Genomic DNA, 54,633 nt, shown 5'->3' on the forward strand with positions numbered 1-54,633 from the left:
TCAAAGCGCTATAACGCCGCATTAAGTGGTGAACAACGCGACCACCCAAGCCTAAACCTTGCCACATTTAGCACTAAAGCTGACCTGAAATGAAATTGCCAAGCGTTGAGAATCCGTCTTAAATGCTTTGTTAAGCTTATTTTATTGCGTCAAGGTGCCTCTTTAGAACGTTCTCGACCTTTACTTTCCCTGATATTGAGTTTTCATAGAAAATACAGCGGAAACCTGAAACATCAAATGGTAGTTTTTCTCTAGTTCTATCACACAACAGAATCGTAGGTTTATCTAACGCATGTGCATAGCCAACTTCATAATATACATTCGGGTTATCAGGTGTTATATCCGCTAGAATCAACGAGCTTTCACGTATTGCTGTAGTTATATCTTGTATAAGCTGAGTGTTGGTATACATATTATCTGCTCGAACAACTTCATAACCATACGCCTCGCAAATAGGCTTAATCACCTCCGTATACAATGAATTAAATTCATCTGTAAACTGCATGACTATAAATGCCTTTGGCTGCTCAGATTTGACTTTAAAATCACGAACACTAGCATCGCCGATACCACGATAAAGAAGTTCCATCTGAGAATTATTGATACTAGCTGACGCTGAACAAACCTTCACATCGTTAATATATAAAGATATATTCGAACCACTACATTTAATGTTTACTTGTAACCATTCGTCGGTGGTAATTTCGACACCAACTCCATTTTTGCTTAAGTGCTCATATTTTCCATTTACTAGTTTAGCTATACCATATGCAGCTATCGAAGAATTGATTCCTACGTTTAGCGGTTCATTGCTATCGACTCCAAGCAATAACTGGATCTTATCTTTAGGACTAGAAATCTTAGTTTTGAACTCAATTTCACCCTCTTGAAAACTTAGGTTAGTTCTTAACTTCTGTCCTTTTTGCTTATCGAAATCTACCACTTCATCATTTTCATCTAGTTGAGGTGCGAAGTTGATTTCATCTTTCTTTACTGAAGGGTTTCCCCAAATTGGTAACCAACTAACTTTCATTTATACTCCAAATTTTTCAATAAGCTTAACAACTTATTAGACCGATACAATCCGCCTATCTCTGCAGCTTGTATCCACCTAACATGTTTCCGCTCTGTTCTTAAACTATTTTAAATTCATGCGATTATGCCACGAAATTGATTTCATAGGGTTGTGAAGTCTGGAAAATGTCGAGCTAAAACGCGATTGTACAAAAAAGTATCAGCTTGGTTATATGTACAGTAAGAAATGAGAGTGTATCACAGCCGTGAGATATACACCGACTAAGGCATAAAAAAGCTGCCTGCCTTGGTGAAGACAGACAGAAATGTAGTGCTCGGTTAAGGGTCTCTGCTTTTCTCGATAGAGCAGCTACCCATTTGGAAATCCAAGTTCCTTTTAGTCTAAAGTTCTTAATATTTACCTGAAAGCAGTGAACCAAAATCAGGTACGTGGGTGTCAATGCCTAGCTCTTTCATCATTTTGTATGCCGTAGCAACGGATGATGAAATAACAGGGATACCAATGCGATCTTCAATAGGCTGTATCGAAGGCAAGGAAGGCATCTGTACACATGCAGATGCCACCAGCACGTCCACCCCTGAAGTTTGCAGCTTCTTGGTTATCTCAATAGGGGCTCTCGGATTTTGTGTACCTACCTCTAAGTTATTTGATATCTCCAATGAAAGGCTATCAACCACTTCAATCCCCTCATTTTCAATGTAATCAATCACAAGCGCGGTGAGCGGCTTCATGTATGGTGCCAACAGCGATATTCTTTTAGCTCCTAACGCATGAAGCCCTTCAACCAATGCGCCAGCACTCGTCACTACAGGGCAGTTAGCCCCATTTTGTGTCGCCACATCACCCAAGCGTTTTTCCGATTCGCGGTGGTACCCCCGCCCCATGCTCATTATCGCAACCAAGCAGGCATACCCCATCACATCCACGTGCGCATCGGATAATTCCAAGGCGCACCGCAAGCTGTCGCTGTCCATTTTTTCCAGTTCAGATTTTGTCACGCTCTTCATTCGCATTCGCGAAGAATGAAACGTAAATCGTTCAGGGTGAACACTTTCTCGCGCTCGAAAAATCGCTGGTACTTCCGTTTCCATTGTAATGTTGGAAGACGGAACAATTTGACCAATACGAAAACGTCGTGGTGCCGTCATAAATCGCGCTCCTTTGCTGCATAGGCTTTATCTATGTTTGTCTCTGCGAAATTATCCGAGGTGATGTTTTCCGAGACTTGTGCATCACCATCATGAAAATGAGCGGACTGAATCGGATTGCGATTCACATGAAGTTGGAACACATCGAATCGATTGTAGTGCCCCGTTATGTCATGCATTTGCCTCGGTTGAATACACTTGTTTAGGTCAATCTCCGCATAAACAATACCTTCTTCATCAATGAGAGGTTCACCCATTACGCGTCCGTCGGGACCAATAAACCCAGTGAACGCACTGCTTTTTCGCTTCAAGAGCGCTTCAGATTCTGGGTGCGACTCTTTAAATGTGTCGATGATTTCCTGCGAAATGGTCGAGCAAGACACCGCCGTAAACACCTTACCTTCAAACGAGTGCGCAGAAGATCGGAGCTTTATGGCTTCTGCCATGTTGTAATCTGGCGGCGCAACAGGCAATGAAATGTAGTTTGCGACATGCATCAGTTCCCCCTGAGCAAGCAAAGAGAAGCGAGCCAGAGTATTGGTATTCTCGCCACAAGCTAACGCCCCAAGCGGACCAACCGACGTTTTATGTACTTTCAGTTGCGAACCGTCACCCGGCGTCCAAGTGAGCTTTTCTGCCCACGTTGGCATGAGCTTTCTGTGCTTCCCTATTATTTCGCCCTCGTCGCTGATGATCACAATCGTGTTGTAAAGTGTCCCAACGCCCACCGAACTTCGCTCGTTCACACCAATCACTACATTCGCCTTAAAGCGAGCGGCTTGCTGAGCAATTTTCTCGATTTCCGGACCAGGGATCTCAATTGCACACTTACACAGCTTTTCAAACCACGAGCTACCTTCTGGCGGCGTCATGATCCAGTTCCAATAGGGGTAACCGGGAATGAAAACCTCAGGAAACGCAATCAAGGTAGCGCCTTCTAACGCCGCCTCTTCAATAAGATCGCATGCCTTATCTACGGTCGCATCTGTATCGAGGAAAACAGGTGCAGCTTGAATGGCAGCGGCTTTAAACACATTCAGTTCTAATGCTGGCATAACGCCCCCTTACTTTGCCGCGACAACCGAATGCCTAAGGCTTCCGATGTGCTCAAGCTCGGCCTCAATCACATCACCGGGCCAGACCCACTCTTGAGGTTCGCGCCCAGCCCCCACACCCTCTGGCGTTCCCGTTGCAATAATGTCGCCGGGTTCGAGCGTGATCCCTTTGCTGATGTCGTTGATGAGTTCGTTCACTTTAAAAAGCATATGACGAGTATTAGAATCTTGTTTCGTCTCACCATTCACCTTTAAACTCAAATTCAAATCCTGCGGATCAGAGATTTCATCTGCCGTCACAATGCACGGACCAAAGGGCGCGAACGTGTCTTGCCCTTTTGAATAAATCCATTGACCCGCACGGCGGCAATCTCTGGCACTCATATCGATAAGCAAGCTGTAACCAAACACATAATCCAGCGCGGACTCTTTCGACACCCCTTTGGCTTTGGTGCCCATAACAACCGCCAGTTCGACTTCCCAATCCAATTGTTGGGTGATCTCAGCATTGTGCTCAATCACATCATTCGGTCCTATCACCGTCGTGGGCGGTTTTGAGAAAATCACTGGTTGTGTTGGCAAAGCTTTGTCGGTATCCAAAGTGCGGCTCGATTCGGCAACATGCTCAACGTAGTTCAAACCGATTCCAAAAATGTTCTTCTTAGGTCGAGGGATCGGAGCCAGTAATAACGCATTGGCAAGCGGAGTGCAGCTGTCCGCAGGCCAATTTTTATCGTGGCTTTCGAGCAATTCAGTAGCAACACGAACAGCATTCGGTCCTAACTCGATAAAAGACTGCATGCAACTGGGCAAATCAATATTGTTGTGGCTTGCGAGTTTGGATAGATCAATCACTTGATTATCGACCAATGCCCCCAAACGCGATTCCGATTGAATGTGTGGGCGAAAAGTAACGAGACGCATAATAAATTCCTTTTTTTCGTGTGAATATTTGACTGAATAGCCTTTTTGTTTGGGCTGATTAAATTAGCTGTTCGATACGGGTTGATGCCCATCGTTTTCTGCGAGTGCTTCCTCTCGATACAAACCCAAAGCTTCAATGGTGGGCAAATCGCTGAAGCAAAACAGGCATGTATCTTCCGTATCAGAGGCGTTCACATGTTCATGAAATGCCCACGAAGGCACACAGAAGATGTCTCTTTCCTTCCAATCAAAACGTTTGCCGTTAATGATGGAATGCCCCTTCCCTTTTGCAACATGGTAGATAAAGCTGCCTGTGTGGCGGTGCGCTTTTCCCTTAAACCCGGGTCGTAGCATTTGCATACTCGCACCCATGGTTTTCATCACGTGTCCCCCTGTAACGGGGTTGGTGTAATGCATTAAAATATCGTCGTAGGGGTTACCATCGGACACCGCCGCCATCTTCGTTAGCGCGTCGTAGGTGGGTTCCCATTGGTATTTAAATAATGGGGAATAGGGCTTATCCCAACTCACGTTTTGAGGGCGCAGTGCTCGCCCTGCCCAAAGTCCAATGGAGTTATCAACGGGCTGTGTGATCGCCTGATTTAAGTCTGGATGAACCTCATAAAAGCCCGCTTCGAACGCGTTAACCAAAGGAATGTCGAGCCCATCTTGCCAAATACACGGCGTGCCACCTTCTTCAACTCCATGTTCGTGCCACGTACCATTGGGAGTTAATACAAAGTCGTTAGCGCCGAGAGGCATTTTTTGCCCGTCGACAATGGTATAAGCACCACTGCCTTCCATAATAAACCTGAGAGCCGAAGAAGAATGCGCATGAGCACTGGCTGCCTCTCCAGGGAACATCACTTGCAACCCTGAATACAACCATCCCACCGCAGCGGCAACGTCTTGGCGACCAGGGTTATTTAAATAAACAACGCGTCTCCCTGCTTGCTCAGGCGTCACCAATTCTGCCGACTTAAGCACTTTGCTGCGAAGATCTTCATAACGCCACAAAACAGGTTCAGACTCTGATTTAGGCTCCCAAGGTTCTATTTTGTTCGCCACCGTCCAAAGTGCGCCCGTATTAAGCGCTTTAAGATCTTTATAGTAAGAAACCAACTCCGGGGTATCGGCGACATTAGCTCGACCGATCACATCTTCAATATAATCATCGTAATTTTCGGTAGACATAGTGTATCTCCTTTAATTGGATAATGTTTACGTTCTCGTATTGGGTAGTTCTGGCTCGAGTACTCTTCGATCTTTCGGCAGAGCCGCTAGATAAGGGCGAGGCAGTGGCAAAGGCCAATCCATGCGGTTACATTCATCTATCAACCAATTGGGGCTGAGCATGAAAGGACGAGCTAACGCACACAAATCGGCCCGACCCGCTGCGATAATGCTGTTGACTTGGTCAGCGTCTGTAATGTTGCCGACCGCGATGGTGGGTATGTCGCCTTCGTTGCGGATACGATCCGACATTGGGGTTTGATACATGCGCCCGTACACGGGTTTCTGTTCTGGTGTCACTTCACCCGTAGATACCACGATCATGTCGGCACCGGCTTGTTTAAAGAGACGGGATATTTCTATCGCTTCATCAACTGTCGTGCCGCTTTCCACCCAATCGGTAGCCGAGATGCGAACGGCAATCGGTTTATCCTTGGGCCACGCTTCACGGACGGCAGCAAACACTTCAATAGGGAAGCGGACTCGGTTCGCCAATGACCCTCCGTATCGATCCTCACGCTGATTGGTTATCGGCGAAATAAAGCTCGACAGCAGATACCCTTGGCTTGCTTGAAGCTCTAACCAATCAAACCCAGCTTCATCGGCTCTTTTGGTGGCGTCCACAAAGTCTTGAATCATGTTAACCATGTCTTCGCCTGTCATTTCTCTCGGCACGGGGCTAACGTCGGGTAGGTAAGGGATAGGGGAAGCAGATACCGTCATCCAGTTGCCTTCCTTTAGAGGGTGACCCGGCTTTTCCCAACCTAACTGACTAGAACCACGACGCCCTGCGTGCCCTAATTGAATCCCAATGTGTGCCGAGCTGTTTTCATGCACATAGGCGGTAATGTCTGCCCACTTACGCTGCTGTTCTTCATTCCAAATTCCAGTACAGCCCTCGGTAACACGTCCACTTTTCGACACCGATACCATCTCGGTCATAACAAGCCCTGCACCACCTAGGGCACGAGCCCCCAGATGCACCGTATGCATGTCTGATGGCTTACCATTGTTGGCGCTGTATAAAAGCGTTGGTGACACAACCACTCTGTTCGCTAATGTAACGCCTCGCACTTTATAGGGAGAAAGCAACGGCACGGCGCTTCCAGTGCTAGACACCTCACATTGAGCCTGTTTCAACCACTTTTCGTAGCGGTTAATCCATGCAGGATCGCGTAAGCGGAGATTTTCATGAGAGATCCTCTGTGAACGCGTCAGCAAAGAATACGCAAACTGCTGTGGCTCCATGTCTTCATAACGTTCTACGTTTTCAAACCACTCCGTAGAATTCCTAGCTGCGTTTTGGATCTTCATGACTTCTACATTTCGGATTTTTTTGTAGTATTCCAAGCCCGATTTAATGTTCGATTGAGACTGCCTTAAACATTGCGTCAGCTCTATGGCATCCTCCAAAGCTAACTTGGTGCCAGAACCAATCGAGAAATGCGCGGTGTGAGCGGCATCGCCCATAAGAACCAGTGGTACGGCTTTCTGGGAATTTTCATCTGGTTTAATCCAATGCACCCAGTTCTCACAAATCACCCGAGGGAATTGGATCCAAATGGCAGAACCGCGCAAATGGGAGGCATTGGATATCAATTTGTGACCATCCAACCAAGGGGAAAACAACTGTTCACAAAATTCGATGCCTTCTTCTTGGCTCATCTTATCGATGCCTGCTTTATGAAACGTTTCGTCGGTGGTTTCGACAATGAACGTCGACCGTCCTTCTTCAAATTGATAGGCATGAACTTGAAACCAGCCATATTTGGTGGGCATAAACAAAAAGGTAAACGCATCGAAGATTTTTTCGGTTCCTAGCCATACAAAGCGGCACTTTCTCACGTCGATGTCTGGCTTAAACTCCGATTCATATTTCGTTCTGATGGCGCTATTAATGCCATCGGAAGCGATAACCAGATCGGCATCGTATTCACGAGCAATGTCTTTTTCATTCTCAACATTGGTTTCAAAAACAAGCTCTACCCCCACTTCTTCACAACGGGCTTGCAGAATGTTGAGCAATCTCTTTCGGCCTATGCCAATAAACCCATGCCCTGAACTGCGAATGGCTTCGCCTTTAAAATGGATATCAATGTCACCCCATTTACTGAATTCAGATTCAATGGTTTTTGCAGAAACCAAATCGGCTTTTTGTAAGTTCTCTAGCGTCGCATCGGAAAACACTACACCCCAGCCAAAGGTGTCGTAGGGTCGGTTCCGCTCTATCACCACAATCCGATTTTCGGGGTTTTCCAGTTTCATTAATAAGCCGAAATACAGCCCAGCTGGTCCTCCGCCAATGCAAACAATATTCATAGGGTACTCCTTTGTTTTTTCGTCCCTTCTTGGGAAGAAGAGAGTTCGTTAGTCGTAGAAAGCCCTTGTGGAGTAAGCTCTTGAGGAGTAAGCGCTTGAGGAGAAGACGGCTCACTAGTAGAGGCATTTAGAAAGTATTGGATAGCGATATTCAGTTCTTCAGGAATAGGAATCGAGCAGTGCGTTTCTAAAGAAGTGGTCACTAAGGTTTGTTGAACCTTCATTCTCGGATCGCCGTTCTGCCCGATACAGCGGTATTCAAGGGTGAACGATTTCGTTCCGAGGCGTACCACTTCGAGCTCTAGGTAAACGTCGTCTCCCATCTGGCTCACTGCGGTAAAATCGGCCTCTAAATGAACAATGGGCATGCCGAATTTGGCACGCCCAATGTAGCCAGCAAAACCGCCTTCCAATATGGAATCGACCCACGCTTCTAAAAGGTCATTGAACATGACGAAGTACTGCGGATAGAACACGATACCTGCCGGATCGCAGTCCGAAAATCGTATTTTATAAGGTAAAGAAAACGAACGTTTCATTATTCCTCCTAATTAATCTAATGAGTATTGGGCTTTAAGAGCGTTCAATTTGGCGCCATGTTCGTCGGCCAATGCCGCTTCCCTGAGCTCTCTCAAGAGGTCTGGTGTTATTTGTTTTGGGTGTCGCTGGGCAACAGACATGACTTGTCGATAGTTATTCATCCCGCGTTTGTGTGTTTCTCCGTAGCCTTTCACCAATCGCTGACACAGCGCGATTTCTTTGGCTATTGCAGGGTTGGTTAGCGCGGTGTGTTTGATTCGTTCAATCCAGTCCAAAATGGCGGCTTTTTCGTTTTTGTAACGCAGAGTGATTCGGCGGCATTTCTTCCAGTTCGCCAATGAAAACAGTAATAAGAAACCCGATAGCGAGCTGGTTCTCACTACCCTTCCCTCTTGGGTTAGCTTGTTGACTAAGCCTGATAGCACTTTCGAACGCTTTAACCAACGCCCTAAGGAGGCGGGCAGCGAATCGCAAATCTCATCCAAACCGGGGTGCATGAACTCTTCAATTTGCAGCAGCTGAGTTTGGGCTGCCCCCACTTCTTCTCTTACCCGTTGAAAACGCGATGCACGCACTTTTAAATCTGCCACTCTCATTACGTCTTCATAGCTAAGCCAAAGCGCCAAATGTCTCGCCACAACCTCTAAAAGCTGTGGTTGCTCAGTCAGTGACATTTCATTTAACAAGTCGACGTATTCTTGCGCGTAGTTCAGATCTTGATAATCCAGTAAACGTTCAATGCCATTACTGACCGTCGCTTGGCACTCTTTTGGGAAAGGGCGGCTTAAAGGGTGAAGCGAAAAGCGTTGGAACGCCAAATCGGGTTTGGGCTGATCTGTCGACCCATTCGATGTTAAAAGGCAAGCGGCATTAAACGCGTTCAAACTTTCTTTTACGCCAATGCCGCCTTTTTTGATGGTTTGTTCAAACGCTTCTCTGGAAAAAGGCAACACACCCGACTCGCTCAACGCCCCAAACAGTACAGAGCTGATCACGCTTTTGTTTTCTGCCGCGACTTTCGCCATATCGAACTTGATCAAGCGCTTGGAAGACTTTTCTGCGTGCGCAATCAGAGAATGGCTGTCGACACGCCCGTCGCCCATATCGGAACGTTCTTGATAGGAATAAACGCGGTGTGTCGAAGAGATCAGCAACGTTTGCGACGCTGTCACCAAGCCGCGCTGGATAGCACGCCCAGCTTCCATTAATTCGGATGTGAGCACGATATCGACATCTTCGGGAATGGGCATTAAAGCCAGCACAGGTACAGCGTTATGCTTTTCCGCGATGTCTCGGGAAAAGAGCTCGACATAATAGATGGTTGAACCGGTTCTTTGGGCAACCCCAGGCACGGATGTCGTTTGGGCATAAAACCCATTCGCTTCGGCTAAATGAACGATCCAATCGGCTAATACGCCTCCCCCTTCGCCCCCCATGGCAAGAATGGCAATTTTTATGGGTTTGTTCAGATTCATACGTCCTCCTTACCCTTCTGCACGGCTAATTTGGCGCTCATAGATATCTTGAAGCCAGTGAATGATTTTGTTTTGAAAGCGCTGCCACAACGCCTCCAGTTTTTTAGGGTGCGTAATGATTCGTGCGCGATAAAATGACGGGCAAAGCACCGCAGTGTGAGAAACCTCGCCACATAAGCCACACCCAACGCAGCTATTGAGCACGGTGGCGACGGGATCTTGCCTTAGTGGATCTGGGTTTGTTTTTATGGAAAGCGATGGGCAGCCGGAAAGGCGAATGCACGAGTGATCACCAGTACAGGTATCCGAATCTATCCCAAAGCGTTCACGTGCATTTCTGACGCCGTTGGCGATGTCTTTTCGAACTTGTCGCTTCACCCTTCTCTGCTTATTGAGCATGCATTCACTTTGGGCAACGATGACTTTGGGACCCCCTTCTTTCGTTGTGAGCGCTTCGCGGAGCGTTTTCATCATGTTTTTCAGGTCATAAGTTCGCTCGACGGTTTTTATCCATTTCACGCCGACGCCTTTCGCTGCTTTCTCAATATCGTGCCCGGTACTGCGGCTGTCGTTTTTGGCGACCGACGACAAAATATCTTGCCCACCGGTTGCCGCCGTATATCGGTTGTCGACCACCAGCGTTACATGATCGCTTTTGTTAAACACCGCATTCGCAATGCCACTGGTTAATCCGTTGTGCCAAAAACCCCCATCGCCCATCACGGCAATGGCGCGCTTTTGCGATTCAGTGTGAAAAGCAGAGACCCCAGCACCGCCCAATCCATAGCCCATTGTGGTGTTACCAAGATTGAAAGGCGGCAAAATGGAAAATAAATGGCATCCAATGTCGGCGCTCACGTGATGAGTACCAATCTCTTTTTCCAGCATTTTTAATGCCGTAAATACTGGGCGTTCAGGGCAGCCCGTACAAAACCCCGGAGGGCGAGGGTTAATGAGCGAGTTAAGAGGCTCTGGCTCTACTTCCTTTACTGGGCTTGGCTCACTAATTTCAACAACCGAGATATTGGAGCCGATGTTATTGCAGTCTGTGTTATGTGAAATGTCATACTGCTCCAAAAACTGCGAAATGCCTTTGATCAGCGTTTTGGCGTTGTATTCGCCAGCTAGAGGCAGCACATCTTTACCGTGCAGCTCTGTGGCGATCTCTCTTTGCTTAAAGATGCTGGCGATATTCTGTTCAATAAAGTTGGGTTGCCCCTGTTCGATGACCAGAACCGCATCCTTACTTTTGCAGAAGGATTCGAGTTCGTCGTCTACCAGCGGGTACGTCACATTCAACACGTATAAGGGGGTGTCGGAATCGCCGTAAATATCGCTCATACCCAGTTTTTCGAGCGCGCGAATCACATTGTTGTAGCAGCCACCTTGAAGAATAATGCCGATGTTTTTCTCTTTGCCGGAAAAGAATTCGTTGAGATTGTTTTGCTGAATGTATTCCACAGCCGCGGGCCAACGCTTTGTGATCTTCTCTTCTTCGTGCAAAAAGCTCGCTGGAGGTAAAACAATTCTGTCGATGTCTCGATAGGGGTTCTCTATTGCGTCTTTAGGTGTGTATTTCGCACGGATATTATCGGACGTTTCAAACTGACCGTGTAAGTGACAAGAACGAATACCTATTTGCAACATAACGGGGGTATTACTGGCTTCTGAAAGCTCAAATCCGGTTTTAACGGCTTTTACAATTGCCGGAATATTGGGGCGCGGATCCAATAACCAGATTTGCGATTTCATGGCAAAGGCGTGGCTTCGCTCCTGCATGATAGAAGACCCTTCACCATAGTCTTCCCCTACAATGATCAACGCCCCTCCTTTGACTCCGCCTGATGCCAAGTTGGCTAATGCATCACTGGCGACGTTGGTTCCCACCGTCGACTTAAACGTGATAGCACCTCTCAATGGGTAGTTAACCGACGCCGATAACGTTGCCGCTGCTGTGGCTTCGCTTGCGCTGTTTTCAAAACGGACATCGTATTCCGACAGCACTTCTTGTGCATCGGCTAACACATCCAATAAATGCGATATGGGCGAGCCTTGATAACCCGCCACGTAATTCACACCCGATTCCAAAAGCGCTTTCGTCACGGCAAGTATCCCTTCGCCGCTAAACACTTCCCCTTCACCTAAACGAAGTTTGCCCATTTCGTTTACAAAAGATCGCTCAGCCATGTGTTCCTCTCACTTCCTTGTTTACTGCATATTTCTCAGCGTTTGCTGTGTCTTATTAGTACAAAGCACATGAGGGCCAACATCAATCGATAACAGGGGGTGAAAATCGCTTTCTCGCGAGTAGTGGATAGAGGGTGCAGAGACTGGATAACTTCTTCGTGTATATGGAGAAATCAAGTTTGGAAGCGCTGAGAATATCGTGCTGTAAACGAAGAAATCACGCTCTAACGAACCGATAGAAGCGTGACTTAAATGAGTGGGTATTTCTTGCTTTTCGAACTTAAAGACCAAACCTTCAAAACGAAGGAAAAAAGCGTTTCTTGAGCAGTTGCCGTGCCACCAAATAACCCGATGTTGCTCCTAAACCGGGACCGGGGTGAGTACTTGCGCCAATATGAAGCACGTTTTTCACCGGTGTTTGATGACATTTAGCCGAGCCAGTAGGGGCAAACGGTCGTAGCCAGAAAAACTGATCCGGGCTGCACACACCAGAATAGGGATCGCCCCCCACTAAGTTGCAGTTCAGCGATTCTAGATCGGCGGGGCTGTAGGATTTACGCCCCACAATCAATGACGATAATCCTGGCATCACGTTTTCTAATCGTTCTTGCACACGCTGCGCAACCGCCTCGCGGACTTCTTCTGTCCAATACCCATCTTCAGGTATTGGGATTTGATTTAGTGCATCCCCTTTCAACTTAGAAGGAAGTTCTTGCATCTGAACCCACAAGATCCAGCCTCCTTCCGGTGCTCGGCTTGGATCGACGGCTGTCGGCTGACCAATTCCCAATGTCGGTTTTGCTGGAATGATTCCATTGTTGGCTTGCGTGACCGACAAACACACTTGCTCCATACTTTCGGTTAAATGGACAAGCGGAACATTCACCAGTTCAGCTTCAGTCCAAGGTGGGGGGGCGCTGAGTGCAAAATGCACCTGCATGCCTCCCCGACCGAATTGATAGCCTTTTGCTCGCCTTCTTACTTCTAAAGAGGCCTGTTTTTTGTTTTTCAAAAAACGTCCATAAAGCTGGTCAGGAGCTACGTTGCACACTACATGCTCTTTCGCGGTATAGAGGGTTTGGTTTGCCACAACGCCCTTAGCTACCTCAGAGTCACTTTGAGTTGAGAAGAGACGTTTCTTCGATTGGGTGACGATTTCATCCACGTTTGCGTTGTGAATAATGGTTCCACCATACTCTTCGATAACCTGTGTCAGGGCACGTACGAGCTTATTGCTCCCCCCTTTCACCACTGGCATTCCACCTGCAACAACCGCTGCGAAGGTTAATTTTCCAATAAGCGCGGAGCTGGCTTCATCTGGTCCTAAGCCAGTATGAAGAACCCAAGGGGCAATAAGGGCTCGTGTCTTTTCATGTTGAAATGTTCTTAGTGACCAACGTCGGCAGCTTTCAAGAGAGTCAGACATAAAAGAAAGCAACCCGTTCGTTCCGCGCTTTCGCCATTCGCTAAAAACTAAACGGATGAGGTTTAAACTGAACGGCTGGTTATTGAGTAAACCAAAGGTGAGAGAGACATCTTTCCCGAACAGCGTTTCCGCGCTTGTCCCGAATGCACTGCCATCCCCCGGACAGCAAGCTTCTAACCTTTTCACCGTGTCTTCTATATCGCTTTTAAGCGCTAACCCAGTACCGTCTGGAAAAACAATACCGGTTGAGTACTCATTTTGAACAAACTCGACTCCTTTTCCATCGAGTACCTCTTTAAGCTCGCCGTATCCTGCCCCTCCAACAAATAAGGGATACCACATCGACATAATATCGTGATGAAAATCAGGAAAAAGCTCTTCAGTGCGAATACACCCGCCAGATACGGCATTGCGCTCTAAGATCAATACGGATTTGCCGTTCATCGCAAGGATCGCAGCGCACACCAAGGTGTTTATGCCGCTGCCAATAAAAATCACATCTGCATCAATACTGCTTTTTTTCATGCTACTGCCTCTTTGCCTAATCCTTTTTTCAATGAACAGCTATACTCGTTCGCCGAATCGTTAAACCTTACTTAACCGCCGACCAAGGCAAGAACACGGAGCGGGCTACCCGACCCACCTTCTATTTTCAGTGGTGCGGCGACAATCAAAGCACCAGTGGCAGGGAGCTGGTCCAAATTTTTGAGGCACTGCAACCCGTATTTGTTGGCGCCATGCATTAGGGTGTGGCAAGGCAGTGGCGTCGGCCACATAAAGGATTGTCCTGCGTCGGTATTAATGGTTTCGACACCGAACCCCAGCACGTTTCTCTCGTTGATCATCCACTCCACTGCGTCTTGAGTAGGACCAGGGGTGTGAGTGCCGTCTTCCTTCATGTTTAAGAAGGCAGCAGGGTCGTTTACTCGTTTCGACCAATCGGTTCGAAACAGAACCCACGCCCCCTCAGGGATGGTGCCGTGTTGGCTTTCCCACGATTCAAGAAAATCTACCGTAAGTAACCAATCAGGGTCGTCAGTAACCTCTTGACTGGCATCCACCACAATAGCAGGGGCAACAAAGTTATGGACGGGAATGGTATCGACCGAGTTTTTGGGATGATCTTTTCCGCTGATCCAGTGAACGGGAGCGTCAAAGTGTGTGCCCGTATGTTCCCCACAACGAAAGTTATTCCAATACCAGCCCGGACCATTTTCATCGTATTGGGAAATCGTTTCTTTTTTAAATCCCCAAACCTGACCAAATTCTTCCGGTAACTGAAGGGCTGGGAATTCTTCATTCAATGTTTGGGTAAGATCGATAACCTTAACTCCACCATTGCCCAAACTTTCTGATAGTGCATTTAGAATTGCGTCCGACATAGCTCTTTCCTTGTAATAGCAACCATGAGTTATGGTTATAGGAATTGAAAATGTCTTCTATCCGGATCAAGAAAACTGTATCCAATCGATGCACCAAACTGTTCAAACTGAATACAAAAGAAAGGGAGATAAAAATAATAGGATGAAGATAAGCAATATGAATAACTGCGCAGGCTCGCTTCTTGATGGGTATTAAATTGCGGATTTATATAGCATTTCAGAACATCTTTTTGAGTTGCTTGTCAATTGATTTAGATTTGCGCTATGCTACTTATTCTCTCCTTTCGCATCAATATCACATCAAGTTGCACAGAACTCGCATTAATAGAAATCACCAATTGATTTTATAGAAGAAACCTATTTCCAATCATAAATGTAAAGACCCTATACTGCTTGTTGGCAGAAAAGAGCTTTGAATCTTGTATATAAAGGAAGCAAATATGCAGGTCGTCAAAAGCTTACTTATCGTCTCAATTGGGGTTGCGTCTAGTGCACATAGTACAACAATGACACGTGACAACGGCGCCCCCGTTGGCGATAACCAAAACTCGATTACCGCGGGTCCTACAGGTAGTGTCTTACTTCAGGATGTGCATTTAATTCAAAAACTTCAACGGTTTGCTCGTGAGCGCATACCGGAAAGAGTCGTACACGCCCGAGGGACAGGTGTGCATGGTGAGTTCGTGTCTAGTGGGGACTATACCGATCTCACTTTGGCAGCGCCGTTCGCCCAAAAAGGGAAGAAAACGCCTGTTTTTGTGCGTTTTTCGACAGTTGTTCACTCAAAGGGTTCTCCAGAAACATTAAGAGATCCTCGTGGTTTCGCGACCAAATTCTATACGGATCAAGGTAACTGGGATCTGGTTGGGAATAACCTTCCTGTGTTCTTTATTCGTGATGCCATTAAATTCCCGGATATGGTGCACTCTTTGAAACCATCACCTGTATCTAATGTGCAGGATCCGAATCGTTTTTTTGACTTTTTCAGCCATGAGCCAGGGTCTACCCATATGCTGTCTTGGGTTTATTCCAATATGGGTGTACCAGCAAGCTATCGAAAAATGGACGGTTTTGGCGTTCACGCATTTAAGTGGATCAATGCCGAAGGCGATGTCAATTACGTAAAATTCCAGTGGAAAAGCCAGCAAGGCACACAGGGATTACGTCCGAAAGAAGTGGTTGAAATGCAAGGTAAAGATTTCAATCATTTAACCAATGATCTGTACAGTGAGATCAATAAGGGCAATTTCCCTAAATGGGATTTGTACGTGAAAGTTCTAACGCCAGAAGCTTTGATGAAGCTGGATTACAACGGTTTGGACGCCACCAAAATGTGGTTAGATGTCGCAGATAAAAAAGTCGGCACCATGACGCTAAACCGAGTACCCGATAACTTCTTCCAAGAGACAGAACAGTCGGCGTTTGCGCCTTCTAATCTCATTCCGGGGATAGAACCTTCAGAAGATCGCTTATTACAAGGTCGAGTTTTCTCGTATGCCGATACTCAACTTTATCGCCTTGGAGCAAACCATTCGCAATTTCATATAAACCGTGCCCGTGTGGATGTGCTTAACCACAATCAAGAAGGCGCATCAAACAACGGCAACACTAAGTCGGACATTAACTATCAGCCAAGTCGGCAGTTAGCGCTGGCAGAAGATACCCAGTTCCGAGCCGTACAAACGGAGTTACAAGGGACGGTGCAACAAAAGGCCATCAGCAACCCACGTAACTTCTTCCAAGCTGGTGTGTTTTACCGAAACCTAACACCTCAAGAGCAAGAAGATTTGGTGACGAATCTAGCCGGTGATCTTGGTAGGGTGAGCGATGAGAAAACCAAACACATCATGCTCAGCCACTTCTATCGAGCAGATGAAAACTTCGGCATGGCGATCACCAGTGCCGTTAATGGCGACATCAATAAAGTGAAAAAGATCGCGAGTATGTAGCTGATTTAAAAATGAAATAAGTTCATCTAAGCCCCGTGCGCCACTTCCCCTGCTCTTTTCTGCCAATTAGAGTGGTGGCGTACGGGCACCTTAAACTTGGCTTATTACAGAAAATTAAAAGTTACTAAGAACAGAAAGTCACTGAAAATAGATCGCTACTACGAATAAATCGCTACCGAGAACTAATCGCTACTGAGACAACTTGCTACTAAGACAAATTGCTATTGAGAATAGGAGGTTGCTATGAAATCCCTACTTATCCGAATCTTGCTTGTTAGTACTACCTGGCTGCCATCACTTAGCTTTGCAACTCAAGCATCCCAACCCGATTCGCTGGAGAGTCAGCAAAAGTCGTTAATTCAATATTTCTTTGCTGCGGCTCGAACGGGGGAAGAAGAGGTCGTGCGCACCTTTGTAAAATCGGGCTTCCCCATCAACCAAATTAACCCTCAAAGTTACACCGCACTTATGGTCGCTGCCTACCACGGGCAATCTGAAATCGTAAAAACATTGCTCCACTACGGCGCAGATACTTGCATCCAAGACAAGCGCGGTAATACCGCCATTATGGGGGCTTTGATTAAGGGAGAGTTTTCTATCGCCACAACCTTATATGGCTATGATTGCGACCCTACGTTAAGAAACAAAGCGGGCATGACGCTAGAAGAGTTTGCAGAATTTTGGGGCAAAAAAGACTTGTTGGTAAAGTAACCTCAGATGCTGCCCCTTAATTACCTAGAGTTAGAAGCAAATATACATTGCTGCTGATTGGCCAATTTCGCTTGATACATGGCGCTATCGGCAGCCTTTTTCACTTGCTCTAAATCTTGCCCATTTTCAGGAGCAATGGCGGCGCCAATACTGACGCCAACGGTATAATAATGACCATCGTACATGATGGGCTCCCCCATCAACGTTTGAATTTTGCTGGTTATCGTTTGTACATCCTCTTTTTCACGAACCTGCTCAAGCACCACAATAAATTCATCACCCCCCACTCGGCTAGCAAACCCTTCATGTTTCACTGCCGTTTTTAGCCGCTCCGCAGTTACTCTCAAGCAATGGTCTCCGGCATCATGGCCATAGGTATCATTCACTGCTTTAAACTTATTCAAATCCAAAAACAGGAGCCCAACGTGATATTGAGTATTTTGATTCCGCTTTAAAGCCTGATAAAAAAGGTCTCGCATTAATTTAAATGTGGGTAATTGAGTAAGATCATCGTGATTCGCTTGCCATTGAATGTAGTCTCTTTGAAGTTGCAACTCATGCATTAAACGTCGAGTTGCATCCCGATACTTATACAGCGAGTAACTCGTGATACTGAAAAACATCATCATGCAAATCACATATCCAGCCCAATGTGCAGGGCTGTGAATCAGGTCTGCGACCAATATTTTGGGCGTTAGAAAGTCCATTATAAATGCCGCCCCCACCATCACCGTAAAAATGGACACCACTGCAATATAACAGTTCGTCCACTTTTGGCTGAAACACATTGAGACAACAAAAATAGACAGGGGAAAGAGTAAGATACTGCCAGCCATTGGTCCTATCGATATAAACCCTAACGCAAAATTAATGAACAGGATCACCACAATATATATGGCTTTCTTATGCGTTCTGATTTTGTTGCGGCGAAACGTAATGAACAATAAGCAACAAACCAAAAAAAAGTTGATGGCTAAAGTCAGGTTGAGGCCGTAATTCCATGTGCGTATCGCAAGAGCAGATAACCCAATGATGCTGTAAACACTGCCCAATACAAGGATTAGGTTGATCAGCTTTCTTCTGACCGACGCTTCTAAATGAGCGACTTTGCTATTTTTGAGATACATCTTATTCCCCACCAGATAAGCACTTAATAGTCTTAAGCAAAGTGTGGGTTATTTGGAATGGAGAACAGATTCAAAATTGATATATTTTTCACAAATTCTCATTTATTAAGCAAATGAGAGACCTTGCATGAATTTTGAGTGGCGAGGAACTGAAACGAATTTGAATTGTTAAACCTCAATAATCTTTAGTAACAATATTGTTAATTTACCCTCTTGGTTTTGCAACCAAAATTTTACATATAAAGCTCAACTCTAAGATATCTCACAATCGATTTTTTATATTTGAATAGTCATCATAAAAGCTCTAAAACCCTATTGAGCATAAATATTTATAAATTTAGCATTTTAAATAATATATTTATTAAATAGTTCAACAAGGATCCATCCGTGCCGCTATCCAAACCACTTTTTACCATTTTGGTGATATCAACATCACTGCTTTCTGCGTTTAATTCCAGTGCTCAAACACCCCCTAAAGATCCAAGTTTATTTGAACAATACAGCTGGGGTGCAATGCCTCCGAAGTACCAATCTTATCTATCCGAACCGAATAACCAGCACATAACAAAAGCCGTAGTCACCGCTATTGGTGCAGAAGATTACCTCGCGAGAGAACCTGTACTAAAACGAATCCAACCTGTGGTAGATGATTGGATTCAAGGTAGAAGAATGTTTTTGACCACAAAGGTTGGTGATGCATTGGAGCTTCTAGAGTCTGGACAGGAAAGCCTTATAGACTTTCAACCAGAGCCCAATATTCAGCGATGCGCCATTATTTCTGGTGAAACCTGTTCTGAGAAAACGAAACACCTACCCTATCAGAAGCGGCATAAAGCAGAACTTGCCTGCAAAATTAACCATATTGAGAAAAACTGCCAAGATTGGCAGGAACACGCTACCCCTTTTTATAAAACCACTCAGATCATCGCTAGTCACATTGCCTTAGCACTCTGGATGGATGTAAATGACCGTGTTTCATGGAGTCTTACCAATAATACTTCTGAAGAGCTGCATTCGATGTGGAAAGAGAAAAACGTTCTGATGGCTTACACACCTTATGAAATGTTGAATACCAAGTCTCGTCGTTTTATCAACACATACCCTTCACTCGATTCGGTGACAATTGCTGATATCGCCGCTTTCTTCTCACCTAAGTTTACCTATATCTATAACTCCTCTCCATATGAGAATTACCAATGGCTGATGGAAAGTTTTGGAACAAAAATTTCACCTTCAAGTACTCAAGAAGACGTGCTAAGAGAACTGTTTACACTGACTCAGAAATTTGAACACGGCGCCAGCTCCGACATCTTCTACAAGAACAAAGCTGGACAATCCACTGCCATTGATGTGGAGAGCAGTATTGATGTACCTAGATACATGCCCGTTCCGTTTTCTTTCCTTCGATTGAGAACGCCGCACATGGCAATTAAGGGCTGTCACAGCGCAACTCGAATTGTTCACTCTTTAGCAAAAACGTTGAATATTCCATCATCCATTGTATTGGGTGACAACAAGTTACCAGCCGATGAATCGCCATTTTCTACGAATCACTCCATGCTGTATTTTCCAACAGTCGACCGTTGGCTTAGCCACGGTGATGATATCTATGGTGAAAGGGATCTTTTCCGATACATAGAAGATAAACTGGACATCACCATCCCAAAATCCCAATTTACTCAAATACCTGAACTTGCAGCCTGCCGCGGGCAAGAAAGCGTTGGGTTGTGTATTTCTTCCCGTTGGAAAATCAATAAAACACTCGAAGGTTATCTCGCTGACCCAGCCAATCACAAGACTTGTCTGGAAGCCATTCGCGGCATTCTTCCAGGTAATCACGACGCGCTTATTTTCAGTGACAGCGAGCGAAGCGCCATGCTCTCAAGGCTAGGTTTCTCGAACGATGCATCATTCGAACAGGCATGCAAAAAAAAGTGGAGCGATATCTTTGGTAGTTAATGTCTGTCGGTAATGAAAGGATGTTGGTAATTAGCTCTGTTGATCCAAATCTTAGCTTTTGATTCGGCACTGACCTATCACCTATTCCAACTTTGGACCTTGCGACGAAAACGTAAACCGCAAAAGGGCAACAGCGATACTGTTAAAATCGCCTAGCGTAACTACCAAGGAATAACCGAGCCATCGTAAGCCAGCAGTTGCCCACTTTGCGATGGTTCGGTACTTTCGATGACGGCAATCAGATCGCATGCAACTCGCTCTGGTGTAAACAACTTACCTTCGGGAACATTACGCTGAAAAGGCTCAGAGAGATGAGTATCGGTTGTACCCGGATGCAAAGCGAGTACGGTTGCTTTGGGAAGTGTGCGCCCCCACTCGATACTCAGTGTTTTAATGATCATGTTCAGCGCCGCTTTGGATGCTCGGTAGCTATACCAACCACCTAAACGGTTATCGCTGATACTGCCGACTTTGGCTGAAATCGCGGTAAACATAGGGTGGTGACTTTTTCTGAGTAAGGGAAAGGCGTACTTGGCTAGTAAGAGCGAAGGCAGGGCATTCGAATTCATCGCTTCTATAAAATACGTACTGTCTATTTGCTGAATATTCTTTTCAGGCGAATGGTCGTGTGAATGTAAAAAGCCAGCAGCGTTGATGACCCAATCTAGTGATTGAATTCGACCTAAGGCATTTTTTACGGAATCGTCGCTAGCAGCATCCATTTGTATCCAACGTAAATTCGGATCAGATAATTCTGGCAGGTTACGTCGATACGTCGCGAAAACACCATCTTCGGGGTATTCTTTTAGCAAGTGTTTCACCATTGCCAGACCAATACCTCCGTTTCCTGCCACCACCAATCTATTCAAGCTAGAGCTCCTCAATGCGTTGTAAATTCATATCCGCGGTCTTTAAGATCGCCTCTTGCACTTCTAAATCCATGTTGTCCCAGCTTCTGTAGATCATTCCGATACGTGGATTCTTACTAAGCAATTCTCGGTGTTGATTCATGAATCGCCAGTAAAAACCATTAAACGGACAGGCTGTATCACCGCTTCGCTGCTTAACGTCGTAGCGGCACCCTTTGCAGTAATCACTCATTTTATTGATGTAAGAGCCGCTGGCTGCATAAGGTTTGGTCGCAACAACGCCACCATCAGCAAACAGTGCCATCCCACGAGTGTTGGGCATTTCTACCCATTCAATCGCATCTACGTAGATACCCAAGTACCAAGCATCGACTTCATCAGGACGACACCCCGTTACCAGCGAGAAATTCCCTGTGATCATCAACCGTTGAATGTGATGGGCATAGGCGTAATCTAACGACTGACTAATGGCTTGTTTCATGCAGTGCATACGAGTTTCGCCCGTCCAAAAGTAACGGGGAAGTGGGCGCGTGGCATTCAAATGATTCTTCTGCGCGTATTCCGGCATGTTTGCCCAATAAACCCCGCGAATATATTCTCTCCAACCGATTATTTGACGTACGAACCCTTCGATTTGATCAAGTGAAACCAAGCTATTGGGTTGTTCATAACAAGTGAGTGCGGCATCTACGACTTCCATTGGCGACAATATTTTTGCATTGAGAGCGAAAGACAGGCGGCTATGGTAAAGGCTCCATTTGGCTTTATGTTGCTTGGTCATCGCATCTTGAAAAGTACCAAAAAGGGGTAAGCAAACCTGGCAAAAATGCGCCAACAAGTTCAATGCTTGAGAACGATTTACCGGCCAGAGCAGGGAGCCATCGATATGCCCGATGTTTTTTACATCGTGCCTTTCCAAACGCTGCAAGATCTCGCTAACGTCATTAGCGAACATGAGCGGCTCGGGCAACTGTTCAATGTCGGCGGGTTTGAGCTTCTTGCGATTATTGGCGTCGTAGTTCCACTTACCTCCAACAGGCTTATCGTTCGCATCCAGTAAAATGCCATATTGCTTGCGAATGCGCCGATAAAAGTGCTCCATTAAAACATGCTTCCCTTTAGGAAACTGGGCAGGGATAAACTCCTCATTCAGCATGAAATGCTCTGTGTCTGCATTTCGAACTTCCACACCCTCCACGCTTAAAGACTGTAATTGCTGGGCTAGCCGAAATTCGTCTGGGTTTTGGTATTCAAGGTATGTCGCCCCAGTTTGTCGACACAACTGGGTCAGAAGTTCAGAGAGGTCTTTGTAGGCTTGTGTGTCATCCAACGTCATATACTTAACTTGATGACCCGAATCTAACAACCAACAAGAGAAGGCTTCCATTGCAGAGAAGAAAGCGCATACCTTTTGTATGTGGTGTTGCGCGTAATCCGTTTCTTGTTTTAGCTCTGCTATCAGATAAAGCGTCGATTCATCCACTTGGCGAAACCAAGAATGCTGATAGTTCAGTTGATCGCCCAAGATTAAGCGGATTCTTTTTGTTTTCATAAAACCTCAAAAGTCGGTGTTTTGATTTCACCCTCCCTTCTTACGTCCTACGAATTCAACCGATCACCCATTTTTTCTATCTACTAATCAACCGCTTTTCTATTCTCACTTAAAGCTCTTTTCCACTCTCACTAAAAGCTCTTTACCACGCTCACTAAAAAGGCAGCCGAAGCTGCCCTATCTATGCGCTTATAAAAGCGAGGAATACACGATCACTTTCCGAGTAGTGCGTCCAAATTGACTTTGTTACCCAAAGGCTGAACCTGAATGTCAGCATAATCCATACGAATGGCTTCAAATTGCTTTGCCAATTCGCGTACATGGGCTTCATCTTTGGCAATAAAGGCCACATGGTAAATCGGTCTTGTTACGCCGTCACTTATCTTTTGAGTATTCAAGTAGGCAGATGTTAGAAAGCCCGCTTGATTTAAGCTAACCACACGCTGCAGATCAATACCCAGAACTCGGTCAATTTCTATTGGATCAACGCCTTCTTTCCATGTCATGGTAATACCATAGTTGTACACCAAGGGAGTTTTATCTAACCACTTTTGCCCCAGAGCCTGTATCCCTGCAATCTTGACGAGATCCTGCTTGTACAAAGGCAGCTCCTTAAGTGTATCTCTTACTTGCTGTTCATTGTCTCCACTGATCACAAAGCGAATCAAGCGAGTGGGCTTTCCGTCCAATTCGCTATCATAAATGTACATATCTTTGACATCGCCTTTTTCAATCAATTGCCCGAATGCTGCCTTCTGTTCGGGCATGGCTTCCAACACTTTGGAGTGGTCTTTCGTGTTCCATGCCAATTCAACACCAAAATCGACTGCATTGGCCGACATTGTGCACAACATAGCGCCTACCAGAAAAACAGCTTTAGTAAATTTATTCATGGTTTACCTCAATTTATAATGATTTTCGATAACTTCGCGGGGTACAGAGTTTGCGAAGAGACCGAGTGTTTGCCTTCCAGCAAATATACCCAAGTAACCGCAAGATATTAGATTCAGCGAGAATTAACTGGCTTTCAGACAAGGCAACGATATGAAGATTTAGTCGTTCTAAATCAAGAATCGGTAACGCAGTATGAAAGCCAGTTAAACTCGCCCTTGGGAGCCCATATTCTGCCCCATTTCATCGTTAAAGAACTTGGAAAGGACTCATCATTCCACTGCGTCCTTTTCCTTGAACTGAGCCAGAATATGCGGCTCTGAATCCCACATCTTGCGGTCACTTGGGTATATAATGTGCCTACCAACGCGATCGATAACTTCGGTGACAAGAGCGACACGTCTTTTCTGCCTGCTTTAACCCTTGTTCCGCTAACGATAAATCCTGCTCTTTACTCCCTTGTTGAAAAGAGACATACCCGTTGTGAAGTTCAAACAACAGGGCATCAAACTTTTCAGGTTTGCTCCAAACTAATGCTTTTGCCTTACTCCCACTCTCGCTTCCGTGTGGAAACGCATTGAACAATAAGCCGCTGTTTTCAACGAGTACATCACTCGCTTCGAGTACTGCGTTCCAATCTATTTCAGACTTCTCGATCATTTCGACGGCTTCATCGGTCTTGGTTTCAATGATCGAAAATGCTTCTTGTCTCGATTCAATGGCATCGTCGTGCTTTGCCAATACACAGGCTGGCATAAACAACGCCACGTATGTAACTAGCTTGGTAAACCTTTTGTTAGACGCTCTCATCTTTTGTACACCCATAAGTTCTATTGACGCCGTTATGTGCGTCTTTTGTTTAGACCGAAATAATTTACAACACAATTATTGCACTTGCAACTATTGCAGATTATATTATTAGCAAAGCAATCAACTCAAGAGCGACATTATGAAAATTTGGGATTTACCAACTCGTATTTACCACTGGCTACAGGCTGTATTATTTATTGCATTGTTAGGATCAGGTTTTTCAGGCAATGGACCACACATCCAAATAGGACTTGTACTTTTCACCTTGTTGATGTGGCGGATATGCTGGGGGTTAATAGGGAGCACAACCAGTCGTTTTCAACAGTTTTTGGCATCACCCAGTACTGTCGTTAGGTATGTTAAGACCGGAAAGTCGAACCAAATTGGACACAACCCAGCAGGCGGGTGGATGGCGTTCTTGATGATATTCACGTTGTTATTTCAATGCTTATCTGGAATGGCAATCGCAGGGCAGTTTGATGGGTTAGTATTTGCCGAAAACGTCTTAACAGACGATGTATTTTTCGTTATTGAAAGCATGCATATGATCTGTGCTAGGCTCCTTCCGGCTCTCATTGCTTTGCATGTCGGAGCCATCGTTTTTTATAAATACAAAGGCATATCACTGACTTGGGCAATGGTGACTGGCATTCAAAAACACATAAACACTAACGTAACCGTCTATTTTGCTTCGAATATTCGTGCCTTAGTGGTGCTAGCCATTGCAATTTCCGTTACCATTGCAATAGTTGCATTTGCATAAGAGATGACTATGAGCGAAATATTTGAAAGAGAAAAAAGCTTTGGGTGGAAAGTGAACGTTGTCGCAGCGCATGTCGCAAAACTTCTGGAACAAGAACTGGCTAAACACGATTTTCCAAAAAGTTTTTGGCCCACCATGATGTGCCTTTGGGAACAAGAAGGCATGACTCAGCGAGAGCTTTCAGATAAATCTCGTATCGAAAACTCTACGACCACCAGAACCCTCGATAAACTGGAAGAGCGTGGCTGGGTTGAAAGACAAGCCGATCCAAATAGCCGTCGTTCTTACCGAATCTATCTAACAGAGGAAGGTCGAAAACTAAAAGGGACTTTGCAGCCTTTGGCTAACCAAGTGAATCAAAATGCGTTATCTCACTTAGAAGAGAAGGAACAGCAAGAATTACTTCGTCTACTCACAAAAGTCATGGACGGTGTCGCCGGAAAGTAAGCGGATTCGGCTAGAATATATTCAAGGTGCTAGGTTCAGCTGCTTCTTATCTATAGATTGAGTATTGCGGTAGGGTAACAGGCAAATTTCTGTTAGAGTCCTGCCCTTCTGAACTAGACCCAACCTGCTTCGGTAAGCGTAAGAATTTAGGAACTTGCTATGATGACAGATGAAGAAAGAATTGAACTGCAACAAAACAACCCATTACATGGGCTTAAGCTAGAAACCTTGCTGCAAGAATTGGTCGATTTTTACGGTTGGGATATTCTTGATACCGCAATGCGATTCAACTGCTTTAATACCAAACCATCGATAGCAAGCAGCGTTAAATATTTAAAAAAGACCGATTGGGCAAGGGAGAAGATCGAAAACTTCTACCTTTATCGCTTCAAACGTATGCCACGAGCTTCCGCTGAAGAATATGACTTGCCGCCCCGTGCTCGCACGTTTCCACATGGTCTTAAGCCGAAAGATCCTATGGTATTAACCGTTGATTCTATTTTAAAGTCACAAGCTAAAGCGGCTTCTGCTCACAAAGAGCGCTCCTCGAAAAATCGAAACTTCCGCCGCTAGAAATAGCAAGAACTAAAAAGCTAAAAATCAAAAAGCCAAACAGAGTTATTCTTGTTTGGCTTTTTTGATCAGGTATTCCACAACTGAGGTCATTTATCCGGTGCGTTTCCTACCTGCTTTTCTAACGCTAATATCGAAGCTCTTACACTCTCTGGAATATCGGTTTTAACATTGTCTTTAAAATCAAACATCACTCCTGTCGCGGTGCCGATTGTCGCGACTTTTCCCCACTTCTTACTGAACGCTTGGTATTCCATCGTAATACGATCATCTTGGATGTCGATAACTCGGCTGCCAATAAAAAGGGTGTCTGGATAGGTGATCGGCAATTTATACCGACACTGTGTATCTCGTAATACGGGACCTATGTGCGCTTTAGACATGTCGACTAATAGACCGATTTTATTGAAGTAATCGAGTCGAGCGGTTTCAAAATAGCGGAAATACACCACATTATTCACATGCTGAAGTGCATCCATTTCTCCCCAAGCAACTTGAATTTCAGTTACCACAGGAAAGTCTTTAAGCATTGAATCCATACTATCCATCCTTGATTTAGAGTTTTTATACTAGTTCCAAGCTTTCGATATGTAACATCAATGCTCAAAAGTTGTGAAATAAGTAAATTAAAAATCGCCAGAACGGATCGCCGTCACAGTGACTTCAATCAATACATCCCCTTCTAGAGCCACACCTAAGCACGCTCTTTGAGGCCAGTGATCGGGGTTGCTTCCCATCCAGTCGCACCAAACTTTGTCCATTTTAGGCTTATCGGACATGTTAGCGATGTAAACCTGAGCAGATACCATTTTGGATTTGTCACTGTTCAATTCAATCAGGTTATTTTGGATGGTTTTCAACGTAAGTTCGGTTTGCCCAATAATATCGAGAGACGTATCCGACGACGTGGCTACCGTCCACACAAGATCTTTGTAAGCCGATGATTTGTTTCTTCCCTGGTAGATCCCGCGTTTCCTTTCAATCATTTTCATTGCCCTTTATCATTTCTGAAGAACGCATTATTCCTTTTTCTCGTCAATATTGCTGCAAAAAGCCGAAGCTGAATGCATTTGAAAAAACACATCCAAAGGCGAGCAAGCAAGTATCTCGGTAACCATTTGATATAAAACAAATTTTATTAACATTGCTATCAATTATGCTTTATGCCGTTCTAGAGCTTGTTAAATATCGCTTCCATCCTTTACTACATTTAACTTACGGATGTTTTAAAAGACATCATGAGCCTTTCATTATGAAAGGATGACATAAAGCTAACCCGTCTCTAACACAAATGTTTGAAATAAGGACTAATCCTAATTCAACATCAAAACTCTGCTCATTTCTCTAATAACATAGAGCTCAATAAGCAAGGTGGAAATTTGGCATAACGACAATATGAGAATTAGAAAAGCGATATGAAATTTAGAAAAGACATAAATGGGCTTAGGGCTTTAGCCGTAATCGCAGTGGTGTTATTCCACTTTAACCCGAGTTGGGTACCTGGGGGGTTTGCTGGGGTTGATGTATTTTTCGTCATCTCTGGTTTCTTAATGACCAGTATCATCTTTAAGGGGTTAGATTCTGGCGACTTTTCCATACTTCGATTTTATTTCGCCCGCGCTAACCGAATTATCCCTGCCTTAGCGGTGATGTGCCTTTTCCTACTTATCTTTGGGTGGTTTTACTTAACACCAGTCGACTATAAAGACCTCAGTAAACACACAATAGGAAGCATCGGGTTCTTCTCAAATTTGGTGTATTGGAAAGAGTCGGGTTACTTCGACGCCGCCTCTCACGAGAAATGGCTACTTCATACTTGGTCACTGTCCGTTGAGTGGCAGTTTTACATTATCTACCCTGTTATTTTAGTCGCGCTCAAAAAGACCTTATCGCTAGAAACATTAAAGAAAGCCGTATTAGCAGCTACTGTGATTGGCTTTTTAAGCAGTGTTTTGATGACCTATCGCTGGCCAGATGCGTCTTACTACATGTTGCAAACTCGTGCTTGGGAAATGCTTCTTGGCGGCGTTGCATTCTTGTACCCACTCTCTTTGAGTTCAAAACATAAGGCAATTACCGAATATACCGGTCTGGTGCTCATACTGGCGTCGTATTTTCTGATGTCCGAGCATTCTTTATGGCCTGGGTATTTGGCGCTATTTCCTGTACTTGGTACGTATCTCATTATCGCCGCGCAACGAGATAACAGTGCGATAACACATAACGTATTCATGCAAAAAATCGGGCTTTGGTCTTACTCCATCTACTTATGGCACTGGCCGTTAGTGGTAGCAGGGGTTTATTTTGAATTACCTTATTGGATGTGGATCGGCATTCCAGCTTCCGTGCTATTGGGATTTGTTAGCCACGCGCTGATTGAATCAAAACGTCGAGCCATTCCAGCATTTAGCGTTCGTCCATTACTCACCTATCAGCCACTTTGGTTTGTAGCCATTGTAGGCATCATAGGCTCCGGTATCTTTATTACCAAAGGGGCTGAGTTCCACTATGATCCAAGCGTACTGGTTGCCAGTAACGAAGCGAACAACAAAAACCCAAGAAGAGACGAGTGTTTAGTTCGAAACAATCGAGATGAGTTTTGCCAGTATGGCGAAGGAAAAGTGGGCGCCATTGTATTGGGTGACAGCCATGCCGCCAGCATTGTGCGAACTGTCGAAAAGGTGTTGGATGGTGAAAGCTTAGCCGATTGGACGATGATGGGTTGCCGAACCATCAAGGGGATCTATAACACAAGAAACCATGGCATCCCTGATCACTCCTGCGGCGATTTTATCGAAGGTAAGCTCGCTAAACTGCCTCAATACCCTAACGTACCGGTGGTGATTCTTAATCGTTACGCCACATTGCTACAAGGTCCAAATGAACCTGAACTGGCTCACCGAAAAGATAAGGTAGAAGAGTTTTTCGAAGGTGAAGAGATCATTGATAAACGCGGCGAGGCTTATTCAACACAGGCGCTCGGCAAAATGTTCGACACAATATGCGCGATTTCTGAATCGAACCCAGTATACCTGTTGGAACCCATCCCTGAGTTAAAACGCAATGTCCCAAAAACCATGGCAAAAGAGTTACTCTGGGGAAATACCGAATTTAGGGTATCCATTTCAAGAAGCGAATACGATGAGAGAAACCAAGCCGTATTTCAAATGTTAAATACACTGCAAGATCAGTGTAATGTGCAGATTTTGCAGACATCCCAATACTTTTGTGATGACCAATCTTGCTATGGCGACATTGATGGTCGTCCAGCTTACTTCGATGATGATCATCTTAGCGAATACGGCAGCGTCGCGCTTTTATCTGAATTTCGTAAAATTGTTAACTAACGGCAGTTTTAGGTAGGTTGTTTTCAATATAAACCGCGTCTACTAGACAATATACTCAAACCACCTCAAGGTGCAGGATTCAGAGCTCTAGCATCTTGAGGTGGTTTGAGTATAGAAGGCGCGAGATACATTCACGAGTCACTCAAAACCCGTGCTCACTCAAAAAACCTATTTATTCAAAGCCAGAGTATCGAACCCCCGAAAGCTGTGCCATTTCTTTATGCCATGTGGCCAAGTCTTCTTTATTGAACTTCGAAAACGAATCATGACCACAAGCGCGCGCCATTACCTGCATAAGCTCCGTAGAGGCTTCAAAGAAATTCTTCAGCTGGTTCGATGCTTTAGCTACATTCAAACGCTGACGCAAATCGGCTTTTTGAGTGGCAATACCGGCCGGACAATTGTTGGTGTTACACATACGCGCAGCAACACACCCGATAGATTGCATTGCACTGTTCGATATCGCGACACCATCGGCGCCAAGCGCCATCGCTTTTACAAAATCCATAGGGACTCTTAGTCCACCCGTTACGATCAATGTCACCCTGCCGCTCGCACCCACCTCATCCAAGTAACGTCTTGCACGTGCTAGGGCGGGAATAGTCGGAACGCTAATATGATCTCGGAACATTTCTGGTGCCGCGCCTGTGCCGCCCCCTCGCCCGTCTAAAATGATGTAATCGGCGCTGGCGTCCAAGGCAAACTGAATATCTTTTTCGATGTGGTTTGCACTTAGCTTAAAGCCAATTGGAATACCGCCACCCACTTCCCTTACGCGATCGGCAAACCGCTTAAAGTCGGCAGCGGTGCTCAAGTCTTTAAACGTCGGGGGGGAAATTGCGGATTCACCTTCCGGAATCCCCCGTACTTGAGATATTTTCCCGATATTTTTCGTCCCCGGTAAATGTCCACCAGTACCCGTTTTGGCGCCTTGCCCACCTTTGAAGTGAAAAGCCTGTACTCGATGGAGTAACTCTTCTTTGTAGCCAAAGCCTGCACTCGCCAGTTCGTAAAAATAGCGCGAGTTTGCCGCTTGCTCTTCAGGTAACATGCCTCCTTCACCGGAACAAATCCCTGTACCAGCAAGCTCTGCGCCAGTGGCGAGTGACACCTTCGCTTCTTCCGATAACGCACCAAAACTCATGTCAGACACAAACAACGGGATTTTGAGTGTCAGTGGTTTTTTCGCTTCGGGACCTATCACCAATTCTGTATTCACAGCCACATCTTCTAACAAAGGTTTTGTTGCCATCTGAGCGACCATGACCTGAAGATCATCCCAATGCGGTAACTGATATCTCGGTACCCCCATTGAGGTCATGGGTCCGTGATGTCCGAGCTTAGACAATCCTTCACGAGCCAGTTGATGGATAAACTCCACTGTGGGCTCTTCTTTGGTTGCTGCTGCTGCGGGAGCCGATGAAGCACCAGCTTGTTGAATTTGCACACCTGGTCCTTCTTGACCTACTTGTTCAGCACTAAACTGTTTATGGCTACCATCGCAAAAAGGGGTATTCGCCGAATGTTTACATTGGCATAGGTATGATTCTCCATCTGTTTCTGCAGTAAATTTTTTGGGTTTGAAATCGGTTCCAGCATGGGACCCATCACAAAACGGTTGGTTTTTGGAGCGTCCACACGCGCAGAAGTAGTAGTCGTCTCCTTTTTTGAGATCGACTTTAACGGGCTTGTTATCAGCCACTACAGGTTTGCTCATCAGGTATTCCTTATTGTTTCCAGTGTGTTCAATGGCATAACCTCCTAGCAAATGTACTGGGGCAGCCTTATTTTTTTATGGCGAAACGCCTTTTTAAGCATAGGTTGATGAGCAAGAAATAAACATTTCAAGGTATGAGATTGAAGTTCTAAAAATTAGAATGCATGAAGAAAATGCCAAAAGTACTCATTCAGGGAGTTGATTACCAAGAGTTAGCATGTCCGACAATTTAAAGAATTAAATACATCTGAGCGGCTCTTTTGTTGTTAAAAGCGAGTGGCAAAGCTTTCAGTTTTCCACCGTGCTAACGTTGTTGATAGCATCCATGCTCTTCGCAAAAAAAATGCTCCTCGCAAAAAAAAGAGTGCAGGTAATCCTACACTCTTTGCTTTTAAGCGATGACTAAAGCCAATGCAAATTCTGTTATTGAGTGATGTCTTTTGATTCAACCTGCGGCTGCGGTTTATTCATGATTTTAGCGATAAGCGGGGCGGTATAACGAATGGTTTTCACTGCGTTTGCCATGTCTTTTAATCCACATGGTTGCTCATTACATTGGATATCCGGGTTTGAGAATGTGTAAGTGCGTTTGCTTACCCCAAATTTATGCCCGTAAGCCATGGTCGTTGCAAACTGACCGTCGACACCATAGCCATAGGCACCCGAATAAGATTTTCCATTGGTATGCGGCAACTTGCCTGAGTACTGCTCACGGGCATGATACAGCCCCATATTGTGCCCTAGCTCATGAACGAAAGTGTCGTCTTTACACTCATTGGTATAAACGTGGCTATACAGCTTACGTTTAATGTATTCCGGCGAGTTATCGTGGAAGTATTTGGTGAGCAAGTGCGCCCGGCCACACTGCTTAGATATAGAGTTGTACGTTTTATCGCCTTTGGTTATTTTTTCTTTGGCGTAATCAGGTGAATTTTTAATGTCTAATGTACGAAACAGCGTCACCACATCTGCCCCCAGTTCTGCCCGTTTTCTTTCGACATTTTTGAACGCTTTGTTCGTATATCCTTTGGTGTCGGGAGTGATGTTGTTCAACGCCACCTTTTGTGAGATTTTCTGCACTTCTTCGTCGTACTTTACCTCCATGGTGCCTACGAGATTGATGCTGACACTCGTCTTACTCATTTGATGGATCATATTGGCAACGTTCACTTTGTGTTGAATCGCGCTAATAGGGTCATCGCTGTAATGCGCCTTTAACCCCGGAGTGTACACACCAAGCAAGTCAATTTCGGTTACCATCGCTTCAATAACCTCTGTTGGCTGTTTTTGCTCTGCCTGAGCGTATATGACAGGTGTGAAGAATCCTGCGGTCAAGACTGCCGCAATGCCTACTATTTTCATGTTCGTCCTTTTATATAACGAGTATTGAGGTGATTTCTTGATGTATACCCAAATGACCGAGAGGTATTTGGGTATCGTATGAAAAATTATTGGGGAGAGGGTTCTTCGAAGTGCTCTTGGGATACTTCATACAACCATGCCGTATTATTTAACCCTGTAACTTTATATTCAGAGTCAGGATGACCGATAAAACCAAATACATTACGCTCACCGAAAGTAAATACGGCTGGGTAATCGTAACCGTTAGATTTAAAAACACCCGACCAAGTTTTGGTATTATTTATTTGTTTTCTATCTTGAGTAATTGCAATTGAAATTTTTTCACCATTGGGAAGTAATATATGTACGCTATCTCCAGATGATAAATTCGAAAATTCATTAATATTACGAAATTCAATGGCGGATAGATTTTCATTACCTACGCTAAACGGTTTAATTTTGTCTATTGGTAATGTATCTGTCACTTCAAACCAAGGCTCTTCAATTTCCAAATGAACATCCTTATCCAAATCGGAACCATGGTTATTCGTATCTATCGTAGCGGTTTTCGAAGGGTTAGCAGTGTTGTCGCCGGATAATTTCTCAGTGGCTACATCTATATCGGCAATACTCTTCTTTGTATGATGATGACCAATGTCGTTTTGGTGAGGCGAGTGAGAGCCCGTATTATTTTCAGTCCCTTGTTTTACTTTCTGGTTTTGTTGTGAGGGCTTTTCATCATCCAGAAATACCACAGCAGCAACACCCAAAATCAAAACGAAGTACAGTATAATCTTACTCATAGCAATCACCCTTTTTTAGATGAGTGCATTATTAATTTAGTCTGAAAATTTATAAAAACAAAAACGTTATTATTGAATATACTATGGCTGAAAGTCACATTTTTGAAAAACTGATATATTTATCGTACAGCGAACACAACCTCACTCTTAAATATAAGACAAGAAATCACGATTTTAAGATAAATGATTAATAAGGAATAATCCGTTAATTCTAGGAAACTACTCTTTAGAGAGCACACGATATTCGCAGTATTGCTTTATATCTTGATTATTGATCCCATTACACACGCTTACAGAACTCTAATGCTGAGTTTGTATAATTCTTAGCTATAAATGGACTTTCATAAAGCGTAATACCTCAATGGTCAAATTACTTCGCGGTTTCCTCCAACACGTAACAACACAGAGCAGACGACGCTATCTACCTGTACTGTTTATTCTATGCGCGTCAACCAGCCATCTTACACTTGCAGAATCGATAGAAGTGAAGAATGAGGGCATCACTCTGGCATTAAAGTTTTCTGAACAAGCCGAACGCTACGATAAAGAACGCTATATTCAAGCAGCCCAAGAATGGTTGCAATACGTTAAATCGGTTGGGGGCTCACCTCACCATACGCTTACCCTTCACATAAAGATAAGCGATAGTATTCAACCTGATGGCGAAGCCATTATCGAAGAATACGCCGATATAAATGGCGCAGCGTTTCCCGTAACGGCAACAATGTGGATTCATTCACGAACCCATGAAGACTCTTTTGATCCAACTGACTATCAAACCACTTTGCGACATGAGCTTGCGCACGTGTTTGGTATTGGCATTCTCACCGTACCCTACACTGAAGCGCATACGTTAATGAAGGGTCCTGCATATTGCTTGAAAGGAAGCCAAGCCGTACGTTGGTATAACCACCTATATGATAACAACTACCCCTGCTTACCTTTGTCCTTATCTGGCGATCATTTTTATGATCACTATCTAATAGAAGATCCTATCCGCTATGACCTTCATGGTAATGCAATTCCCCCTCTTACACCCGAGGTGGCGGCTAATGGTGAAAAAATCGGCATTATTACCGTCGCCTTACTCGAAGATTTAGGCTACCAAGTGGAATACCCTGAAATCTCTTTTTTAGAATAGCCCCATAGGTTTAGTGTTTTTCCACCGCTTAAATAGGCGTACACTCGTTGCACACCAGCCTATAACAAGAAGGATTTATGTAATGATTGAACAAGGACAAACACTTCCAGAAGGTTCACTGAGCGAACTAACAGCCGACGGCATGTCAACCCATGAGGTTACCGAGCTGTTTGCTGGGAAGAAAGCCGTGTTGTTTGCCGTACCTGGAGCTTTTACGCCGACGTGTTCAGAAGCACACTTGCCTGGCTATGTCGTACTTGCTGATCAGTTCAAAGAAAAAGGCGTAGACTTCATTGCTTGTGTTTCGGTTAACGATGCATTTGTAATGCAAGCTTGGGGAGAGGCGCAAAACGCTAACGAAATCCTAATGCTGGCAGATGGCGATGCAAGCTTTACCAAAGCACTTGGATTGGTAAAAGAGACGGGATCTTTTGGAGGCATTCGTTCTGAACGCTATGCGATGATCGTTGAAAACGGCGTAGTGACCACACTGAACGTAGAACCACCTAAAACGTTTGAAGGCAGTAAAGCAGAGGCGATTCTGGCGCTGCTTTAATCGTTGTGATTAGAACCGCTAAAGGCAGACTTGGTCTGCCTTTTTCTTGGGTTCATTCCACCCACTTTTTCATATCAAAAAACAAATCATCTTCAGAAATCACGTCAAAACCCAGTTTTTGATACAACTTTAGTGCGGGCACATTATTTTTAAAGCAACTAAGAGTAATCGGCAGCGCCTTGCCTTTCGCTTCTTGCTCTATCCAGCTCATTGCTTTTTGCGCAAGCCCACGACCTTGTGATTGTTTGAATACAATAAGTAAATGAACATGCACACTTTCGGGTGTGGATTTGTGAATAACCAAGCCCGCCTTATTTCCTTCAGACTTAAGCCAATAGAACCATTCTGGCTTTAGCCTATTGGTGAACCCATTGTATTGATAATCTTCGTCCCAGCCCAACGCCTCATCAATCGTAGGCTTCATGTACTCTTTAAAGATCGGGTAAGCGTTGGAATATTCATTCGCAGAAAGAGGTGTTAAGTTCATGTCGCTATTCAATGCTATTTTGATGTCCATATAATAGGGTTATACGTCTAAATTCACGGCTCTAAAAGTTGGTGGAAGTTGGTGAGAACATTCAAATAAATCGTGCATATCAGGATGACATAAGCCAAATAAAGGAAGCGATGCAGCCCCAATAGAAACAGTGTGAAGGCTGTCTTTGGCAAGAGTGATCCGTTGGCGAGTCCGTTCGTGACGCTCACAAATAGAAGGAAAAAGCGGCAGCGTTGCGTCCACCAGCCTTTCCATAACACGTTCGGATAGTTGGCTCCCCAACACTATGCTTTCTGGCTCAAACAAATTTTCAAGTATGTTAATGGCAAATCTTAAGCGTTGACCGGATTCATCAATCCAACGTTGAACGACTTCATCATGCTCCCAATGCTCGTCAATAAATGCAGGAAGCTGAAGATCTGAGCCAGAATAATTCAGCATGGTTTTTAGTGCTTGCAGCGACAAGTGGGTTTCAATGTAATCTGTCGAACCTGAATTGTGCCAATGAATTCGACCAATTTCCCCTGCATTACTCCACGCCCCTTTGTATGGCTGGTTGTTGGTGATAATACCTGCACCCAATCCGTTACCAATATAAAGGTAGATAAAGTTGTCTAACCTGTCTCCACGGCAACTGAAACTGTGGCTGATAGCAGCAGAGGTCGCATCGTTTTCCAAATAAACCGGATAAGCCAGCTTTTCACTCAATTTGTGTGTTAAATCCAACTTACCCCACGCTTGCCAAGCATTGGCAACTGGGTGATGTTCGGTGTCATCTTTAAGCAGAGTGGCCACGGCGGCGCCAACTCCTATCAGCGACTGGCGGGAATTCGGCACCATATCAAGCAAACTATTTACCACTCTATCAAGTTGGTTTATCACGTAATCAGGCTCTAGGCTTGTTAGCTCTGCTTGGTGATCTGCCAGCAAATTTAGATTCAGATCCACTAAACTTGCACTCACAAACCCTTGATCAATCTGCAACCCAATAGACAAACACGAAGCAGGATTCACTTCCAACAATGTTTGGGGTTGTCCTCGCTTACCTTGCACCTTCCCAACTTCTAGAACATAGCCCGTTTGAATAAGCTCTCTAACCAAATTGGTAATGGTTTGGTTTCTCAGCCCAGACTGCTGCGCCACGCTCACACGGCTAATCCGAGGGTGCCGCCGAATAATTTCGAAAACCACACTCAGGTTTGAACGCTTGGTATGTTCGTGGTTCTTACCTTTCACTTTTACTTCCTTGTCGTACTCTTATTTCCGAAACTTTGTCTGTGACCAAAATCAGCGATTCCTTAGGTTACCTCTGATTAGTTCAGAAACAAGTTAACAAAATCCCACAATTGGAAAGCCGTTCGGTTTAATTGCGAAATTATACCCAAGTAACCTCAATTGTCCTTCTACCCTAACTCATTGAATTCACAAAACCTACGAAATAAATTCAAATTCAGATCACAATTAATCGATCAAAAAATATACAACAATGACCTTTCTATCATTTAATTCCATTCAATGGATTTATTTACTCAACCCGAAAATGTGCGATCCCAACGTATCTACATATTCAGGTTGACTCGGGTCGGCAGACCCTAACACATGGAGGTGATATGAATAAGTTCTTACCACTTTTGGCGCTGAGTATGTTAGCGAGTAGTTATACGCTTAATGCCCAAGCTGAAGAAGTCACAGTGTTTTGCAGCTCATCTGGCGTAGAGTTACAACTCTGCAAAGATGGGACTAACGCATGGGCAAAAGAAACGGGCAACGAGGTCACTGTTGTTACCTTGCCAGCAAGTTGGGATGACGTACTGCCTCTTTATCAACAATTGCTAACGGCTAAATCTAAAGATATTGATGTGCTCATCTTGGATACTATTTGGCCAGGGGCGTTGAAATCTCACCTACTCGATATGAATGAGTACGCCAAACCAGAGAGTATTTCTCAGCACTTCAGTGCCGCAGTAGAAGGTACAACGGTTAACGGAAAAGTACTGTCCATTCCTTGGTACATGGACACTGGAATGCTGTTCTACAGAAAAGACTTACTGGAAAAATACGGCTATAACCCACCTAAGACCTATCAAGAACTCACAAAGATTGCGCAAGATGTCCAAGCAAAAGAACGAAAATCAGGAAACCCAGATTTTTGGGGATACGCATGGCAAGGACGGTCATATGAAGGCTTAACGTGCAACGCGATCGAATGGTTTGGCTCGACAGATGGCGGCACCATTATTGATGAAAATGGTGACATTACCGTCAATACCTCTGCCAATCGCGAGATTCTCAAAACAGCGTCAAGTTGGATAAATACAATCAGCCCACCGGGCACATTAAACTACGACGAAGAGTCGTCTCGTGGTGTTTTCCAAAATGGAAACGCCCTTTTTCACCGTAACTGGTCGTATGTATGGAGCCTTGCCAATTCGGAAGACTCCGTCATCAAAGACAAAGTGGGTGTGGTTGCATTGCCGAAAGGCTCCCCTGATGGCATCCATGCTGGCTGTTACGGAACCGCATTGCTTGGGGTATCCAAGTATTCTCGCTCCCCAAAAACCGCAGTGAGCTTAGTGAACTACCTGACGGGAATGAGCGAGCAAAAACGTCGCGCTATTGAAGCCAGTTACAGCCCCACTCTGCCGGCACTTTACAACGATGCTGATGTTCTAAAAGCAAACCCGTTTTTAGCCGACATGCAGACATCGTTCGCCAATGTGGTTGCCCGTCCTTCTCAGGTGACTGGTGATCAGTACAGCCGAGTGAGTAACACCATTTGGAAACAAGTTCATAAAGCTCTGTCTGGAGAGATCAGTGCTGAGAAAGCGCTTGAACAAATGGAATCGGAGCTGAAAAGGCTGAAAAAACGCGGCAAGTGGTAAACCACGCCGTGCTTGGCAGGCAGTAAAGCGAATTGCATTGCTGCCTGCCATACTTTTACTGAATTCAAGATGATTTCGTATCGAACATAGATAAGGACGACAAGCTGTTATGTTGAACTCACCTATAAGACTTGGGTTGATTGGGTTAGGCGAAGCTGCACAGAGCCTTCATTTGCCTACTTTGTTTCACCATCCCGACAAATTTTGCGTAACCGCGGTATTCGATATCAGCCCAACATTGGTCAGCGAAGTTTGCCAACGCTACCACGTGAAAAATGGTTATCACACTGTAGAAGAAATCGTAAAGGATGATGCCGTTGATGCCGTTATCATCATGTCACCCGATCCTCTTCATTTCGAACACACCAAACTCGCCCTTGTTCACAACAAACCAGTCTTACTGGAAAAACCCAGCTGTTTATTACCACGCCATGTTGAAGAACTCATCAAACTGGAAAAGCGACACCAGATTTCTGTCACCGTTGGTTACATGCGTGTCTATGCTAAAGCCTTTTCATTGGCTCAAGATAAACTGGATGAACTGGGAGATATAAAAAGCGTGCGTGTTAGGGATTTGCAACGTGAAGGCGACCACTTCCTTCCACAAGTCTCAGATTTATACTACCCAGAAGACCACGATAAGCGACACATCGAACACGCTAAAGAAACCGAACAGAAACAAAGAGAGGAGTTACTCAGCAGCAAAGCTTACTCCAACTTATTGTGGAAAGCTTACCGCGTGTTAACGGGTGCAGCCATTCATAATTTGGCGGCACTGCGTCATCTAATCGGTTCGCCAAATAGAGTGGTGAGCGCGTTTGCTAACTCCAACGGCGAACATATCTCCATGACAATGGATTACGGATCCTTTTTTGCCACCTATGAAATTTTGATCGACAACATTCCTCGCGTGGATGCCAGTATCGAACTGACCTCTGAAACTAATAGGCTCAAGATCAATTATCCGACGCCTTACATTCGAAACTTGCCCACCACACTTGAGTTTCAAAGTGGAGAGGGGCACCACCCAAGCGAAACCCACGGTCCATTTTACCAAGATCAATTTAATCTGGAGCTTCTTTATTGGCACCAAACCCTTACTCAAAACGCCCCTGTTTTAACGGGTCTTAAAGAGTCTCAGCAAGATCTCAATTTAGTAATGCAAGCTATCGAATCCATCGCATTCAATCTCGGAATTGACGACATTCCTAGCGATACGGCATCTAATATGGCGGGAGAACACAAATGACCAGCCAGATAACACTCGCCACTTGTCCTTGCTCTTGGGGAGTTTGGTACCCAAAGGATCACCAACAGCCAACTTGGCGAAAATTTTTAGATGAAGCCAACTTTTGCGGATACCGCACCATTGAACTTGGACCCTACGGCTACCTTCCGACGGATATAGGGGAGCTCAAGTATGAACTGGAAGCCCATAATTTGAATGTTTGCGGCACCGCTCATATGTCGGATCTCATTGTCCCTAATGCACTAAACACCATTCGATCGGATATAAGCAATATTTGCCCTACCCTGAAAGAATTAAATGCGCGCTATTTTGTGTTTATGGACGGCGATAGCCTTTATAAATACCCAAGCGATCGCAACCTCAACCTTACGGATTGGAAACACATCATTAAGGTAATTTCTGAATCGGCAAAAATTGTTAAGGAAGAGTATGGATTGGATTATGTGTTTCACCCGCATGTTTCAACCTGCATTGAAAACGAACATCAAATTATCCGGCTGCTTAACGACACCCATCCCGATTACGTGAACCTCTGTTTCGACACAGGTCATCATCTTTACACGGGTGGAGTACCAGAAGATTTCATTAAAGAATTCGGATCGCGCATTCGCTATTACCACCTAAAAGACATGAGTTCCCCCATTCGAGATAAAGTGAAGCAGAAAAACCTCAGCGACAATGACGCGTTTGAACTTGGGGTGATGGTGCCGCTGGGCGAAGGCAGCGTAAACTTCACCGCTATTAAAGCTGAATTGGATAGGCAGAACTTTCGAGGCTACGCAGTGGTAGAACAAGACATTTACCCAGACATTCACAATATGGCACTCACACACGCCAGAAGCAGCCTCGCCTACATCAAACGACTTGGAATGGGGGTGGCATGACCCCAAACGCGCTTAATACGTACAACTATCAATCCGCTAACGCATTTGTGGGTATCGATATTGGTGGCACCAAAATGGCGTCGGCATTAGTCGATACCAATACGGGACACATCCTTTGCGAAACTCAGGTTGCCACACAAAAGCAACGCCCAAAGAAAGACATCATTGGCGACATTCACAAGCTACTGTCTTACCACCTTGAATTCGCGAACATCAGAAATTTTCCTGTAAAAGGATGCGGGATTGCCTTCCCAGAGCTGGTGAACAACTCAGGTGAAATTGTCAGTGATTGGAATTTCGATCTTCGTTCACTGTGTCACTCTGATTTCCCCCTTAACAATGTGTTGTTTGAGAGTGACGTTCGGGTGGCGGGTCTCGCTGAGGCAAAATTGGGGGCTGGCAAGCCATACCAATCGTTCGTCTATGTCTCTTTGGGTACTGGGGTGGCCTATACCTTGTTTAACAACGGTGTACCTTGGCGAGGGAAAAACGGCTACGCCATTCATTTTGCGAGTAGCACGCTCACGGGGTGCACAACTGATATGAAACCCCTGAGCTATCTACCTGAAGCATTGGTATCTGGCGCGGGGTTACTAGATTGCTGGAACATGAGCCACCCCGCGCAGCGCTATCAAGATTTGCCTGAACTGTTATTGCAAGCTGAAATGGGCGCATCGAAAGAGCGTCAATACATTAAGCTCGCCGGAGACGTTTTGGGCAGCTTGTTGGCACAAATGGTCAATATGCTAGACCCAGAAGCCATCATTTTTGGTGGAGGTTTAGGCTGTGCAAGTGGGTTATATCATCACTATATTGAAGCCACCCTTCGTGACCGAATATGGGCGGAGGAATGCAAAACCATTCCCGTTCATAAAGCGTATTTTGCGAACAAAGCAGGGACGATTGGTGCGGCGCTTGCCGCATCTAAAATGGCGAAAGATTAGGTATTCAAGTTCGCAGAAATACATGCGCTTTCAAGCTCTACGTTAGTAAGCTCTACGTTAGTAAGCTCTACGTTAGTAAGATCTAGGAAAAAGGAAGACAACCCATGGAAGTTTTGTCTTTACATCAGGTAAACAAAACATACAGCAAAACCCCTGTTTTGCGAGACATCAACCTATCGATTCATCAAGGCGAATTCATTGTGTTCGTCGGGCAGTCTGGTTGTGGAAAATCGACCCTTCTACGCCTTATCGCAGGTCTTGATCTTCAAACGTCTGGTGATGTTCGAATTGACGGAACAAACGTCAACGATATCGCGCCCGGACAGCGTGGGCTAGCCATGGTATTCCAATCCTACGCGTTGTACCCACACATGAATGTATGGGACAACATGGCGTTTGCCCTGAAAACGGCTCGGTTGCCTAAACATGATATTTCAGAGCGTGTCACTAAAGCTGCTGACATTCTCAAACTGGGTTCTTTACTCGATAGAAAACCAGCTCAACTATCAGGCGGACAAAGACAACGTGTCGCCATTGGAAGGGCCATCGTTCGTGAGCCTAAAATCTTCTTGTTTGATGAACCCCTAAGTAATCTAGACGCCGAACTTCGCGTAGACATGCGAGTTGAAATCGCCACACTTCATAAAAAACTCAACGCCACCACAATTTACGTCACACACGATCAAGTCGAAGCCATGACGTTAGCCGACAAGATCGTCGTGCTCAATAACGGCATCATTGAACAATTTGGATCGCCACTTGAGTTATACAACAACCCAATAAATCAATTTGTGGCAGGGTTTATTGGTTCACCAAAAATGAACTTTATTGAAGGAGAGATGGAGGCTGACGGCTTTCATTTCCATGGTTACCACCTTGATATGGTGGATTCCAAAATGATGGGTAGAAAAATAACGCTTGGCATTCGCCCAAAAGATCTCTCTCTAACAAGCAGCCCGAAACAAGCCGATCTCAAAGCCAAAATTACTCACACCGAAATATTGGGTGATGAAAGTTACGTGTATTGCACCGTAGGGACACGGATCAAACTTGTCGTGACACTGGATGGGCAACAGCATCTTGAAGCTAACCAAGAGGTGTACCTGGTTTTTAACTGGGATCATGTGCATTGCTTCGATACCCGTGGCATCAATATCGATTGCCAGAAAAGCGACCGCCCAAAAGGCGAGAGCGAATCCACTCAGCCGCGAAATACTCATGAATAGGTTGAGCCCGTATGAATAAAGAAAGTAAACCATCAGTCGGGTTCCGGTTAAACCAACAAAAAGTCTACGAAGCGTGGCTGTATATTCTCCCTATGGCGCTAGTGCTAGCAGTGGTCGCCCTTTATCCATTGCTCAAGAATTTCTACTTCTCATTTACGGATGCTTCGTTAATGGAGCCCGAACTTGCGAGCTGGATAGGGTTAGAGAATTATACCTATTTGCTCACCGATTCATCGTGGTGGAATTCGGTTTGGAACACGCTTTATTTTGCGGTGGTGTCTGTGGTATTGGAAACCGTCATTGGGCTTGGTATCGCTCTAATTTTGAATGCCAATCTGCCTACCAAAGGCATTATGCGCGCGGTTGTGTTAGTGCCATGGGCTATCCCGACTATCGTCTCTGCCAGAATGTGGGAATGGATGTTCCACGATCAATATGGTGTGATCAATCAAATTGGCATGTCGATTGGCATACTGAGTGAAAAGATCGCATGGACAGCAGACCCACAATGGTCGATGGCTGCGATTATCTTCGTCGATGTTTGGAAAACCACCCCCTTTATGACGCTGTTGATCTTAGCTGGTTTGCAAATGCTCCCAAAAGACATCTACGAGGTGGCGAAAGTGGATAATGTCCCTGCTTGGCGAGTCTTTTGGCACATAACGTTACCCCTGATCAAGCCAGCCATTTTGGTGGCGGTAGTATTCCGATTGTTGGATGCGCTGCGTATGTTCGATTTGGCGTACGTGTTAACAGGGAGCAGTGAGTCTACGATTACCATGTCGATATTTGCGCGTAAGCAGTTGGTTGATTTTCAAGATATGGGGTATGGGGCAGCGGCTTCAACTCTGTTGTTCTTCATTGTTGCCTTAGTGACGATCGGGTATTTGTATTTATCCCGCAATAGCTTAATGTCTAAGGAGTCAAGATGAAGAACTCCACAAGACAACGCCTCAGCAAGGGGATGTTCTACATTTTGGTCGCCATTATCGCGCTGTATACCCTATTTCCTTTCTATTGGTCTATCGTGTCCTCGTTTAAGCAAGGTGCCGATTTATTCAAAGTCGAATTTTTCCCAAGTATCCAATGGGACAACTACATCAGCGTACTCAGCAACGGTACGTTTTTACGCAATATCCTAAACTCGGTTATTGTAGCGACCGCCGTTGTCGCAGTGTCGCTTTTTCTTTCTGTCACCGCGTCTTACGCTCTGGGACGAGTCAACTTTAAAGGAAGAACCACCATTTTGATGGCGATATTGAGTGTGTCTATGTTTCCTCAAGTGGTGATTCTGTCTGGGCTGCTGGGCATGATTAACCTGCTTGAACTGTACAACACACTCTGGGCGTTGATCCTTGCCTACATGATCTTCACCCTGCCCTTTACGGTTTGGGTCATCACCACTTTTATGAAGGAGCTACCCCAAGAATTAGAGGACGCCGCAAGAATGGATGGCTGCTCTACCTTTCGAATCATTACCCACGTGTTCTTCCCAATACTGGGGCCGGCTTTGGTTAGCACAGGTTTGCTGGCATTCATTGCGGCATGGAACGAATTCTTGTTCGCCCTCACTTTTGTCCTCAATGATGAAATGCGCACAGTTCCTGTAGCCATCGCACTTATTTCTGGCGCTAGCCGTTACGAATTACCATTTGGTGCCATTATGGCCGCTTCGGTCATTGTGACGGTTCCACTCGTTGTATTGGTTTTAGTGTTCCAACGAAAAATTGTATCGGGGCTGACAGCAGGTGCGATTAAAGGATAATTTATGAACGTCACTCAATTGAAAAACCACGAAGAAGTGTCGGCTTACCTCGCCCGTATGCTCACTAGCCAAATTCAAGTCACACCAGATTCAAGGATCATACTCGCTTCTGGTGGCACACCATCTTTAGCCTATGAAATTACAGGGGAACAGCTGCTAGGAGTCGATACCTCACGCGTCACCATCATCAAGCTGGACGAGTGGGTCGGGCTACCCGAAACCAGCGGCAGCAGTTGCGAGTATCAACTGACCCATGAAGTGATAAAACCGTGGGGGATCGAACCACACCACTATATTTCTTTTAATGGCTCCGCGAGTGATATTTTAAGTGAAGCACTGCGTGTTAAAAGCCGGCTAGCCGCTTGTAAGCCTGCACACCTTTGCGTTTTGGGGATAGGGCTCAACGGACATATCGGGTTCTTAGAACCTTCCCCTTCTTTGCCACATCGCTCAAGCGTTGTACCACTGCATGCTATGTCGAAAAACCACCCTATGGTCAAAAATCAATACGAGGTATCGCTCGGCATCACCATTGGAATTGGCGACATTATGGAGTGTGAAAAAGTCGTCTTAGTAGCAACGGGCGAACACAAGCAGCAAATTCTCGCTCGATTGCTGGAGAGTGACATTTCCACGTCACTGCCTGCTAGCCTATTGAAACTGCATCCCAATGTTGAATTGATAGTAGATGATAATGCGATATTTTAATATAGCCTGACGTGTTGATGTCGGTTCGCTAGAAACGACATCACTAAGTGCAACGTATACTCAAACCACTTCCAATTTTAATCGGTGACTTTGGTGAGCTCGCCAACCATACTGTCTAACTCTGAGATCACATACGGCTGTATATCTGCTGAAAAACGTAATCTTATGTTTTTACCCTGTCCTTTCTTAGGAAGATAGGGCTTCCACTCATCAATTACTTTATCTATATCTTTTCTGCTAGGATATTTTAAACCGCTTTGAGCAAAGTCCTTTTTTAGTGAGGCAGCAGTGCTCGGATCGATTAATTCCAACGCTTCTATTGCTGCAATCGCTTTTGCTTCATCGACTGAGTCTTCATGTGTAAAAAATAGATAAAAGACATACAGTGAGGAAAAATCACCCATAGGAACAACGTTTTTCAAGGTTATTTCATAATATTTATTGATATCTGTGTACGCAAAACTTCTCGCATATTGCTTTATACTTGACGGAATACTAGGGATACCCTGACTTTCAAAGCTCTTATCTGTCTCATAGATATTTCTTCCTTTGTCACTACTGATCAATCGCAGTAACTTCGTAGGATTCTCGTCCATAAGCCACTGGAAACCTTGAAGGTTACGCTTTGGTTCGTAGGGTAAATCCATCAATAAAAAGCTAAGAGCCTCCTTGCTAAAAGGAGTTTCATAGTAAGTAAGGTAGCCCAACGTATTTAACGTTTTATCCCAGTCTAAAAACCAATGTTTTTGCTTATCCTTACTATCAGGCATTGGGTACATTTTTGTTTCCAAGATATGCTTTAGAAGCTCTAGGCGTTGGACTTCTGTCATGCTGCCAATCTTATTAAAATCTTGTTTATTAAACGTATTGCCGCATACGAGGGGGCGACTAAAGCTATCAAAAGATCTCTCAAACTCCGACTGATAGCGCTTACCCGCCATATCTGCTGCGCACCATTTAAAATCTTTCGCTCCCAATAGCCACATATTGTGAAATACCTTTAGCCATGCATAGTGTTCACCAAAGTCTTTAACCAGTTGATCTGCTTTGTTTAGCCGATTTACTGCTTCTGCTGGCTTAACATCGTCACCCAAGAATCGGATAGGCGTCCATAGATAATAAATAAGAGTCGACTTGAGTACTCGAATATCTCCTTGGTCTGCTAAGTCGAGTATTTCGGCTACGTAGCGTTGTTTGTCTAGATCGGATAAATTTAGAGCATCAAGTTTTGGTGAACGACTATAGTGAGCGGTTTTCTGTACAGCATTTGCAGTAATCAAAATGGCGCGAGCATCAATATCGCCTTGTTTCGCTTTGTCTACTATCTGCGAATAGTCGTTGTGTACTTCGGTATAAGCCGAATAGTTACCCAGCTTGGCAAAGTGCTGATTAATGCGGTCGAATCGACCTTCATCCTTTAAGTCGACATCGAGACAACCACCACTGGCGATATAATGATAGTAAGCATATAAGGAAGCATCTTTGGTGTTGAGCGTATGAAGGTCTTCAATATATTCTTTCTTACAAGTGTCCGAAACATGAAGTACTTGATCACTTAATGCATTAACGGTGAACAACCCAAATACAATTAAAACTAAAAAACGCATTAAATAAATATTCCTTTAAAAATAATCCTTGATTAGACTTCGTGTCCGGATAATTGAAAGCATCGGTAATAAGAAAATTACTGGGTCGCGATTTGTGACATCTAGTTAGCTTCTAGTTTCTTTAACTTAATGGCTAACTCTGAGAGAACGTAAGGTTTAATGTCATTATCAAACCTAGTATGAATAAACTTTCCTTCACCAGGTTTCGGAAGATAGGGAGACCACTCATTAAGTATTTTATCTACTTGAGAATCGGAAGGCTTAGTTAAGCCCCTATTTAAGAAATCTTGCTCAAGTAAATGAGCTCTTTTAGGGCGGTGTATCTCAAGCGCACGTATAGCAGCCCAAGCTATTGCTTCATCTCTTGCACTCTCGCCAGAAAATACAAAATAAAATGCGTATAAAGTGAATAAGTCTCCCTTCGGCAGTGCCCTCTTTAACATTGTTTCGTAATATTTAGATGCTTGGTTTGAGAAAAGAAAGCTAGTTGCGTAATGCCTTATACTCGACGGTATACTGGGAATTCCTTGTTTCTCAAAGCTCAAATTAGAATCATACAAATTCTTACCCAAGCCGCCGCTTACTAATTTTTCTAGTTTCGTTGGCTCATCACCAGATAACCAGTGTAATCCTTGAAGATCACGGTTAGGAAGGTAAGGGAGTTCAGTCAAAAGAAAGCTCAATACCTCCTTACTGTACGGAACTTCATAATACGCTAGATAACCGAGTTTATTCAGGGCAGTATTCCAATCCAACAGCCACTTTTGATTTTCTTTTTGACTGCTTGGGCTTTGCAAGGAGCGTGGTTCTAAAATTCTCTTAAAGTACAAAATACGGTCGTATTCACTTAGCTTCCCGATCTTTTTAAACTCTAATTTATTAAATTCACCTGAACAAAGCATGGTTCGAGTGGATTCATTAATGTATTCTTCAAATTTTGATTTATAATTACTATCACTGGTTCCTTTAGCGCACCAACGAAAATCTTTTGCACCCAGTAACCATAGGTTGTGAAACATTTCTAACCAAATATATTTCTTACCATATTCTTGAACCAACTCGTTAGCACTCACCAACCTTCTTTCAGCTTCAGCCGCACTTGGATTATTTCCTTCCAAGTTCGTTGGCTTCCAGAGAAAATAAACTAAACTTTGTTGCAATACTCGTATGTCACCTTTATTTGCTAATCCTAATATCTCACCAACATATCTATTTTTTTCTTCATTGGTTAAATTCAGCTCATCTAATTTTTTTGTTCGGCTAAAGTGGGCTGTTTGCTGAACAGAATTTGCCATTACTATGAGTGCACGAGCATCAATATCACCGTTCTCAGCTTTTTCTACAACATTTTGATAATCATTACTGATCCGAACGTATGCGGAGTAGTTACCTAGTTTTGCAAAATGATTGTTAATGCGGTCTAGTTGTCTATCGTCTGAAAAATCTACATTCGGACAGGCCCCATGGGCAATATAATGGTAGTAAGCATATAAGGAAGCATCTTTGGTATTGAGCGTATGAAGGTCTTCAATATATTCTTTCTTACAAGTGTCCGAGATATGAAGTACCTGATTACTAAATACATTAAAGGTAAACAACCCAAATACAATAAAAACTAAAAAACGCATTAGAACTTTCCTTTAGAAATACCGTTTCATCACCTAATACTTTCCCAGCGAAGGCATACATAACCAATTAATTAATACTTTTTAAACTTTCAATCATCTTAGTTAATTCAGCTGTAGTGTAGGGAATAACATTTTCAGCTAGATTGGTTCTTACGAAAACACCTTCTCCGTAACTGGGTAGATAAGGTTCCCATGACTCAAGAACTTTATTTACTGCTTGTTTGTCTGGTTGTTTAAAACCCTTATTTAAATAATTTTTCTTCAAAGAGGAAGCAATTTCGGGCTCATGGACTTCAAGCGCTTCAATTGCGCTCCATGCTCGCGTTTCATGTTTATATGAATCGAGTGTAAACAATAAATAGAATGTATATAACGTTGTTAGATCACCCATTGGCAGTACTTTCTTCAATGCTACGTCATAGTATTCATTAAATTTTTCGGCATATAGAAGCGAATAGGCAAAAAGCTTGGTACTTGAGGCGATAGACGCGATACCTTGCTCGTCAAAGTTCTTTGTAGGGTCATAAATGTTGTTGCCCATTGTACTGCTGATCAGTCTCATTAATCGGCTAGGGTTTTCGTCCGTTAGCCAATAAAAACCTTGGAGTTTACGATTAGGACCATAAGGTAAGGAATAGAGTAGATAGCTTAATACTTCTTTGCTTAGAGGAGTTTCATAAAACACATGATAACCTAATAAATTGAGCTGCTTATCCCAATCGTTTAACCAAACTTTTAACTTATTTTTATCATCTGGCATATCTGCAGGATATTCCGTTAAAGTAGCTCTAAGGTGCTCCAACCTCTCCACTTTTGACATACTCCCAATACGTTCAAACTCTTGCCCATTAAACGTATTCATACATAGATAACCACGACTAAAGTCATCCAAAGATTTGTGAAATTCAGATAAATAAGTCTTTTGAATGTCTTTTAAGGCACACCATCTTATGTCTTTTGCACCTAATAACCACTGATTATGGAGCATAATCAGCCAAGCATATTGTTCACCATAGTTATTAAGCAGTTGATTGGCGCGCTTGATTCGATCTTGTGCTTTTACACCCTGTTCATAATTAGCAGATAACTTTGTAGGCTGCCATAGATAGTAAACTAGCGCAGACTTAAGCGTCCGAACATCTCCTTGGTCTGCTAAGTCGAGTATTTCGGCTACATAGCGTTGTTTGTCTAGATCGGATAAATTTAGAGCATCCAGTTTTGGTGAACGACTATAATGAGCTGTTTTCTGTACAGCATTTGCAGTAATCAAAATGGCGCGAGCATCAATATCACCCTGTTTCGCTTTGTCTACTATCTGCGAATAGTCGCTGTGTACTTCGGTATAAGCCGAATAGTTACCCAGCTTGGAAAAGTGCTGATTAATGCGGTCGAATCGACCTTCATCCTTTAAGTCGACATCGAGACAACCACCACTGGCGATATAATGATAGTAAGCATATAAGGAAGCATCTTTGGTATTGAGCGTATGAAGGTCTTCAATATATTCTTTCTTACAAGTGTCCGAAACATGAAGTACTTGAGCACCAAACGCATTAAAAGCGAACAATCCAAGAATAAGAAATACAAAAAAACGCATTAAAAGAATTTTCCTTTGGCATGCTCTCCCTCTTCAGTAAGGGAAAACAGATTTAAAACCGACAAAAAGGCATTGATCTGGGGTCAACCCTCTGATTTATTGTTATTTTTCTCAACCTCTTGATAATGAAGCTCCGTACTTTAGTAGGCGCTGCCCCCCTCTTCAAACTAACCATGCAGTTTTGCGACACATACCTCTGACTTTTGTCATGGTTTCTCTGTTGTACAATTGAGTCTCGAAGTGCGTTTAAAAACAGCATGTTACCAATGAACAATGAAACGTTTTCCAAACTAATGCCGCGGCTTACACCAGTACTTTGTTCACAAAAAGCAAACCATGCTAGAATCTGCGCCACTATTTGCACCGTGTTATCGGTGCACGCTTAAATATCAATTGGATTTCTTCATGCCATTTTCCAAATTAGGACTCAGCCGTCCGATCACTACCGCTATTGCCGAGCAAGGTTACGACTCCCCGACGCCGATTCAGGAACAAGCCATTCCGGTTGCTCTGCAAGGGAAAAACATCATTGCCGCAGCGCAAACCGGAAGCGGTAAAACCGCCAGCTTCGTGCTGCCTATTTTGGAACAACTGAGCCAATCAGAAACCCAGCGTAAAAAGCGTTTCAGAGCATTAATCTTAACCCCGACTCGTGAACTCGCCGTTCAGGTTAATAAAAGCATTAAAGTGTACGCCAAACATTTAAACCTAAAATCGCTTGTGGTTTACGGCGGTGTAGATGATAAGCCTCAAAAGCAAAAGCTGATTGAAGGCATCGATATTCTAGTAGCGACACCAGGGCGTTTGCTGGATTTGTACACACAACGTGCCGTGCATTTTGAAGAGGCGGAAATATTGGTTCTCGACGAAGCCGATAAAATGCTCGACATGGGCTTTATCGACGACATCAACAAAATCATCGAACGCTTGCCTGTTGATGTGCAGAACCTGCTGTTTTCTGCCACGCTTTCTCGTAAAGTTCGTGACCTTGCGAAAACCGCTGTACCGAACCCTGTCGAAATTTCTTTGCACCTGCAAAACGCTGAAAAGCCAAAGATCGCCCAATGGCTAGTGACGGTAGATAAAGACAAGAAATCAGCATTGTTGAGCCATTTGATTCAAGAGAAAAACTGGGACCAAGCACTTATCTTTATAGAAACCAAGCATGGTGCGGCTAAATTAGTCTCTCAGTTAGAGAAACGCGGCATTCAAGCGGAAGCATTTCACAGTGGTCGCAGCCAAGCCATTCGTGGGCAAGTCTTAGCGGATTTCAAATCTGGTAAAGTAAAATACTTAGTGGCGACAGGTGTTGCTGCCCGCGGGATAGACATCACCGAACTCAGCCGAGTGGTGAACTACGATTTACCCTTCCCGCCAGACGAATACGTTCACCGCATTGGTCGTACGGGTCGTGCAGGTAAATCAGGTGAAGCGATCTCTTTTGTGTCCAAAGACAACTTCAAGAACCTTTGTATGATCGAAAGCCTAATGGGTGAATTGATTGCCCGTAAAGAAGTGGAAGGGTTCGCACCAAAGAAAGAAGTGCCAATCTCAATTCTGAATTACGTGCCTAAGAACAAGCGTAAGCCTAAAGACAAAAATTAACGACGCTCGCGACCTATTGTGAGATATCCGGTCAATACCCTTCGGTATTCCTCATAACAAAACCCCATCGACTGAGCCCTCAACCGAGGGCTTATTCCCGCAAAAAATCCATTCTGTGTTTTACGCAAGTCACCTCAATTCACGAACTCTGCTTGGCATTCAGAAAACAACCCCATCCACGCGCATTTTATGTTCAATGAATGCAAAAAATATGACAGGTTGGACGAATCTCACGTACATAATTATTGTCATATCAGTTAATTACCGAAGTTTGCGAGTGATTTATAAATTAAAGGTCGGTGAGATTGTTTCTAGGTCATTGGGTTGATAGCGTGCCAGCAGAAGTATCCAATATCTACTCAAATAAGAGGTAAAAGATCTATGAAAAGCTTCACCTTGCGTCCTTTATTCGTTTCCACAGTATTGGCAACGATGACACTCTCCGCTGCACACGCGGCGACCACAACTTGGCCCGGTCAAGAAGTGGGTGTACTAACCTACAACCTAACGGCAGACAAACTCATTAAGACCGGTCCGATTCGCCTAGGGCAGATGGACTTAAATATCTCCGATGCAGAGCTAGACCAGATTCGCGCCAGCGCCCCCGATCAAGCAACAGCAGACAAGCTTGTAGAGATTGCGATCCTAAAGAGAAAAGTATGGCGAGCACCTTATTCTTTCGTCATCCCAAATGAACGACCACACTGGGCGATGGCAATGGCGCACGCCGCACAGCTTTTCAAAAACGTGACTGGGATTGATGACCCTTACCACAGCGCAAACCTCTACGCAGCCAAAACGCTACAAGAGAGTGCAGTCGGTGCCGACTATGACGCCAAAACCTTTACCTATCCGACGCCTCCTACCTATAAAGATCAGGATCCAAATCATTCTAATTATGGTATTTGGAGCACGCTACATAACGGCAGAACCAAACACGACGGTTTCTTCCAATTAGAAGGACATATGTATTCTGCTTACGGTGAAATGATGAGGATGTTCCCTAATCGATTCTACAAAGGCGTTAAACCAGATTCCGTCTACAAAGCAGTCGCGCCTTATGAGATGACCTCTCCAATCTATAATGCCGTGTTTAAACCTGAACAAGGAAAAAACAGTTTTGTCCCAAGTGCCATTGGCGCGTCGTACTACAACATTTTTGCTTACTACATTTTGGCGCGTTCTTCAGATAACTTCGGCGAATTTGTCGTTGAATCGAAAGATCCACTGGCGTTAACTAAGTTAATTTCAGTTGGCTACAACCGAGGACTTAGCCCTAACAGCATGGCATTAAATCCTCTAAAACCAGATGTAAGAGCACACTGCGCATCTTTGACTGTCATTGATGAGTGCTTCGACCCAGAAAACCAAGGCGGTTTCGGTACAAGTTACCTCTATCAAGTGCCGTACAAAGCGGTAGAGCTTAAAGACGTAGCCGAAAATAACGGACCTGGATACCCTGGTTACTACACGAGCCAGGTTGACTGGGCAACGGTAAGCAGCTATTTGGATGCACTTGGACCGCTCTATACACCTGAAGAAATCACCTTGGCTAAAGCTTCTGCAAAAACAGCTTTTGATGCCGTAGCAAAGCAAGGAAGCATAGATTTTGCGAATCAATTTGGTGGCGTTCTTGACGCCATTTTACTGTCACTTCCAGTCGACACACCTTGGACGCAGCTATGTAAAGCTGACGGCGGTGCTTATGATGCCTTCAACCGTGACGGTACCTTTAAAGGTGTTGAGCACAGCTACCGCTGTAAACCTGAGACTGTGAGCAAGCCGCTCATTTTAGGTACGCGTGTGGGCGACAGAGCACCCGTCGCGAGAGCTGGTGAAGACCAAATCGTAAGCCACGTTAAAACAGTGACACTTGATGGTTCTAAGTCTTTTGACCCAGACGGTGATTCCATCACTTATGCATGGAAACAAGTTAGCGGAGCACCTATCGCTTTAACCACTCAAGGTTCGCAGGCAACATTTTCAGCGCCGTTAGTGACAGCCACAAGTGTTCATAACTTCCAGCTGACTGTAACTGGCAATGGAAAAACGGGCACCGATGAAGTTGTGGTAACGTTACGCCCAAACCAAGCACCAGTTATCGATTACAAACCGGTTAAAGATATCTTTATCGGCGATACGGTTACGATTGACGCAAGTAAAACGGTAGACCCTGATGGAGACGCTATCAGTTTCCGCTGGGCTGGGTTACCAGATGGCTCCGTTGTGAATACAACAACACCCACCATTAGCTTTAAAGTACCAGCTGCGACAACCTACACTATCGAGCTAACCGCCACCGACTCGTTAAACAACTCAGCAGTAACCTCTATTCCTGTTCTGGTTGAACTTCTTGACGCAGGTTCTACTTGGGATTCGAGCAAGATTTACCAAAAAGGAGATGTAGTTCGTCACCGCAACAAAGAGTTTACGGCTCAATGGCAAACTCAAAGTGAGGAACCTGGGGTTGCTGAAGTTTGGCTACAATCTTACGGTCCTGAAATCACAGAATGGGATCCAAAGCGTATCTATGGCAAAGGCGACCAAGTGTTATATAACGGTGCAACTTGGGAAGCGAAATGGTATGCAAACTCTGAAAACGTTCCGGGGATCGACGGTGCTTGGAAAAAAGTGTAATCAAGCACTCTAATTTGGATATATAAATTAGAAGAGAGCTACGGCTCTCTTTTTTATTGTGATACTTATTCCATTAATAATTATCAATGAGTTATATGCTCTTGAAAGTAATACAGTATAAGAT

Annotated in this window: 45 protein-coding genes; 19 read left to right on the top strand and 26 right to left on the bottom strand. The window is 44.5% G+C overall.

What is annotated here, in order from left to right; translation table 11 throughout:
* Nucleotides 1-136: 136 nt before the first annotated feature.
* The 11 genes from VPNCDNU1_RS26845 to VPNCDNU1_RS26895 form a co-directional block, all read right to left on the bottom strand.
* Complete coding sequence (locus VPNCDNU1_RS26845) at nucleotides 137-1,033, bottom strand: hypothetical protein (protein WP_104403223.1); 897 nt, start codon at nucleotides 1,031-1,033, stop codon at nucleotides 137-139.
* A gap of 392 nt (nucleotides 1,034-1,425) precedes the next feature.
* Nucleotides 1,426-2,184, bottom strand: coding sequence for a maleate cis-trans isomerase family protein (locus VPNCDNU1_RS26850; RefSeq protein ID WP_104403224.1), 759 nt, complete (start codon nucleotides 2,182-2,184; stop codon nucleotides 1,426-1,428).
* Entirely contained in the window at nucleotides 2,181-3,239 is a 1,059-nt protein-coding gene (locus tag VPNCDNU1_RS26855; RefSeq protein ID WP_104403225.1) for a carbon-nitrogen hydrolase family protein, read from the bottom strand. Before VPNCDNU1_RS26855 ends, VPNCDNU1_RS26850 begins: the two co-directional genes overlap by 4 nt.
* Nucleotides 3,240-3,248: 9 nt before the next feature.
* On the bottom strand, nucleotides 3,249-4,163 hold the full coding sequence (locus tag VPNCDNU1_RS26860; protein WP_104403226.1) for a fumarylacetoacetate hydrolase family protein: 915 nt from the start codon (nucleotides 4,161-4,163) through the stop codon (nucleotides 3,249-3,251).
* A gap of 63 nt (nucleotides 4,164-4,226) precedes the next feature.
* The gene (locus tag VPNCDNU1_RS26865) at nucleotides 4,227-5,357 is read right to left on the bottom strand and encodes a cupin domain-containing protein (protein WP_104403227.1); all 1,131 of its coding nucleotides are present in this window, start codon (nucleotides 5,355-5,357) and stop codon (nucleotides 4,227-4,229) included.
* A gap of 27 nt (nucleotides 5,358-5,384) precedes the next feature.
* Nucleotides 5,385-7,715 carry a bifunctional salicylyl-CoA 5-hydroxylase/oxidoreductase gene (locus VPNCDNU1_RS26870; protein WP_104403228.1) on the bottom strand — a complete coding sequence of 777 codons (2,331 nt, stop codon included), beginning with the start codon at nucleotides 7,713-7,715 and terminating at the stop codon, nucleotides 5,385-5,387.
* Nucleotides 7,712-8,254, bottom strand: coding sequence for an acyl-CoA thioesterase (locus VPNCDNU1_RS26875; protein ID WP_174715172.1), 543 nt, complete (start codon nucleotides 8,252-8,254; stop codon nucleotides 7,712-7,714). The genes VPNCDNU1_RS26870 and VPNCDNU1_RS26875 overlap by 4 nt, the downstream gene beginning before the upstream one ends.
* 12 nt (nucleotides 8,255-8,266) lie before the next feature.
* The gene (locus VPNCDNU1_RS26880) at nucleotides 8,267-9,730 is read right to left on the bottom strand and encodes an indolepyruvate oxidoreductase subunit beta family protein (RefSeq protein ID WP_104403230.1); all 1,464 of its coding nucleotides are present in this window, start codon (nucleotides 9,728-9,730) and stop codon (nucleotides 8,267-8,269) included.
* A 9-nt stretch (nucleotides 9,731-9,739) separates the two neighbouring features.
* On the bottom strand, nucleotides 9,740-11,917 hold the full coding sequence (locus tag VPNCDNU1_RS26885; protein WP_104403231.1) for a thiamine pyrophosphate-dependent enzyme: 2,178 nt from the start codon (nucleotides 11,915-11,917) through the stop codon (nucleotides 9,740-9,742).
* 295 nt (nucleotides 11,918-12,212) lie between these two features.
* The gene (locus VPNCDNU1_RS26890; protein ID WP_104403232.1) at nucleotides 12,213-13,868 is read right to left on the bottom strand and encodes a phytoene desaturase family protein; all 1,656 of its coding nucleotides are present in this window, start codon (nucleotides 13,866-13,868) and stop codon (nucleotides 12,213-12,215) included.
* A gap of 71 nt (nucleotides 13,869-13,939) precedes the next feature.
* Nucleotides 13,940-14,725, bottom strand: coding sequence for a cyclase family protein (locus tag VPNCDNU1_RS26895; protein ID WP_104403233.1), 786 nt, complete (start codon nucleotides 14,723-14,725; stop codon nucleotides 13,940-13,942).
* 440 nt (nucleotides 14,726-15,165) lie between these two features.
* Here VPNCDNU1_RS26895 and VPNCDNU1_RS26900 point away from each other — a divergent pair, with 440 nt between their 5' ends.
* Both VPNCDNU1_RS26900 and VPNCDNU1_RS26905 read left to right on the top strand, forming a co-directional pair.
* Entirely contained in the window at nucleotides 15,166-16,674 is a 1,509-nt protein-coding gene (locus VPNCDNU1_RS26900; protein WP_104403234.1) for a catalase, read from the top strand.
* A 243-nt stretch (nucleotides 16,675-16,917) separates the two neighbouring features.
* Nucleotides 16,918-17,385, top strand: a complete 468-nt coding sequence (locus VPNCDNU1_RS26905) for an ankyrin repeat domain-containing protein (RefSeq protein ID WP_104403235.1) — start codon at nucleotides 16,918-16,920, stop codon at nucleotides 17,383-17,385.
* A 20-nt stretch (nucleotides 17,386-17,405) separates the two neighbouring features.
* On the opposite strand, the gene VPNCDNU1_RS26910 is transcribed toward VPNCDNU1_RS26905, so the two are convergent.
* Nucleotides 17,406-18,512 (bottom strand): GGDEF domain-containing protein, encoded by a 1,107-nt coding sequence (locus VPNCDNU1_RS26910; RefSeq protein WP_104403236.1) that lies wholly within the window; start codon nucleotides 18,510-18,512, stop codon nucleotides 17,406-17,408.
* A 387-nt stretch (nucleotides 18,513-18,899) separates the two neighbouring features.
* On the opposite strand from VPNCDNU1_RS26910, the gene VPNCDNU1_RS26915 reads away from it, so the two are divergent.
* The gene (locus VPNCDNU1_RS26915) at nucleotides 18,900-20,471 is read left to right on the top strand and encodes a hypothetical protein (protein ID WP_104403237.1); all 1,572 of its coding nucleotides are present in this window, start codon (nucleotides 18,900-18,902) and stop codon (nucleotides 20,469-20,471) included.
* A gap of 161 nt (nucleotides 20,472-20,632) precedes the next feature.
* Here VPNCDNU1_RS26915 and VPNCDNU1_RS26920 read toward each other — a convergent pair whose 3' ends face one another.
* The 4 genes from VPNCDNU1_RS26920 to VPNCDNU1_RS26935 all read right to left on the bottom strand — a co-directional run bounded on the left by VPNCDNU1_RS26920 (nucleotide 20,633) and on the right by VPNCDNU1_RS26935 (nucleotide 24,593).
* Complete coding sequence (locus VPNCDNU1_RS26920) at nucleotides 20,633-21,340, bottom strand: SDR family oxidoreductase (RefSeq protein WP_104403238.1); 708 nt, start codon at nucleotides 21,338-21,340, stop codon at nucleotides 20,633-20,635.
* Between the two features lies 1 nt (nucleotide 21,341).
* A complete protein-coding gene (locus VPNCDNU1_RS26925; RefSeq protein WP_104403239.1) occupies nucleotides 21,342-22,892 on the bottom strand; it encodes a cryptochrome/photolyase family protein in 1,551 nt (516 codons plus the stop codon).
* Between the two features lie 212 nt (nucleotides 22,893-23,104).
* A complete protein-coding gene (locus VPNCDNU1_RS26930) occupies nucleotides 23,105-23,785 on the bottom strand; it encodes a hypothetical protein (RefSeq protein ID WP_174715173.1) in 681 nt (226 codons plus the stop codon).
* A gap of 358 nt (nucleotides 23,786-24,143) precedes the next feature.
* Complete coding sequence (locus VPNCDNU1_RS26935; RefSeq protein WP_167404899.1) at nucleotides 24,144-24,593, bottom strand: c-type cytochrome; 450 nt, start codon at nucleotides 24,591-24,593, stop codon at nucleotides 24,144-24,146.
* Nucleotides 24,594-24,732: 139 nt separating this feature from the next.
* Between VPNCDNU1_RS26935 and VPNCDNU1_RS26940 the strand changes: the two genes are divergently transcribed.
* From VPNCDNU1_RS26940 to VPNCDNU1_RS26950, 3 genes are all read left to right on the top strand, one after another.
* A complete protein-coding gene (locus tag VPNCDNU1_RS26940) occupies nucleotides 24,733-25,356 on the top strand; it encodes a cytochrome b/b6 domain-containing protein (RefSeq protein WP_104403241.1) in 624 nt (207 codons plus the stop codon).
* Between the two features lie 9 nt (nucleotides 25,357-25,365).
* Entirely contained in the window at nucleotides 25,366-25,803 is a 438-nt protein-coding gene (locus VPNCDNU1_RS26945) for a MarR family winged helix-turn-helix transcriptional regulator (RefSeq protein WP_104403242.1), read from the top strand.
* 159 nt (nucleotides 25,804-25,962) lie between these two features.
* Nucleotides 25,963-26,376: a VF530 family DNA-binding protein gene (locus VPNCDNU1_RS26950; RefSeq protein WP_104403243.1), complete on the top strand. Its 414-nt coding sequence runs from the start codon at nucleotides 25,963-25,965 to the stop codon at nucleotides 26,374-26,376.
* 89 nt (nucleotides 26,377-26,465) lie between these two features.
* Here the strand turns inward: VPNCDNU1_RS26950 and VPNCDNU1_RS26955 are convergent, their stop codons facing one another.
* Nucleotides 26,466-26,915, bottom strand: a complete 450-nt coding sequence (locus VPNCDNU1_RS26955; RefSeq protein ID WP_104403244.1) for an acyl-CoA thioesterase — start codon at nucleotides 26,913-26,915, stop codon at nucleotides 26,466-26,468.
* 87 nt (nucleotides 26,916-27,002) lie between these two features.
* Complete coding sequence (locus tag VPNCDNU1_RS26960) at nucleotides 27,003-27,362, bottom strand: RidA family protein (protein ID WP_104403267.1); 360 nt, start codon at nucleotides 27,360-27,362, stop codon at nucleotides 27,003-27,005.
* 429 nt (nucleotides 27,363-27,791) lie between these two features.
* On the opposite strand from VPNCDNU1_RS26960, the gene VPNCDNU1_RS26965 reads away from it, so the two are divergent.
* Entirely contained in the window at nucleotides 27,792-29,723 is a 1,932-nt protein-coding gene (locus VPNCDNU1_RS26965; protein ID WP_104403245.1) for an acyltransferase family protein, read from the top strand.
* A gap of 172 nt (nucleotides 29,724-29,895) precedes the next feature.
* Here VPNCDNU1_RS26965 and VPNCDNU1_RS26970 read toward each other — a convergent pair whose 3' ends face one another.
* The 3 genes from VPNCDNU1_RS26970 to VPNCDNU1_RS26980 form a co-directional block, all read right to left on the bottom strand.
* Nucleotides 29,896-31,440 carry a glutamate synthase-related protein gene (locus VPNCDNU1_RS26970; protein WP_104403246.1) on the bottom strand — a complete coding sequence of 515 codons (1,545 nt, stop codon included), beginning with the start codon at nucleotides 31,438-31,440 and terminating at the stop codon, nucleotides 29,896-29,898.
* Between the two features lie 423 nt (nucleotides 31,441-31,863).
* Nucleotides 31,864-32,802: a zinc-dependent metalloprotease family protein gene (locus VPNCDNU1_RS26975; RefSeq protein ID WP_104403247.1), complete on the bottom strand. Its 939-nt coding sequence runs from the start codon at nucleotides 32,800-32,802 to the stop codon at nucleotides 31,864-31,866.
* 86 nt (nucleotides 32,803-32,888) lie between these two features.
* On the bottom strand, nucleotides 32,889-33,584 hold the full coding sequence (locus VPNCDNU1_RS26980) for a hypothetical protein (RefSeq protein WP_104403248.1): 696 nt from the start codon (nucleotides 33,582-33,584) through the stop codon (nucleotides 32,889-32,891).
* Nucleotides 33,585-33,945: 361 nt separating this feature from the next.
* On the opposite strand from VPNCDNU1_RS26980, the gene VPNCDNU1_RS26985 reads away from it, so the two are divergent.
* Nucleotides 33,946-34,725, top strand: coding sequence for a hypothetical protein (locus VPNCDNU1_RS26985; protein ID WP_104403249.1), 780 nt, complete (start codon nucleotides 33,946-33,948; stop codon nucleotides 34,723-34,725).
* Between the two features lie 82 nt (nucleotides 34,726-34,807).
* Nucleotides 34,808-35,281: a peroxiredoxin gene (locus VPNCDNU1_RS26990; protein ID WP_104403250.1), complete on the top strand. Its 474-nt coding sequence runs from the start codon at nucleotides 34,808-34,810 to the stop codon at nucleotides 35,279-35,281.
* Between the two features lie 52 nt (nucleotides 35,282-35,333).
* Here the strand turns inward: VPNCDNU1_RS26990 and VPNCDNU1_RS26995 are convergent, their stop codons facing one another.
* Entirely contained in the window at nucleotides 35,334-35,768 is a 435-nt protein-coding gene (locus tag VPNCDNU1_RS26995; RefSeq protein WP_104403251.1) for a GNAT family N-acetyltransferase, read from the bottom strand.
* A 39-nt stretch (nucleotides 35,769-35,807) separates the two neighbouring features.
* A complete protein-coding gene (locus VPNCDNU1_RS27000; protein WP_104403252.1) occupies nucleotides 35,808-37,013 on the bottom strand; it encodes an ROK family transcriptional regulator in 1,206 nt (401 codons plus the stop codon).
* A gap of 374 nt (nucleotides 37,014-37,387) precedes the next feature.
* Between VPNCDNU1_RS27000 and VPNCDNU1_RS27005 the strand changes: the two genes are divergently transcribed.
* The 8 genes from VPNCDNU1_RS27005 to VPNCDNU1_RS27040 all read left to right on the top strand — a co-directional run bounded on the left by VPNCDNU1_RS27005 (nucleotide 37,388) and on the right by VPNCDNU1_RS27040 (nucleotide 45,435).
* The gene (locus VPNCDNU1_RS27005; protein ID WP_104403253.1) at nucleotides 37,388-38,659 is read left to right on the top strand and encodes an ABC transporter substrate-binding protein; all 1,272 of its coding nucleotides are present in this window, start codon (nucleotides 37,388-37,390) and stop codon (nucleotides 38,657-38,659) included.
* 109 nt (nucleotides 38,660-38,768) lie between these two features.
* Nucleotides 38,769-39,908, top strand: coding sequence for a Gfo/Idh/MocA family oxidoreductase (locus tag VPNCDNU1_RS27010; protein WP_104403254.1), 1,140 nt, complete (start codon nucleotides 38,769-38,771; stop codon nucleotides 39,906-39,908).
* Complete coding sequence (locus tag VPNCDNU1_RS27015) at nucleotides 39,905-40,792, top strand: sugar phosphate isomerase/epimerase family protein (RefSeq protein ID WP_104403255.1); 888 nt, start codon at nucleotides 39,905-39,907, stop codon at nucleotides 40,790-40,792. The genes VPNCDNU1_RS27010 and VPNCDNU1_RS27015 overlap by 4 nt, the downstream gene beginning before the upstream one ends.
* Nucleotides 40,789-41,736: an ROK family protein gene (locus tag VPNCDNU1_RS27020; RefSeq protein WP_104403256.1), complete on the top strand. Its 948-nt coding sequence runs from the start codon at nucleotides 40,789-40,791 to the stop codon at nucleotides 41,734-41,736. Before VPNCDNU1_RS27015 ends, VPNCDNU1_RS27020 begins: the two co-directional genes overlap by 4 nt.
* A gap of 104 nt (nucleotides 41,737-41,840) precedes the next feature.
* The gene (locus tag VPNCDNU1_RS27025; protein ID WP_104403257.1) at nucleotides 41,841-42,962 is read left to right on the top strand and encodes an ABC transporter ATP-binding protein; all 1,122 of its coding nucleotides are present in this window, start codon (nucleotides 41,841-41,843) and stop codon (nucleotides 42,960-42,962) included.
* 11 nt (nucleotides 42,963-42,973) lie between these two features.
* Entirely contained in the window at nucleotides 42,974-43,894 is a 921-nt protein-coding gene (locus tag VPNCDNU1_RS27030; protein WP_104403258.1) for a carbohydrate ABC transporter permease, read from the top strand.
* The gene (locus VPNCDNU1_RS27035; RefSeq protein WP_104403259.1) at nucleotides 43,891-44,727 is read left to right on the top strand and encodes a carbohydrate ABC transporter permease; all 837 of its coding nucleotides are present in this window, start codon (nucleotides 43,891-43,893) and stop codon (nucleotides 44,725-44,727) included. The genes VPNCDNU1_RS27030 and VPNCDNU1_RS27035 overlap by 4 nt, the downstream gene beginning before the upstream one ends.
* A 3-nt stretch (nucleotides 44,728-44,730) precedes the next feature.
* Nucleotides 44,731-45,435 (top strand): 6-phosphogluconolactonase, encoded by a 705-nt coding sequence (locus VPNCDNU1_RS27040; RefSeq protein ID WP_104403260.1) that lies wholly within the window; start codon nucleotides 44,731-44,733, stop codon nucleotides 45,433-45,435.
* Between the two features lie 77 nt (nucleotides 45,436-45,512).
* Here VPNCDNU1_RS27040 and VPNCDNU1_RS27045 read toward each other — a convergent pair whose 3' ends face one another.
* The 3 genes from VPNCDNU1_RS27045 to VPNCDNU1_RS27055 form a co-directional block, all read right to left on the bottom strand.
* Nucleotides 45,513-47,042, bottom strand: a complete 1,530-nt coding sequence (locus VPNCDNU1_RS27045) for a hypothetical protein (protein WP_104403261.1) — start codon at nucleotides 47,040-47,042, stop codon at nucleotides 45,513-45,515.
* Between the two features lie 101 nt (nucleotides 47,043-47,143).
* Nucleotides 47,144-48,670, bottom strand: coding sequence for a hypothetical protein (locus VPNCDNU1_RS27050; protein ID WP_104403262.1), 1,527 nt, complete (start codon nucleotides 48,668-48,670; stop codon nucleotides 47,144-47,146).
* A 67-nt stretch (nucleotides 48,671-48,737) separates the two neighbouring features.
* Entirely contained in the window at nucleotides 48,738-50,267 is a 1,530-nt protein-coding gene (locus tag VPNCDNU1_RS27055; RefSeq protein WP_104403263.1) for a hypothetical protein, read from the bottom strand.
* 405 nt (nucleotides 50,268-50,672) lie between these two features.
* Between VPNCDNU1_RS27055 and VPNCDNU1_RS27060 the strand changes: the two genes are divergently transcribed.
* Both VPNCDNU1_RS27060 and VPNCDNU1_RS27065 read left to right on the top strand, forming a co-directional pair.
* Entirely contained in the window at nucleotides 50,673-51,872 is a 1,200-nt protein-coding gene (locus VPNCDNU1_RS27060; protein ID WP_104403264.1) for a DEAD/DEAH box helicase, read from the top strand.
* A gap of 381 nt (nucleotides 51,873-52,253) precedes the next feature.
* The gene (locus VPNCDNU1_RS27065; RefSeq protein WP_104403265.1) at nucleotides 52,254-54,509 is read left to right on the top strand and encodes a PKD domain-containing protein; all 2,256 of its coding nucleotides are present in this window, start codon (nucleotides 52,254-52,256) and stop codon (nucleotides 54,507-54,509) included.
* The last annotated feature ends 124 nt before the right edge of the window (nucleotides 54,510-54,633 follow it).

This window comes from Vibrio penaeicida (assembly GCF_002933855.1).
Classification (GTDB): domain Bacteria; phylum Pseudomonadota; class Gammaproteobacteria; order Enterobacterales; family Vibrionaceae; genus Vibrio; species Vibrio penaeicida_A.

Coding starts and splice junctions, on each gene's coding strand:
- VPNCDNU1_RS26845 (WP_104403223.1), bottom strand. CDS start 1,033: ATGAAAGTTAGTTGGTTACCAATTTGGGGAAACCCTTCAGTAAAGAAA.
- VPNCDNU1_RS26850 (WP_104403224.1), bottom strand. CDS start 2,184: ATGACGGCACCACGACGTTTTCGTATTGGTCAAATTGTTCCGTCTTCC.
- VPNCDNU1_RS26855 (WP_104403225.1), bottom strand. CDS start 3,239: ATGCCAGCATTAGAACTGAATGTGTTTAAAGCCGCTGCCATTCAAGCT.
- VPNCDNU1_RS26860 (WP_104403226.1), bottom strand. CDS start 4,163: ATGCGTCTCGTTACTTTTCGCCCACACATTCAATCGGAATCGCGTTTG.
- VPNCDNU1_RS26865 (WP_104403227.1), bottom strand. CDS start 5,357: ATGTCTACCGAAAATTACGATGATTATATTGAAGATGTGATCGGTCGA.
- VPNCDNU1_RS26870 (WP_104403228.1), bottom strand. CDS start 7,715: ATGAATATTGTTTGCATTGGCGGAGGACCAGCTGGGCTGTATTTCGGC.
- VPNCDNU1_RS26875 (WP_174715172.1), bottom strand. CDS start 8,254: ATGAAACGTTCGTTTTCTTTACCTTATAAAATACGATTTTCGGACTGC.
- VPNCDNU1_RS26880 (WP_104403230.1), bottom strand. CDS start 9,730: ATGAATCTGAACAAACCCATAAAAATTGCCATTCTTGCCATGGGGGGC.
- VPNCDNU1_RS26885 (WP_104403231.1), bottom strand. CDS start 11,917: ATGGCTGAGCGATCTTTTGTAAACGAAATGGGCAAACTTCGTTTAGGT.
- VPNCDNU1_RS26890 (WP_104403232.1), bottom strand. CDS start 13,868: ATGAAAAAAAGCAGTATTGATGCAGATGTGATTTTTATTGGCAGCGGC.
- VPNCDNU1_RS26895 (WP_104403233.1), bottom strand. CDS start 14,725: ATGTCGGACGCAATTCTAAATGCACTATCAGAAAGTTTGGGCAATGGT.
- VPNCDNU1_RS26900 (WP_104403234.1), top strand. CDS start 15,166: ATGCAGGTCGTCAAAAGCTTACTTATCGTCTCAATTGGGGTTGCGTCT.
- VPNCDNU1_RS26905 (WP_104403235.1), top strand. CDS start 16,918: ATGAAATCCCTACTTATCCGAATCTTGCTTGTTAGTACTACCTGGCTG.
- VPNCDNU1_RS26910 (WP_104403236.1), bottom strand. CDS start 18,512: ATGTATCTCAAAAATAGCAAAGTCGCTCATTTAGAAGCGTCGGTCAGA.
- VPNCDNU1_RS26925 (WP_104403239.1), bottom strand. CDS start 22,892: ATGAAAACAAAAAGAATCCGCTTAATCTTGGGCGATCAACTGAACTAT.
- VPNCDNU1_RS26930 (WP_174715173.1), bottom strand. CDS start 23,785: ATGAATAAATTTACTAAAGCTGTTTTTCTGGTAGGCGCTATGTTGTGC.
- VPNCDNU1_RS26935 (WP_167404899.1), bottom strand. CDS start 24,593: ATGAGAGCGTCTAACAAAAGGTTTACCAAGCTAGTTACATACGTGGCG.
- VPNCDNU1_RS26940 (WP_104403241.1), top strand. CDS start 24,733: ATGAAAATTTGGGATTTACCAACTCGTATTTACCACTGGCTACAGGCT.
- VPNCDNU1_RS26945 (WP_104403242.1), top strand. CDS start 25,366: ATGAGCGAAATATTTGAAAGAGAAAAAAGCTTTGGGTGGAAAGTGAAC.
- VPNCDNU1_RS26950 (WP_104403243.1), top strand. CDS start 25,963: ATGATGACAGATGAAGAAAGAATTGAACTGCAACAAAACAACCCATTA.
- VPNCDNU1_RS26955 (WP_104403244.1), bottom strand. CDS start 26,915: ATGGATTCAATGCTTAAAGACTTTCCTGTGGTAACTGAAATTCAAGTT.
- VPNCDNU1_RS26960 (WP_104403267.1), bottom strand. CDS start 27,362: ATGATTGAAAGGAAACGCGGGATCTACCAGGGAAGAAACAAATCATCG.
- VPNCDNU1_RS26965 (WP_104403245.1), top strand. CDS start 27,792: ATGAAATTTAGAAAAGACATAAATGGGCTTAGGGCTTTAGCCGTAATC.
- VPNCDNU1_RS26970 (WP_104403246.1), bottom strand. CDS start 31,440: ATGAGCAAACCTGTAGTGGCTGATAACAAGCCCGTTAAAGTCGATCTC.
- VPNCDNU1_RS26975 (WP_104403247.1), bottom strand. CDS start 32,802: ATGAAAATAGTAGGCATTGCGGCAGTCTTGACCGCAGGATTCTTCACA.
- VPNCDNU1_RS26980 (WP_104403248.1), bottom strand. CDS start 33,584: ATGAGTAAGATTATACTGTACTTCGTTTTGATTTTGGGTGTTGCTGCT.
- VPNCDNU1_RS26985 (WP_104403249.1), top strand. CDS start 33,946: ATGGTCAAATTACTTCGCGGTTTCCTCCAACACGTAACAACACAGAGC.
- VPNCDNU1_RS26990 (WP_104403250.1), top strand. CDS start 34,808: ATGATTGAACAAGGACAAACACTTCCAGAAGGTTCACTGAGCGAACTA.
- VPNCDNU1_RS26995 (WP_104403251.1), bottom strand. CDS start 35,768: ATGAACTTAACACCTCTTTCTGCGAATGAATATTCCAACGCTTACCCG.
- VPNCDNU1_RS27005 (WP_104403253.1), top strand. CDS start 37,388: ATGAATAAGTTCTTACCACTTTTGGCGCTGAGTATGTTAGCGAGTAGT.
- VPNCDNU1_RS27010 (WP_104403254.1), top strand. CDS start 38,769: ATGTTGAACTCACCTATAAGACTTGGGTTGATTGGGTTAGGCGAAGCT.
- VPNCDNU1_RS27015 (WP_104403255.1), top strand. CDS start 39,905: ATGACCAGCCAGATAACACTCGCCACTTGTCCTTGCTCTTGGGGAGTT.
- VPNCDNU1_RS27020 (WP_104403256.1), top strand. CDS start 40,789: ATGACCCCAAACGCGCTTAATACGTACAACTATCAATCCGCTAACGCA.
- VPNCDNU1_RS27025 (WP_104403257.1), top strand. CDS start 41,841: ATGGAAGTTTTGTCTTTACATCAGGTAAACAAAACATACAGCAAAACC.
- VPNCDNU1_RS27030 (WP_104403258.1), top strand. CDS start 42,974: ATGAATAAAGAAAGTAAACCATCAGTCGGGTTCCGGTTAAACCAACAA.
- VPNCDNU1_RS27035 (WP_104403259.1), top strand. CDS start 43,891: ATGAAGAACTCCACAAGACAACGCCTCAGCAAGGGGATGTTCTACATT.
- VPNCDNU1_RS27040 (WP_104403260.1), top strand. CDS start 44,731: ATGAACGTCACTCAATTGAAAAACCACGAAGAAGTGTCGGCTTACCTC.
- VPNCDNU1_RS27045 (WP_104403261.1), bottom strand. CDS start 47,042: ATGCGTTTTTTAGTTTTAATTGTATTTGGGTTGTTCACCGTTAATGCA.
- VPNCDNU1_RS27050 (WP_104403262.1), bottom strand. CDS start 48,670: ATGCGTTTTTTAGTTTTTATTGTATTTGGGTTGTTTACCTTTAATGTA.
- VPNCDNU1_RS27055 (WP_104403263.1), bottom strand. CDS start 50,267: ATGCGTTTTTTTGTATTTCTTATTCTTGGATTGTTCGCTTTTAATGCG.
- VPNCDNU1_RS27060 (WP_104403264.1), top strand. CDS start 50,673: ATGCCATTTTCCAAATTAGGACTCAGCCGTCCGATCACTACCGCTATT.
- VPNCDNU1_RS27065 (WP_104403265.1), top strand. CDS start 52,254: ATGAAAAGCTTCACCTTGCGTCCTTTATTCGTTTCCACAGTATTGGCA.